Origin of the sequence: Streptomyces sp. H39-C1, from assembly GCF_027158125.1 — a bacterium.
Lineage (GTDB): Bacteria > Actinomycetota > Actinomycetes > Streptomycetales > Streptomycetaceae > Actinacidiphila > Actinacidiphila fildesensis.
In genome coordinates, this window is the sequence record NZ_JAPVLS010000071.1 from 1 (window position 1) to 51449 (window position 51449).

Here is a 51449-nt window from a genome sequence, read left to right on the forward strand (position 1 = left end):
CGCCGCCACCTCGGCGTACCTCGTCGGGGAGAAGATCCGCGCCCGCCGCTTCACCCGGCCGTACCACGGCGACATCCCCCGGGATCCGCTGGAGACCGCCTTCCTGTCCGGCGGTCCGCGCCGGGTCACCGATCTGACGCTGGTCTCGATGGCGGGCGAGCAGCGGCTGCTGCTCGCGCACACCGGGTGGGCGACAGTGGTCGACGCCGAGGGCCGTGACGATCTCGACCGGTCGCTGATCGCCTCCATCGGGCCGGACGGCCAGTCCCCGGTCGCCGCGATACGGGTGGCGCACGCCGCGGCCGGCGCCATCCGCGCCCTCGGGGAACGGCTCGTGGGCGACGGCCTCGCGGTGCCGGCGGCGGCCCGGGAGAGCGTCACCGCCGGGATCCGGCAGGTGCGCGGCGCCATACTCCTGAACCTGCTGATGGCCGGCGCCGCCCTGGTCCTGTCGGCGGGCGGGCAGCCCGACGGTGGCCAGGCGCAGGCCTGGTTCGCGCTGCCGCTGCTGCTGACCACCGGGTGCTGGATCATCGCCCGCGTGGAGGTCCATCCGTACACCCGCTGGGCCTCCCCTGCCGGGCAGGACGCGCTGCGCGCCGTTCCGGACGGCCCCGGCCCGCTCAGCGCGCTGGCGGTGCGCGGCCCGGCCGCGCTGCTGGACCCGGCGCAGCGGGCCGCGCTCGGCTGACCACCCCGGCCGGGGTGGTCGGGGACGACACCCGCCGCTTGTCCTTTACTTCATCCACCACCGCCCCAAGGATCCCTTTTGTCATGACCTGACACGAGAGGATCATCGGTGCGATCAATTGCCCTGTACGGCGTCGCAGGAACCCTGGCGCTGAGCACCCTGGCCATCGCTCCCCCCGGATCGGCGGCGCCGGGACCGCCGCACGGCGACCGGGTGGCCGAGGCGCGCGGCGCGGCCGTCGCCGCCGAGCGCGCCGCTCTGGCCGGGGTGACGTTCGGCAGGTGCGCCGGCGCGACCCGGCTGCCCGCCTCGGTCCGGTGCGGCACCGTGTCAGTACCGCTGGACTACGCCCGGCCGGACGGCGAGCGGATCAACCTGGTCATCAGCCGGGTCGCCGCCACCGGGCCGGCCGGCGAGCGGCAGGGTGCCCTGGTCTACAACCCCGGCGGACCCGGCGGCTCGGGGCTGTACTTCCCGCTGTTCAGCGTCCTGAAGGTCAAGGAGTACGCCAAGGCCGCCCGCGCCTACGACTTCGTGGGCTTCGACCCGCGCGGGGTCGGCCGGTCCGCGCCCATCTCCTGCGAAGCCCCGGCGGACTACGTCAAGGCCCCCACCCGCGACCCACGGCCGACGAGCGAGCGCGACAAGCAGGCCCGGATCGAAGACGCGAAGGCGTACGCCGAAGGCTGCGAGCGGCGCTCCGGGCATCTGCTGCCGTACCTCACCTCGCTCAACAGCGCCCGCGACCTCGATGTCATCCGCGCCGCGCTCGGCGAACGCAAGCTCAACTTCTACGGCGCGTCCTACGGCACGTACCTCGGCGCGGTGTACGCGACGCTCTTCCCCCGGCATGTGCGCCGCATGGTCTTCGACAGCGTCGTCGATCCCGACCCGCGCCAGATCTGGTACCAGGCCAACCTGGAGCAGGACGCCGCCTTCGAGATCCGCTGGGCCGACTGGCGCGACTGGGTGGCCAAGTACGACTCCGCGTACCACCTGGGCACCGACCGGACGCAGGTGCAGGAGGCCTACGACGCGGTGCGCGCCGAGCTGGCCGTGCGGCCGGCGGGCGGCGTGGTCGGCCCCGGCCAGCTGCAGGCCGCCTACCTGGGCGCCGGGTACTACGACGACACCTGGCCGGAGCTGGCCGCAGCCCTGTCCGCGTATGTCCACGGCGACCCGAAGCCGCTGATCACCGAGGCCTCCCCCAACCCCGCCAGGGCCGTCGAGAACGAGAACGGCAACGCGGTCTACACGGCCGTCGAGTGCGCCGACTCGCCCTGGCCGCGCGACTGGTTCACCTGGGACCGCGACAACACCGCGCTGGCCCGCACCGCCCCCTTCGAGACCTGGGACAACGCCTGGATGAACCTGCCGTGCGCCTTCTGGAAGGGACCGCACCGGCAGCCCCTGGAGGTGCGCACGTTCGGCCATGAACTGCCGCCGGTGCTCCTCGTCTCCGCCGAGCGCGACGCCGCGACCCCGCACGCGGGCGCCGTGGAACTCCAGCGCCGGCTGCCCCGTTCCGTGCTCCTCACCGAGCGCCGCTCCGGCTCGCACGGCGTGGCGTACGGCTCCAACACTTGCGTCAACAACCGCGTCGACGCGTATCTCCTGCGCGGTGAAACGGGAACGGACCGCACGCCGACGTGCGGTCCGCATCCCGAGCCCAAGCCGTAGCGCCAGCCTTACGCCAGGCCGGCCACCAGCTCGCCGATCTCCTTGCGCCGCCCGGTGTAGAACGGCACCTCCTCGCGTACGTGCATCCGTGCCTCGGATGCGCGGAGGTGCCGCATCAGGTCGACGATGCGGTGCAGTTCGTCCGCCTCGAAGGCGAGGATCCACTCGTAGTCGCCGAGCGTGAAGGCCGGGACGGTGTTGGCCCGCACGTCCGGGAAGCCGCGCGCCATCTTGCCGTGGTCGGCGAGCATCCGGCGGCGGTCCTCGTCGGGCAGCAGGTACCAGTCGTAGGAGCGCACGAACGGGTAGACGCTGACGTACTTGCGCACGGTCTCGTCGGCGATGAACGCCGGGACGTGCGACTTGTTGAACTCCGCGGGGCGGTGCAGCGCCATGTTCGACCAGACCGGGACCATCGCGCGGCCGAGCCGGGTGCGGCGGAAGAGGTTGTAGGCCTCCTGCAGCGCCTCCGCGGTCTCCGCGTGCCACCAGATCATGAGGTCGGCGTCCGCCCGGAGCCCCGACACGTCGTAGGTGCCGCGTACCGTGACGTCCTTCGCGGCGAGCTGCGCGAACAGCTCCTCCACCTCGTCGGCGTATCCGGAGCGGTCCTCGGGCAGCACGTCGCGCAGCCGGAAGACGGACCAGAGGGTGTAGCGGATGATCTCGTTGAGATCCTTCGCCTTCTTGCCGGCGTTCGGAGTCCTGTCCGGGGCGTCGGGAGCAGCAGTCGAGTCAGTCATGCCGTCATTCTCCCGTGTCCCGCGCGCCGCCTGTCGCCAGGGTCGTGGCCAGGGAGGTCAGTACCTCGTCGGCCGCCTTGCGGGCGCTGGCGACACAGGCCGGAATCCCGACCCCGTCGTACACCGCGCCGCAGACCGCGAGCCCCGGCAGCTTCCCGACCTGCTCGCGGATCCTGGCGACGCGCTCGACATGACCGACCGGGTACTGCGGCAGTCCGCCGTCCCAGCGGGTGACACGGGCCGCGACGGGCGCCGCGGACAGCCCGATGGCCTCGCCCAGGTCGCGCCGCGACAGGCGGACGAGATCGGTGTCGTCCCAGGCCAGGTCCGCCTCGTCGCCGTGCCGGCCGACGGAGGTGCGCAGCAGGAAGGTGTCGGGTCCGGCCTCGTTGATCCATCCCCACTTGTGGGAGGAGAAGGTGGACGCCTTGATCGTCTTTCCGTCGACCGGCGGCACCAGGAAGCCGGTGCCCTTCGGCATCCGCAGCACGTCGCGCCGCCGGAACGCCATGGTGACCAGCGCCATGCTGGCGTACTCCACCGCCGACAGCTCCGCGGCGGCGACGGGTGACTCGGCCGCCAGCAGCCGGGCGGCGGCCGGGGCGGGCGCGGCGATCAGGACGGCGTCCGCGTCGAGCACCCGGTCGCCGACGGTGACCTGCCAGCCGCCCGCGGTGCGCCGCAGCTCCCTGGCCGGCGCGCCGGTCTCGATGGTGACGCCGGCGGCCCGGCACGCCTCGGCGACGGCGACCGGCAGCTGACCGACGCCCCCGCGGATGCCCATGAAGACCGGTCCGTCCGGGGCGGCCTTGGCGGCGCGCCGCTGGACACCGCGCACGGCCTCGATGAGGGAGCGTCCCGACCGGGCCGCCTCGAAGAGCTGCGGCATGGCCGCGCGCAGCGAGATCTCGTAGGCGTTGCCCGCGTACACCCCGCCGAGCAGCGGCTCCACCAGCCGGTCGACGACCTCGTGGCCGAGCCGCGCGGCGACGTACTCACCCACGGCGACGTCCTCGCCGATCTTCGTCCGGGGCAGTACGTGGTCCAGCGGCAGCCTGGCCAGGCCCGCGGGTGACAGCAGGCCGGAGGCCGCGAGAGGGCCCAGATCGCCGGGGACTCCCATGACGTGCCCCTGGGGCAGCGCCCGCAGCCGGCCCCGGGTCCACACGGCGGCACCCGACACCGCGGGCGGCTCCAGCCGGTCGCCGAGCCCCACCTCGCGGGCCAGCGCGACCGCTTCCGGCCGGCGCGCGAGCATCGACTCGGCGCCCAGGTCCACGGGCACGCCGGCGATCTCGTCCGCGTACAGCTTTCCGCCGAGCCGGGCCGATCCCTCCAGCACCGTCACCCGCGCGCCGCCTCCGGCCAGGAAGTGGGCGGCGGCGAGTCCGGAGACGCCGCCGCCGACGACGATCACATGCCCTGTTCCGCGGTGTGTGTCGGTCATGCCTCCACTGTCCCAGATTCCCGAACGAGCTCTAAACGTGACCGCTTCGGAACCGGGGATCCGAAACCCCGGCCGCCCTCTCCACGTCGTATCGCCAACACCGGTTCCATCACCGGTTTCCTGCCGGTGAACGATCTCTGGGGGAGTTCGATGCGCCAGCCGACCACCATCCGCCGCAGACCTTTCGCGGCCCTCGCCGCCGCCGCGCTGACAGCCACGCTCACCGTCTCGGGGTGCGGTGCCGCAGGCTCGTCGGCGAAGGACGACAGCGCGGACAAGGCCGCCTCGGCCCCGCACCAGGCGGACGCGAAGGGTGCGGTGGACGCGCCGTCCGCGGCTCCGGGCACCGCGAAGGGCGCCACCACCAAGACCCCCGTGCCGTCCCAGAACTACGTGGTGCGCACCGCGACGCTCAGCGTCGAGGCGAAGGACAGCGTCGCCGCCGCCCTCGCGTCGGCACGGACCACGGTCACCGGCGCGGGCGGCTACGTGGGCGACGAGAACACCAGCCGCGACAGCCAGGGCCTGGAGCACTCCACCATCACCCTGCGGGTGCCGCCGGACTCCTACGACAAGGTGCTGAACGATCTCGCCGGCCTCGGCAGGCTGATCGAACGCAAGGTCAGCACCGAGGACGTCACCAGCCAGGTGGTGGATGTGGAGAGCCGCATCCGCTCGCAGCAGGCGAGCCTCGCGCGGGTGCGGGAGCTGATGAGCCGGACCACGCAGCTCAGCGACGTGGTCACTCTTGAGGGTGAACTCAGCACCAGGGAAGCCAATTTGGAAGCGTTGCAGGCCCAGCAGGCGTCGTTGAAGGAGCGGACGAACCTGGCGACCGTCACGCTGGTGCTGTCCGAGCCGGAACACCCCGCCTCCGCGCCGCCGCCGAAGAAGGACGACGGTTTCTGGGAGTCGGTCGGGACCGCGCTGGGCACCGGCTGGCACGCCTTCTACGTGACGCTGCGCGGGATCCTGATCGTGCTCTCGGTGGCGCTGCCGTTCGCCGCTCTGGGCCTCGCCGGCTGGTTCGTCTTCGTCGTCGTCCGCCGCAGGCTCGCCCCGCCGGCCGTGGTGCCGGACGGGGAGAACGTGACGGCGGAGGCCGTGACCGAGGAGTAGAGAGCCCCGTCAGACCTCGGTGGTGCGGTGCACGAAGTCCACGAGGCGGGTGAGCGCGTCGGGGTCGGTGCTGGGCAGGACGCCATGGCCGAGGTTGAAGATGTGGCCGGGCAGATCGGTCGCCGAGTAGAGCACCTCGCGGGTCTTCGTCTCGACGGCGGACGTCGGGGCGAAGAGCACCGCCGGGTCGAGGTTCCCCTGGAGCGCCTTGTGGGGGCCGACCCGGCGGGCCGCCTCGTTGAGCGGAACGCGCCAGTCGACCCCGACGACGTCCGCGCCGGCCTCGCCCATCAGCCCGAGCAGTTCGCCGGTGCCGACACCGAAGTGGATCCGCGGTACGCCGTAGCCGGCGACGGCCTCGAAGACCTTCACCGAGGACGGCATGACATAGCGCCGGTAGTCCTCGGGCGAGAGCGCGCCGACCCAGGAGTCGAAGAGCTGGACGGCGCTGGCGCCGGCCTCGATCTGCACCTTGAGGAAGGCGGCGGTGATGTCGGCGAGCCGGTCCAGCAGATCGGCCCACAGTTCGGGGTCGCCGTACATGAGCGCCTTGGTGCGCTCGTGGTTGCGGGACGGGCCGCCCTCGACGAGGTAGCTGGCGAGGGTGAAGGGCGCGCCCGCGAAGCCGATGAGCGGGGTCTCGCCCAGCTCTCCGGTGAGCATCCCGATGGCCTCGGTCACGTACTTCACGTCGTCCGGCTCGAGCGCGCGCAGCCGGCCGAGGTCGGCGCGGGTACGGATCGGCTGCTCGACGACCGGACCGACGCCGGGCTTGATGTCGAGATCGAGGCCGATGGCCTTGAGGGGGACGACGATGTCGCTGAAGTAGATGGCCGCGTCGACCTTGTGGCGGCGCACCGGCTGGAGCGTGATCTCGGTGACCATGTCGGGCCGCATGCAGGACTCCAGCATGGCGGTGCCCTCACGGAGCTTGAGGTACTCGGGCAGCGATCGGCCGGCCTGCCGCATGAACCACACCGGGGTGTGCGGCACGGACTGACGCCGACAGGCGCGGATGAACGGGGAAGCAGCGGTCTGCTGGTGCGCACTCACGCGTTGAATCTTCGCACGCGCCGGGATGCGACCCACGCGCCCGGGTGTTGCTCCACCCGTGGAGGCCGTGGGCGGCCTAGTCTTCCGGGCATGGCAGCGGTTCACGGGCACCTTGCGGACGGGGACGGCGCACCACTCCCCTTCCAGCGCGCGGTAGACGCGTTGAGTTCCGCGCGGGTACGGCCCGAAGTGGAGATCGATACGACAGCTCCGCCCAAGCGTCTCGCGTCGTACGCGTACGCGCTGGAGGCCGCGGTCGTGGTGGACGGCGAGGAGCTGGCCGACGGCCGGCTCATCCTGCTCCACGAACCGGACGGCCATGAGGCCTGGAACGGTACGTTCCGGCTGGTCACGCTGGTGCGCGCCGATCTGGAGCCGGAGATGGCGGTGGACCCGCTGCTGCCCGAGGTGAGCTGGTCGTGGCTGACCGGCGCCCTGGAGGCGCGCGGCGCGGAGTACACCGAACCGAGCGGCACGGTCTCGCGCAGTTCCTCGCACTACTTCGGCGGGATCGCGGAGCGGCCCGACGCGACGGCGATCGAGATCCGGGCGTCCTGGACACCGACCGAGGGCCCGGACGGGATCCCCGCCGTCGTGGACCACCTGGCGGCCTGGTGCGATCTGCTCTGCGCGTGCGCGGGGCTGCCGCCCACCGAGGGCCATGAGTCGCAGGACCTGCCCGGCGGCGTCGTGCCGATGCCGAAGCGGCGCGGCTGACTGCCCGTCCGGTATCCGCGTACTTCCGCCCGTTTTCCCGGTATTCCGGCGCGGTTCCGCCGCGCACCCACCCGCCGCTCAACATGATCTTGTTCGAGTGAGCGTCCGATTTGTCGGAATTGTTACTCAACAAATCGTGATCATTCCCTAAAGGCCGGGGCAATTGCTGCCGAAGGAGACTGTGACCCTCTCAGTCCCCCCTTCGCCACAGGAGGCCCGGTGTCAGTTCTTCTCGAGCAGCCCACGAGCCTGGTCGCCTACCGTCCGAACAAGCCGACGGCCATGGTCGTCGTCGCCGACCCCCGCGTCCGATCCACCGTCACCCGGCACCTGTGGGCGCTCGGTGTGCGCGATGTGATCGAAGCCTCGTCGATCGCCGAGGCCCGGCCCCGGGTCAGCAGCCCCCGCGACATCTGCGTAGCCGATGTCCACCTCCCCGACGGTTCCGGCCTGACCCTTCTCGCCGAGACCCGCGCGGCCGGCTGGCCGAACGGCCTCGCGCTCTCCGCCGCCGATGACATCGGCGCCGTCCGCAACGCACTCGCGGGCGGCGTCAAGGGATACGTCGTCACCGGTACCCGCAACAACCTCGGCGGCATGCCGGGCCGTCCCGGCGCCGCGCCGGTCGGTTCGGCGGGCGCCCGTATGCAGCGCCGCCCGCCCGGCACGCCCGGCCACCCCGGTGGCTACCGCGAGCTCTCCGGCCGCGAGGTCGAGGTGCTGCGACTGGTCGCCGAAGGCCAGTCGAACAAGGCGATCGGCGTCTCGATGGGCCTGTCCGCGCTCACCGTGAAGAGCCACCTGGCCCGTATCGCCCGCAAGCTCGGCACCGGCGACCGGGCCGGAATGGTCGCTGTCGCCCTGCGTACGGGCATCATCCACTAGCCCTCCCACACCCCCGCATGACCGCTGCGCCCGTCGACGGAACGTTCCGTCGACGGGCGTTCGCGATACACGGATACCCTTAGGGGGTGACCGACGCCCGAGAGACCGCAACAGAGGCTGCCCCGGCGCCGGTCCCGCTGCTGGACCCGCGCGAGGGAATCCCGCCGGTGACCGCCAGCCCGGAGGCCCTCGCAGACATCGTCGCGGCATTCGCCGCGGGCTCCGGTCCGGTCGCCGTGGATGCCGAGCGCGCGTCCGGATACCGCTACGGACAGCGGGCCTATCTGGTCCAGCTGCGCCGTACGGGAGCCGGGACCGCGCTGATCGACCCGGTCGGCTGCCCCGACCTGTCCACCCTGGGCGCTGCCCTCACCGACACCGAATGGGTGCTGCACGCCGCCACCCAGGACCTTCCGTGTCTCGACGAGATCGGTATGCGGCCCAAGAGCCTGTTCGACACCGAGCTGGCCGGCCGGCTCGCGGGCTTCCCCCGGGTCGGACTCGGCGCCATGGTCGAGAACGTCCTGGGGTTCGCCCTGGAGAAGGGCCACTCGGCCGTCGACTGGTCGACCCGCCCGCTCCCCGAGCCCTGGCTGCGGTACGCCGCGCTCGATGTCGAGCTGCTGGTCGACCTGCGGGACGCGCTCGAGGAGGAACTGCGCGAACAGGGCAAGCTGGACTGGGCGCTGCAGGAGTTCTCCGCCATCGCCACCGCTCCGCCGCCCTCGCCCCGGGGCGACCCGTGGCGGCGTACGTCGGGCATGCACAAGGTCCGCCGCCGCCGGCACATCGGCGTGGTGCGCGAGCTGTGGCAGGCCCGCGACCAGGCCGCCCAGGAGCGGGACATCTCGCCGGGCCGCATCCTCACCGACGCCGCGATCGTCACGGCCGCGCTGGAGGGCCCGCCGAACGTGACGGTGCTCGCGACACTGCCCGGTTTCGGGCACCGGATGGGCCGCCGCCAGCTCGACCAGTGGCAGGCCGCGATCGACCGGGCCCGCGCCCTGCCGGAGCGGGAGCTGCCGCAGCCGGGACCGGCCTACGTCGGTCCCCCGCCGCCGCGCGCCTGGGCGGACAAGGACCCGGTGGCGGCTGCCCGGCTGTCCGCCGCGCGGGCCGCGGTGGGCAAGCTCGCCGAGGAGCTGAACCTGCCGCAGGAGAACCTGATCACCCCGGACACCGTGCGCCGGCTGTGCTGGGACCCGCCGGCCGAGGCCACCACCGAGGAGGTCGCGGCGGTACTGACCGGCTACGGAGCGCGCGCCTGGCAGGTCGGGCTGACCGCGCCGATCCTCACGGCGGCCCTCGCCGCCCAGCCCCCGGCGGCTCCGGAGGCCCCTGCGCCGTAGGGCCCGTCCGGGTCGGCACCCCCGCGGAACCCGGCCGGGAACGGCCTCGTCGCATGTGACGTTCGCCGCTCCGGGCGGGGGGACTGTCCCCGTTGGTTACTGGCTAGTAGCATGGGTGTCGTAGCCGCAGCCTCGCGCCCAGTGGCAGCGAATCCGCATCTGGAGGAGAGCCAACGTGCCTCGTACCGCTAGGGACGTCGTCTTTGTCGACGGCGTCCGCACCCCGTTCGGCAAGGCGGGCCCGAAGGGCATTTACCACGAGACCCGTGCCGACGATCTCGTGATCAAGTGCATCCGGGAGCTGCTGCGGCGCAACCCGGAACTGCCCGCCGAGCGGATCGACGAGGTGGCTCTCGCCGCCACCACGCAGATCGGCGACCAGGGTCTGACCCTCGGCCGCACCGCCGGCATCCTGGCCGGCCTGCCGACCACGGTCCCCGGGTACTCGATCGACCGCATGTGTGCCGGCGCGATGACCGCGGTGACCGCGGTCGCCGGCGGCATCGCCTTCGGTGCGTACGACGTCGCCGTGGCCGGCGGTGTCGAGCACATGGGCCGTCACCCGATGGGTGAGGGCGTGGACCCGAACCCGCGCTTCGTCTCGGAGAAGCTGGTCGACGAGTCCGCCCTCTTCATGGGCATGACCGCGGAGAACCTGCACGACCGCTACCCGGCCATCACCAAGCAGCGCGTCGACGAGTACGCCGTGCGCAGCCAGGAGAAGGCCGCCAAGGCGTACGCCAACGGCAAGATCCAGCAGGACCTGGTGCCGGTCTCCGTGCGCAACAGCAACCCCGAGGCCGGCGAGACCGGCTGGGGTCTGGCGACCGCGGACGAGCCGATGCGCCCGGGCACCACCCTGGAGCAGCTGGCCGGCCTCAAGACGCCGTTCCGCGCCCACGGCCGGGTCACCGCGGGTAACGCGGCGGGCCTGAACGACGGCGCGACCGCGTCGCTGCTCGCCGCCGAGGACGTCGCCGTCGAGCTGGGCCTGCCGGTCCGGATGCGTCTGGTCTCGTACTCCTTCGTGGGTGTCGAGCCCGAGGTCATGGGCATCGGCCCGGTCCCGGCGACCGAGAAGGCGCTGGCGCAGGCCGGTCTGACGATCGACGACATCGGCCTCTTCGAGGCCAACGAGGCGTTCGCCGTCCAGGTGCTCGCCTTCCTCGACCACTTCGGCATCGCGGACGACGACCCGCGTGTCAACCAGTACGGCGGCGCGATCGCGTTCGGCCACCCGCTGGCCTCCTCCGGCGTCCGGCTGATGACGCAGCTGGCCCGCCAGTTCGAGGAGCAGCCGCACGTCCGCTACGGCCTGACGACCATGTGCGTCGGGTTCGGCATGGGCGGAACGGTCATCTGGGAGAACCCGCACTTCGACGGAGGCAGCAAGTGACATCCACCGCCGAGCTTTTGAAGGGTGCGGCCGAGCTGTTCCCCGATGAGGTCGTAACGAGCGCGCACGTGCGCCACCTCGACCTCCCGGGCGCCGGACGCTTCGCGCTCATCACGCTGGACAACGGCCTGGACCACACCAAGCCGACCACCTTCGGCCCGCAGTCGCTGGCCAACCTCGACGCGGCGATCGACCAGGTCGAGGCCGAGGCCGCCGAGGGCACCATCACCGGTATCGGTGTCACCGGCAAGCCGTTCATCTTCGCGGTCGGCGCCGACCTCAAGGGCGTCGAGCTGCTGAAGCGCCACGAGGACGCGCTCGCCATCGGCAAGGGCGGCCACGAGGTCTTCAAGCGGCTCTCGCACCTCGCCGTCCCGACCTTCGCGTACTACAACGGCGCGGCGATGGGCGGCGGTGTCGAGGTGGGCCTGCACTGCGCCTACCGCACCGTCTCCGCGGCGCTGCCGGCGTTCTCGCTCCCCGAGGTCTTCCTCGGTCTCGTTCCGGGCTGGGGTGGCTGCACCCTGCTGCCGAACCTGATCGGCGCGGACCGCGCAGTGACCGTCGTCATCGAGAACTCGCTGAACCAGAACCGTCAGCTCAAGGGCCGGCAGGTCTTCGAGCTCGGCATCGCCGACGCGCTCTTCGAGGGTGCGGACTTCCTGGAGCAGTCGCTGGCGTGGACCGCCGCCGTACTGCGCGGCGAGATCGTGGTGGACCGCCCCGAGATCGACCGCGGTACGGCCTGGGACCAGGCCGTCGAGCGCGGCAGGGGCATAGCCGACTCCAAGGTGCACGGCGCCGCCCCGGCCGCGTACCGCGCGCTGGAGATCATCGCCAACGCCAAGGACGGCGACCTGCAGGCGGGCTTCGACGCCGAGGACACCGCTCTCGCGGACCTCATCATGGGCGGCGAGCTGCGCAGCGGCATCTACGCCTTCAACCTGGTGCAGAAGCGCGCCAAGCGCCCGGCCGGTGCGCCGGACAAGAACCTGGCCCGCCCGGTCACCAAGGTCGGCGTCGTCGGCGCGGGCCTGATGGCCTCGCAGCTGGCGCTGCTCTTCGCCCGCCGTCTGGAGGTGCCGGTCGTGCTGACCGACATCGACCAGGAGCGCATCGACAAGGGCGTGGGCTACGTCCACGGCGAGATCGACAAGCTGCTCGGCAAGCGCCGCATCAAGCAGGACCAGGCCAACCGCCTCAAGGCGCTGGTGACCGGTTCGCTCGACAAGGCCGCCGGTTTCGGTGACGCGGACTTCATCATCGAGGCCGTGTTCGAGGAGATGGGCGTCAAGCAGCAGGTCTTCGCGGAGGTCGAGGCGGTCGCCCCGGCGCACGCGATCCTCGCCACCAACACCTCCTCGCTGTCCGTCACCGAGATGGCGTCGAAGCTGAAGAACCCCGAGCGGGTCGTCGGCTTCCACTTCTTCAACCCGGTCGCGATCCTCCCGCTGCTGGAGATCGTGCGCGGCGAGTCGACGGACGACGCTTCGCTGGCCACCGCGTTCGGTGTGGCACGCAAGCTCAAGAAGACCGCGGTGCTCTGCAAGGACGCCCCGGCGTTCGTGGTGAACCGGATCCTGACCCGCTTCATGGGTGAGATCCAGAACATCATCGACGAGGGCACCCCGGTCGAGGTCGCCGAGAAGGGCATCGACCCGCTCGGCCTGCCGATGTCGCCGCTGGTGCTCCTGGAGCTGGTCGGCCCGGCCATCGGGCTGCATGTCTCCGAGACCCTCAACCGGGCGTTCCCCGACCGGTTCACCGTCTCGAAGAACCTGGCCGCGGTGGTCAAGGCCGGCAAGCGCGGCTTCTACGTCTACGACTCCGGCAAGCCGGAGCTGGACCCCGAGGTCGCCGCGCTGCTGGTGCAGGGCGACTCGGTGCTCACCGAGGAGCAGGTCCGCGCCCGGGTGCTGGACGCCGTGGCGCAGGAGATCGGCCTCATGCTCGACGAGGGTGTCGTCGCCGAGGCGCAGGACATCGACCTGTGCCTGATCACCGGTGCCGGCTGGCCCTTCCACCTGGGCGGGATCACCCCGTACCTGGACCGCGAGGGTGTCTCGCAGCGGGTGAACGGCAAGCCGTTCCTCGCCCCGGGCATCGCGAGCGTCCCGGCGTAACGCCGTGAGTGACGCCCTCGGCACCTCGGCCGCCGGGCCACGAGCCGTGTAGAACGCCACGGTCAAGTCCCTGACCAGCGACTTCCGCTCGTAGTCGTCGAGCTGGACCAGCCCGCGGTCGGTCAGACCGCGCACCGTCTCGGCAACCGCCGCGAGCACGTCGTCGAGCACCGCCCGGCGGTGCCTGGCGTCGAGCGCGGTGACCTGGGCACGCCGCATCGCGGCGGCCACCTCGGGTGCGTACTCCAGGCGTACGGGCTGCGCCGAGAAGACCTCGACGCCGACCGGGCGCATATCGGCGGCGAGCAGCCGGGTGAGCTGGTCGCCGAGGCGTTCCGAGTCCCGCAGGGTGGGCCCGGAGCCGCGGAAGTCGTCCGCGGGCAGCCGGGAGACGGCGCGGGTGACCGCGCACTCCACCTGTTCGCGCAGGTAGCGCGAGTGGTCGTCGATGGCGAAGGCGGCCCGGGCGGTGTCCCGGACCCGCCAGACGATCAGGACGCTGGCGTGCAGCGGGGTGCCGTCCGCGTCGACCGTCTCGATGGCGCGGCTGCGCCAGTGCCGCAGGCTGACGTCCATCCGGCGGCGGCCGAGCAGCGGACTGATCCACAGCAGTCCGGTCTCCCGGACGCTGCCCTGGTAGGCGCCGTGCCGGGTGAGCACCCAGACCTTGCCGGGACGGCCCCGGGTGAGGCCGCCCGCGGCGAACGCGGTCAGCGCGCCGAGCAGCAGCACCGCCCCCCACAGACCGGTCAGGTCCCGGGGTGCCGGCGCCTCGGGCAGCACGGTGTGGCCGGCGAGCCGCTCGGGCAGCGCGCCCGTCCGCCACAGCAGCCAGCCGCCGGCGGCCGCAGCGACCAGCGCGGTGAGCGCCGCGGTCCAACCCGGCAGGCAGCGGCCGGGCCTCTCGACGAGATCGGAAACGGTGACGGTGGCGGCGGTGGGGAGGACGGCGGGGAGGACGGCGGTGGCGGCCAGGGCCGCGTCCGCCGTGGGTGCGTGAGTCGTCACAGGAAGAGTCGTCTCCAGGTCTCCGGTCCGGGATAGCCGTCCGCGTCGCGCCCGGACCAGCCCTGGGCGCGCTGGAACGCCTCGACGGCGCGGCGGTCGGCCTCGCCCCAGGTACGGCTGGGGCCCACGCGGTAGCTCTTGCCGAAGCCCTTGGCGACGAGGCGCCGTCCGAGGGTCAGCACTTGGTCGTTGGACTGTCCTGGGCGGAAGGAAGCGGCGCCCGGGTAACGGGGTGCCGTGGAGCCGCCGACCGGCCGCGTCGTGGGGGTGCCCGCGGCGATGTTCTTACCGGTGCCCTCCACCAGGTATCCCCAGGTGGTGGGTCCTGGCAGGCCGTCGGCGTCGCTGCCGGTCCAGCCCTGGGCGCGCTGGAAGGCGCTGGTGGCGCTGCGGTCGGCGTCGCCCCAGAGCGGGCCGGGTCCGACGATGTAGTAGGGCCTGGCACCGCGGGTCATGAGCATGGTGCCCAGCCGGGTGACATTGGCGTTGTTCGCGCCGGGTCCGAAGGCGGCGGTGCCGGGATAGCCGTTGCTCCCCGTCGTGCCGGTGCTCCCCGGTGTCCCCGGTGTCCCTGTGCCGCCCGATCCCGGACTGCCGGTGCCGGAGTCCAGGTACTTGTACCGGTAGGCGACGTACTTGTCGGAGTTGGTCCAGTAGGCCATCGGCGTCGTCTGGGCGCGGGTGTGCGGCTGGGTCTGCTCGATCGCGGTGTACAGGTGGTGCCCGGAGTCGGCCCAGCCGTCGAAGATGACGGCGTGCGAGCCCTTCTCCGGAGCCGCCTGGTTGTGGAACAGCAGGATGTCACCGGGCAGCAGATCGTCCCGGTCGATCCGTCTCGCGTAGTCCGGCAGGCTGCCGGTCCATGCGTTGGTGCCGAGGCCCCAGGCCATGGAGATGAAGCCCGAGCAGTCCTGGCGGTAACCGTCCGACCAGTACGCGGACATGCTGTAGGGCACCTCGGCGTCCACCCAGCGCTGTGCCCGGTCCAGGATCTGGTCCCGCGTCAGATGCAGCGGGGCAGGAGCCGGGACCGGCGCCCTGAGCAGGGCGTGGCCGAGCATGGAACCGGTGGCGGCGCTCGGTGCGGTGGCCGCGGCGACCGCACCCGCTCCGCCGCTGATGGCCGTGCCCGCGGCGGCCGCCACGACCATCACACGGGTGGCCGCGGTGGTGCTGCAGCCGGTGCCGGTGTCCCGCGTCACCGAGTCGGCGAGGCGCTGTCGCGCGCATTCCTCGCAGACACAGCCGGAGAGCGGTTCTACCTCGTCGAACAACGGTATGGACATGCGCACACTCCTCCGTGATCGGGCGTCACATGCCTTCAATACCCGATTTCGCCAGAAAGTTGACGAAATGTCGGATACGTCTTGGCCAGGTGATGACGCGCCCGGTCACGGAGGGGTGGAAAAAGGTGCGGAAAGGGTGCGGAAAGACCCTCAGCTCGCGAGGCTCGGCTGCCCGGACGGAACGGTCTCGTCGGACACCTTCTTGGCCTCCTTCTCCACCATCGAGCGCAGCTTGACCGGCGTCAGCGACGTCTGGACGTCGGGCACCGTCTCGCCGTTGATCTGGACAACGGGCACCTCACCGTAGGCGCCTGACACGAAGTCGGACTCGGACCTCGCGACCCAGCCTTCGTGGTCGTTGCCCTTCATGCACGGGACGAACTTGCCCTCGTCGATCTTCCCGGCCTTCTCCGACAGCTCCTTCAGCAGCTTCTGGCTGCTCAGCGCGTCGTCCGACGGATCCGGCTGCCGGTTCCAGACCTGCTGCACGAACTGCGTGTACCGCCCCTGGTCCTGGGCGCACGCGGCCGCGTTGGCGGCGGCCCGGGAGCCGTGGCCGCCCAGCTGGGAGTCGGTGTGGGTGACCAGCCGGTACTGGATCTCCACCTGCCCGGTCGCCAGCAGCTTCGTGAAGGTGTCCGCGTACTGCTCGGCGAACGCCTTGGACTGCGGGCTGCGCAGGTCCTCGTAGACGGTCAGCGTCACCGGGACGCTCGGCCTGACCGGCACCGCCAGCTTCGCCTGGCCGTCCGGGCCCGCCGCGTTCGCGGGCGGCTTCACCTTGTCCGCCTTCGCGCCGCGCACATGCGCGCCGATGGCCGCGGACGCCCCGAACACCACCACGAGCACCACAACGCCCGCGGCGTACGGCCGCCAGCGCTGCAGAAGACCCTTACGGGGCGCCGCCCCGGAGTCCGCCGTGTCGTTCCGGTCCTTGAGTCCCTTGGACTCCGTCATGAAATACCGCCACCTCGATCAGCGTGCTCTGCTACGTCGCCTGTATACCACCGGGACGTGTCGGGACCGGTCCGGGGGCCCTGGCGGAGGCCCTGCGTGAGGGTCAGCGGAGGGCCGGGGCCCGGGCGTAGAGGACCGCGCCTCCGACGGTGTCCACCGGGCGGTATCCGGCGTCCAGCATCCGCTGCAGGCTGGGCGTCAGGGCCGGGCCGTACGGCGCTCCGCGCGAGTCGTCGACGATCAGGTCGGCCGGGCGCAGCGCCGCCTCCTCGCCGAAGGTGCGCCAGGCGCCGGGGACCGCGTACTCCTCCCCCACCCGGGCGCCGCCGCGGCCGCCGCTGAAGTTCGTCAGGAAGCCGGCGGTCAGATAGCGGCTCGCGGGGGCGCGGCCGGAGAGCCAGTACTGCTCGGGGTGCATGCCCCACACCAGAACGGTGTCCCCGGGGCCGGTACGGGCCCGTACGGCGGCGGCGACGGCGTCGGCGTGGTCCAGCTCGGCCCGCGGCGCGGTCAGGCCCCAGACGGCGAATGCGGCGCTCGCGAGCACCGTCCAGGCGGTGGCCGCGGGCCACCAGCGCGGCAGCCCGCGCAGCGCGGCCACCCCGATGAGCACCAGCGGCGGGATCAACTGCAGGAAGTAGTGGCCGTAGAACTGGAAGCCGAAGACCGCTCCGAGCGCCGAGGCGCCCAGCCAGACCCAGAGGTCGGCGGGCAGCCGTTCCACGCCGCTCCGGCGGGCCAGCGTGAGGACCGTGGGGACGACGAAGGCCGCCCCGGCGGCGGCCAGTATCCCGGCGTTCCCCAGGCCCCGCCCCAGCGCCACGCCCCAGGCGCCCGAAGCGGAGGCGTAGGACCCGGAGCCGGTGACCGTCCAGAACAGGAACCGGGACGGGCCGGTGAAGACGGCGACGCCCGCCACCGGCAGGGCGCAGCCGGCGACCAGCCGCAGCACGGCGACCCCGCCGGGCGGCTCCGGCGCGCGCCGGGCGCTCCACAGCATCCACAGCACCGGCAGCAGCGCCGCGCCGCCGGTCTGCTTGGTCAGCGCCGCCCCCGCGACGGCCAGGCCCGCCAGCGCCCAGCGGCGGCGGTCGGCCGCCCAGAAGGCCAGTACGGTCCACGGCAGCATGAACACACCGAACGAGGCGGCCTGGGTGTCCTCGGGGGCCAGGCCGATGGAGAGCAGCAGATACCCGGCGCCCGCGGCGGCGCCCGCCCGGTTCCCCCAGCGGCGGCGGGCGACGGACGCGAGCAGCAGGGCGGTGCCGAGCTGCGCCACGACGGCGGCGGCACGCAGCGGCCACAGCGAGGCGTCGCCGAAGACCGCGAACAGCCCCTCGTAGAGCCAGGGCAGCAGCGGCGGCTTGCGGTCCACGACGGTGTCGTAGAGCACCCCGCCGTGCGCGAGCATCCGGGCCTGCACGGCGAGGTAGCCCTCGTCGGGGTTCCAGACCGGGCGCAGGAACGACGGAGCGCGGACGAGGGTGGCGAGCACGGCGAGCACCGCCGCCAGCCGCAGCCAGTAGCGGTCCGGCGGCCGCAGCCGCCGGGCCCGACGGCGGGCGCCCCCGCCGTCCTCCTCGCTCGGGGCGGGGAGTCCGGCGGGGGCGCCGCTCGTGATCTTCGGGGCCGATGGCACGCCTGACAACGTACCGGTCCGTCAGGCGCCCTTGTTGGCGCGGTTCATACGGCTGTGGCTGCGTCCGTACAGGAAGTAGACGACGACACCGATCACCATCCAGATCCCGAACCGCAGCCAGGTCTCGCTCGGCAGGTTCAGCATCAGCCACAGCGAGGCGGCCACCGAGGCGATCGGCAGCACGGGCACCCACGGGGTACGGAAGGAACGCGGCAGGTCGGGCCGGGTGCGGCGCAGGATGATGACGCCGACCGCGACGAGGACGAAGGCGAAGAGGGTGCCGATGTTCACCAGCGCCGCCAGCTCCGAGATGCTGGTGAAGCCCGCGATGACGGCGATGAGCACGCCCAGCAGGATCGTCGAGCGGTACGGAGTGCGGAACTGCGGGTGGACCCGGGAGAAGAACCGGGGAATGAGCCCGTCGCGGCTCATCGCGAAGAACACCCGGGTCTGGCCGAGCAACAGGATCATGCAGACCGTGGTGAGGCCGACCGCGGCCCCGAAACTGATGACGCCCGCGAACCACGGGTGCCCGGTCGCCTTGAAGGCGTCGGCGAGCGGCGCGTCCACCGACAGTTCGGTGTACTTCTGCATACCGGTGACGACGACCGACACGGCGACGTACAGCGCCGTACAGATGAAGAGCGAGCCGAGGATGCCGCGCGGCATGTCCCGCTGCGGGTTCTTGGTCTCCTCGGCCGCGGTCGCCACGATGTCGAAGCCGATGAAGGCGAAGAAGACGACGGCCGCGGCGGTGAAGATGCCCTGGACACCGAAGCTCGTCGGCGCGTATCCGAACAGCACCTGGATGAGCGGCGACTTGAGACCGGACTCCTTGACGGAACTGATCGCGGGCGGAAGGAAGGGCTTGTAGTTCTCGCTGTGGATGAAGAACGCGCCGGCGATGATGACCAGCAGCACCACGGCCACCTTGATCGCGACGACCACCGTGGTGACCCGCGCGGAGAGCTTCATACCGAGGACGAGGATCCCGGTCAGCAGCAGCACCAGCAGGAACGCCAGCAGGTCGAAGCCGAACCCGTTCGTGTCACTGGTGCCGGACAGCGCCTGCGGCAGATGCCAGCCCGCGTTGTCCAGCAGCGACCGCACATAGCCGGACCAGCCGACCGCGACCACCGCCGTACCGAGCGCGAACTCCAGCACCAGGTCCCAGCCGATGATCCACGCCGGGAGCTCGCCGAGGGTGGCGAAGGAGAACGTGTACGCGGACCCGGCGACCGGGACCGTGGAGGCCAGTTCGGCGTAGCAGATGGCCGCGAGCCCGCACACCACACCGGCCGCGACGAAGGCGAGGGCGACAGCGGGCCCGGCGTTGTTCTTCGCCACCGTGCCGGTGAGGACGAAGATGCCGGTGCCGATGATGACACCGACGCCGAAGACCGTGAGGTCCAGGGCCGACAGCGACCTCTTGAGCTGGTGCTCCGGCTCCTCGGTGTCCTGCATGGACTGCTCGACGGACTTGGTCCGGAAGAGCCCGTCCGGATTCCTGCCCGACGTCGGCGGGTTGTCCTGCGTACTCGTACTCACCGGCGCGCCTCCTGTTCGTCCTGCCGACAGGTTGGGGGGCGTCGGCAGTCGCTACTCCACTCCCAAGGTTCGCTTCACCCGAATAGGCGCGCCTATGCCTACGCCAATGGGTGAGGGGGTCCACCCGGATGGGTGGACCCCCTCACTCGACAGCTCCGCGGAACGGACCTCAGTCGCTGACCGCCGCCGGCTCGGCCGATCCGACGCTCTCGCCGTACCGGCCGTCGATCGTCGCGACCAGACCGGTGACCTGGCGTGCGATGTCGGGCGCGGTCAGCCCGATCTCGGCCATGACCTCCTTGCGGGAGGCGTGGTCCAGGAACTCCGCCGGGATGCCGAAGTCGCGCAGCGGTACGTCCACGTCCGCGTCGCGCAGCGCCTGCGAGATCGCCGAGCCGACACCGCCGGCCCGGCAGTTGTCCTCGACGGTGACCACGACGCGGTGGCCGGCCGCGAGCCCGGGCAGCGCCGCGTCCACCGGCTTGACCCAGCGCGGGTCGACGACGGTGGTGGTGATGCCCTGGGCGTCGAGCAGATCGGCGATCTCCAGGCACATCGGGGCGAGGGCGCCGACCGAGACCAGCAGGACGTCGGGGCGCTCGCCCTCGGGCACCTTCCGGAGCACGTCCATGCCGCCGACCCGGCCGACGGCCTTGACCGCCGGGCCGACCGCGCCCTTGGAGTACCGGACGACGGTGGGCGCGTCGTCGACCTCGACGGCCTCGCGCAGCTGGGCGCGGACCTGGTCGGCGTCGCGCGGCGCGGCGATCCGCAGACCGGGTACGACCTGGAGGATCGACATGTCCCACATGCCGTTGTGCGAGGCGCCGTCGGTGCCGGTGACACCGGCCCGGTCCAGCACGAAGGTGACACCGCACTTGTGCAGCGCCACATCCATCAGCACCTGGTCGAAGGCGCGGTTCAGGAACGTCGCGTACACGGCGAAGACCGGGTGCAGGCCGCCGGTGGCCAGGCCCGCGGCCGAGACGGCGGCGTGCTGCTCGGCGATGCCGACGTCGTAGACCCGGTTCGGGAAGACCTTCGCGAACTTGTCCAGGCCGACCGGCTGCAGCATCGCGGCGGTGATCGCGACGATGTCCTCGCGCTCCCTGCCGAGCTTGACCATCTCCTCGCCGAAGACCGAGGTCCAGTCGGCGCCGGAGGCGGCGATCGGCAGGCCGGTGTCCGGGTGGATGGGGCCGATGCCGTGGAAGCGGTCCGCCTCGTCCTGCTCGGCCGGGCGGTAGCCGCGGCCCTTCTCGGTGAGGCAGTGCACGATGACGGGGCCGCCGAAGCGCTTGGCGCGCTGCAGCGCCGACTCCAGCGCGTCCACGTCATGGCCGTCGATCGGGCCGACGTACTTCAGGCCCAGGTCCTCGAACATGCCCTGCGGGGCGATGAAGTCCTTGAGGCCCTTCTTGGCGCCGTGCAGCGTCTCGTAGAGCGGCTGTCCGATGAGCGGGGTGCGCTCCAGCAGGTCCTTGGTGCGGGACAGGAAGCGCTCGTAGCCGTCGGTGGTGCGCAGCGTCGCCAGGTGGTCGGCGAGCCCGCCGATCGTCGGGGCGTAGCTGCGCTCGTTGTCGTTGACAACGATGACGAGCGGCCGGTCCCGGGCGGCGGCGATGTTGTTCAGCGCCTCCCAGGCCATACCGCCGGTCAGCGCGCCGTCACCGATGACGGCCACCACGTGGTCCTGCTTGCCGAGCACCTCGTTGGCCTTGGCGAGGCCGTCGGCCCAGCCGAGGACCGTCGAGGCGTGGCTGTTCTCGATGACGTCGTGCTCGGACTCGGCGCGCGAGGGGTAGCCGGAGAGGCCGCCCTTGCTCTTGAGCCGGGTGAAGTCCTGCCGTCCGGTGAGCAGCTTGTGCACATAGGACTGGTGCCCTGTGTCGAAGAGCACCTTGTCCCGGGGCGAGTCGAAGACCCGGTGCAGGGCGATGGTCAGCTCCACCACACCGAGGTTGGGGCCCAGGTGTCCGCCGGTCTTGGAGACCGCGTCGACGAGGAAGGTACGGATCTCGCCCGCCAGCTCCACCAGCTGCTCCTGGCTGAGCCGGTCGAGGTCGCGCGGTCCCTTGATACGGGTCAGCAGCGCCACCCGTGCCTCCTATGCAGTCGAACTGGTCGATCCGTCGAGTCTAATGTTCCCCGTGCGGCACCGTGGAGCGCCCCGTGCGACGTTTGTCACCCGCGACCCACCCGCAGCGCACCCGCGGACCACCCGGCAACACGAATGCCCGGTGCAGGGATGATCATCCCCGCACCGGGCCGGTGCCGCCACACCACCGACATGCGGAGGTGTGTGCGATGGAGCGTTACGCGCGGCCGGAGGCCTTCTGCGTCTTGCGCGACACCGAGTCGATGACCACGGCGGCGAGCAGAACGGCGCCGGTGATCATGTACTGCAGCGAGGTGTTCATGTTCAGCAGGTCGAGGCCGGTCTGGATGGACTGGATGACGAGCATGCCGAGCAGGGCGGACCAGGTGTTGCCGCGACCGCCGAAGAGGCTGGTGCCACCGATGACCGCGGCCGCGATGGCCAGCATCAGGAGGTTGCCACTACCGGCGGCGAGCGTCGCGGTGTAGGTCTGCGCGGCGAGGAACAGACCGCCGGCCGCCGCGAAGCCGCCGGAGATGGCGAACACCGAGATACGGATCAGGGCCACGTTGATACCGGCACGGCGGGCGGCCTCGATGCTGCCACCGACGGCGAAGATCTTGCGGCCGTACGAGGTGCGCCGCAGGACGAAGTCGGTGAGCACGAGCGCCACGAGGAAGATCACCAGGGCGTTGGGCACACCCGCCGCCTGGTTCAGCACGTACGCGGCGACGAAGGAGACCACGGCCAGCGCACCGACACGTACGGCGATCTCGCCGGTCGGCCGGTACGGGACCCCGGCCTGGCGGCGGCGGCGCTGCTCGATGAGCGAGCCGGCGAGCAGGGCGACGGTGCCGAGACCCGCCAGCAGGTACGCGCCGGCGATGTCCTGGTTCATGAAGAAGGAGCGCTGCCCGAGCAGGTGCAGCGGGCCCTTGTCCTGGATCGAGAGGCTGCCGGTGTCGCCCAGCAGCCACAGCATCAGGCCGTTCCAGCCGAGGTTGCCGGCGAGGGTGACCACGAAGGCCGGCACACCGATCTTGGCGAAGAAGTAACCGTGCAGCGCGCCGATGGCGATACCGGTCAGGAGGGTCAGGAAGACGGCCAGCCAGGGATTCACACCGTGTGTCGTCGCCAGGATGGCGAAGACGGCGGCCGACAGACCACTGACGGAGGCGACCGACAGGTCGATCTCACCGAGCAGCAGCACGAAGACCAGGCCGATGGCGATCATGCCGGTGGCGGACATGAAGTAGCTGATGTTGAGCATGTTGCCGGCGCTCAGGAACAGGCTGTCCTGGGACTGGAACACGGACCAGATGATGATCAGACCGACGACGACGGGCAGCGAGCCGAGCTCACCACCGCGCACCTTGCGCTTGAACTCGGTCAGATAGCCCTTGAGTCCCTCTTCGCGGACCAGCAGTCGCGGGTCGACGACGGGGATCGCCGCCGCGGTGGGGTCTTCGGCCGGGGGCGTGTCCTTCACCGTCTTGGACAGGTCGCTCACTTTGCCGCCTCCGTGTTGCGCGCCTGACGACGGGTCACGGCGTTCTCCGTGGCTCCGGTGATCGCCGCGATGATCTCTTCGGGACTGGTGTCCTTCACCGGGAAGGCACCGTTGTTCTTGCCGAGCCGCAGGACGGACACCGTGTCCGCCACGGCGCGCACATCGGCCATGTTGTGGCTGATGAGGATGACGGCGAGGCCACGCTCGCGCAGCCGCTCGACCAGGTCGAGGACCTGGGCGGTCTGCTCCACGCCGAGGGCGGCGGTGGGCTCGTCGAGGATGACGACCTTCGGCTCACCGATCAGGGCGCGGGCGATGGCGACGACCTGTCGCTGACCACCGGACAGACTCGCGATCGGGATGCGGACGCTCGGGATGCGGATCGACAGGGTGTCGAGCAGCTCGCGGGCGCGCTGCTCCATCGTCACCTCGTCGAGCGCGAGCCCGCGGCGCAGTTCGCGGCCCAGGTAGAGATTGCCGACGACATCGAGGTTGTCGCACAGCGCGAGGTCCTGGTAGACGGTGGCGATGCCGAGGCCCTGGGCGTCGTGCGGCCGGTCGATGCTGACCGGCGTGCCCTCCCACTCGATGACGCCTTCGTCGATCGGGTGCACACCGGCGATCGTCTTGACCAGAGTGGACTTGCCGGCACCGTTGTCACCGACTAGCGCGACGACCTGACCGGTATGGACCTCCAGCTCGACATCGGTGAGGGCTTGCACCGCACCGAATCGCTTGGAGACTCCGCGCAACGCCAGCACGGGCGTAGCGGACACGTGAATCATCTCCTTCGCCGCCTGACCGGCGGGGATGCCGCGCCCTGGGAGAGGCGCGGAAGGACGTGCAAGAAGCACAGGATTACAAAGTGAATACGTGGGGGTAAGTCCCGTGACCCGTAAGCGTTTCCGTCCGGCGCCCCACCCCGAAGCGGGGATGATGGTGGGGCGGGGCGCCGGACAGGCTTTTACGGGACCGGGGGCCTTGTGAGCCCCGGGGTTTTACTGAATGCCGGCGGCCTTGCAGGCGGCGGCGTAGTCAGCGGTGCAGATCTGGGCCACGGTGTAGAGCTGGTCCTTGACGACCGTGTCCTTGATGTTGGCCTTGGTCACCGACACCGCGGGGAGCAGCTTCGCGGGCACGGTGGTGCCGGAACCGCTGGTCGCCGTGATGTCCGCGACGGACTTGATGTCCTCACCGTTGAGCAGCTTGACCGCGATCTCGGCGGTCGCGTCGGCCTCGGGCTTGAAGGCCTTGTAGACGGTGCTGGTCTGCTGGTCCGCGAGGATCCGCTGGACACCGGCGAGCTCGGCGTCCTGACCGGTCAGCGGGACGTTGATGCCCGCGCCCTTGAGGGCGGTGGCGATACCGCCGGCCATGCCGTCGTTGGCGGAGTAGACACCGGCGATGTTCTTGGCGCCGAGCTGGGTGATGGCCGCCGTGACCTTCTGGTTGGCGACGGTGTCCTTCCACAGACCGCTCTGCTCGTACGCGATCTTGACCTTGCCGTCGAGCGCCTTGTGGGCACCGGCCTTGAACTGCGCGGCGTTCGGGTCGGCGTCGTCACCGTTGATCATGACAACGTTGGCAGTCGGGGTGGCCTTGGCGCCCATGGCGTCGAGGAGGGCCTGACCCTGCAGCTCGCCGACCTTCTCGTTGTCGTAGGAGACGTAGGCGGAGACGGGGCCCTGGGCGAAGCGGTCGTACGCCACGACCTTGATGCCCTTGTCCACGGCCGCCTGGACCGAGGCCTTGATGCCGACCGCGTCCTGCGGGTCGAGGATCAGGACCTTGACGCCCTTGGTGATCATGCTGCTGACCTGCTGCGCCTGCTTGGCCGGGTCGCCGGCGGCGTTCGCGTACTCGATCTTGCAGTCGGAGCAGAGCGACTTGATCTTCGCTTCGATCAGCGGGCGGTCGAACTTCTCGTAGCGCGTCGTCGCGTTCTCCGGAAGGAGCAGGCCGATCGACTTGTCCTTGCTGCTGTCGGACTTGTTGTCTCCGGCCTTGCCGCACGCGGCCACGGACAGGGCCATCGTTACCGCAAGCGAGCCAATTACGGCACGACGCATCATTGCGTTCATTTTGGGTTGCCTCCCTGACGAGGCCGCAACGCTGCGGCCGAGGTTCACGTGAGTCAACTCCGCCGTTGCCATGCCGTCAATAAGTAAACACTTAACGAGATGGCAACGGCGCGTTTCGTTAGCTGTGTGAACCCAGGGTTATGCAGGTCGTTGCGCTGAAAGGGCCGGAACCGCCGCCGGAGCATTTCCATCAAGAAGGGTCGAATCACCCATTTCGCTCAGTACCAGAGCGAGCGCTCCGAGTACTTCCGCGCGTGCGCCGAGCCCGCCGGGGACGATCGACAGCTGCCGGGCCGCGCTCGGAATGGCGTAGCGCGCCACCGACTCGCGGATCGGCGCCAGCACCAGCTCGCCGGCCTCCGCGAGATCGCCCCCGAGGACGACCCTGCTGGGGTTGAGGAGGTTGCAGAGACTGGCCACGCCCATGCCGATGTGCCGCCCCACGTCCGCGATCACCCGGCGGCAGCCCGGATCGCCCTCCCGGGCGTACTGGACCATCCGCGGCACCGTGAGATCGGCGCCGTGGCTGCTGCGCAGCAGCTCCAGGGTGTAGCGCGCGGCGGTGAAGGTCTCCAGGCAGCCGCGGTTGCCGCAGCGGCACACCGGGCCCGACTCGTCCAGCGTGATGTGCCCTATCTCGCCCGCCGTGCCGCCCGGGCCGCGGTAGATGCGGCCGTCTATCACCAGGCCCGCGCCGACGCCGCTGGCGACCTTGATGTAGGCCAGGTCCCGTACCCCGCGGCCGCCGCCCCAGACCAGTTCGCCCAGCGCGCCCAGGTTGGCGTCGTTGTCCACCTTCACGGGCATGCCGAGTCGGTCGGACAGCTCCTGACGTGGGTTGATGCCGCTCCAGCCGGGCAGGATCGCGGTCGATCCGATGGCTCCGGACTCCACGTCTATGGGGCCGGGGACACCGAGGCCGACCCCGAGCACCTTGTCCACGCCTATGCCGGTCGACTCGATCAGCTGGGCGACCAGCTGCTCGGCCCGGTCGAAGCCCTGGGACGCGGAGGCGTCCACGTCGATCGGCTCGGACTGCTCGGCCAGCACCTGGTGCGCCAGGTTCCCCACCGCCACCCGCAGGTGGGAGTGTCCGAAGTCGACGCCCACGACGATGCCGACATCGCCGGACAGCGCAACGCTGCGGGCCCGTCTTCCTCCGGAGGAGGTAGGCGTGACCTGCACCGTTCCGTTGTCCCGCAGCTCCCGGACGATATTGGAGACCGTGGCGGCGGACAGCCCGGTACTCCGGGCGATCTCCGCCTGGGTGAGCGAGCCTGCCAGCCGTACGGCGCGGACCACACGCTCTAGGTTGGCCCGGTGCAGCGATGACTGCGATCCCGGAGTCTCCACGACCATCCACTCCTGCCTCGGCAGGCGGTACAAACCGCCGCCCGAACGGACGAGGCCGCACCAGTGAGACCCCGTCGTCTACAACATGTGAACCCTAAGCTGAGCCTTCAGGGTGATGTCCCGTCAAGGGCTGAGACCATTCTGCGACGGAAAGCCCGATGCGTCATAGGTCGCCCGTACCCTCTCAGCGCCTCAGGACGTCACGGAGGGAAGACGTGTCGCGGCGCAGCAGCTCGTCCTCGACGAAGGTGACCTCGTAGTCGTTCTCCCCACCGGTCATCCGCAGCACGAGCCGGCCGTCGTCCGCGATCACCGCCGTCGCAGGACCGCCCGTCGATTCGTCCCGGCCGGCGAGTACCCAGCCGAGATCCGGATCCCGCCGCACGTACACAAGGTGATCGCGCCCGATGCCCGCCCGGGCGAGCACCGCCGCGTCCACCCCGGGCGCCGCGAGCGGATCGTGCGCCTCCGGCAGCCCGTCCGTGCCGGTCCGCTGGAGCAGGGCGATCTTGACCGCCCGGCGCAGCCGCGGGTCCCGGGTCTCGGCCAGGAAGCGGCCGAGCACCTCGGTCTCCGCCGTGTTCCGCGCGAAACCGCCCGCGTAGCTGGAGGCACGGACGCGGTAGACGTACGAAGGGTCCGCCGGCTTGCTGACGACCGCGCCCGCGGCGACCAGCCGCAGCCACAGGTCCCACTCCTCGCCGTAGGCGATCTTCCGGAAGCCGCCGACCTTGTCGTACAGCGCCCGGCTGTACAGCGCGCCGACCACGACGTAGTTCTGCGCGAGCAGCTGGACGAGCTGATCGCCGGGGAGCGGCAGCCGGCCCTTGGTGTACGTGCCGGGGACGAACGGCCCGGTGCCGGTCCAGGTCAGCGGGCGGGGGCTGATCAGCCCCGGGCTGGCCTCGTAGGCGTCGCACATCGCCTCGACATGGTGCGGAAGGAAGGCGTCGTCGCCGTCGAGCTGGCACACCAGGTCGGTGCCGAGCCGCTCGATCCCGGTCCCCCGGGCGCCCCAGACACCGAGGCGGCGGGTGTTGCGGACCAGTGTCAGCGGCAGCACCTCGCTCCAGCGCTCCACGCGCCGCACGGTGTCGTCGTCGGAGCAGTCGTCCACGACGACGATCTGGTCGACGGGCCGGGTCTGCATGGCCACCGACCCCAGGGCCTGGTCGATGAAGTCCGAGGAGTTCATGGCGGGGACGATGACGCCGACCGTCGGTCGGTCAGTGGGACGCGACACGGAACTGGGGCCTTTCGACAAGGTAGTAGTGCGGGAGAACGACATCGGGCAGGACGGAGAGCGCCGCTTCGTACGCGCGCCGCACCTCCGCGACGGTGACGGGCCGGCCGCCGTCGCCCCTTGCGTGCGGGACCACCCGCACCGTCACCCGGGGCGCCCCGGCGGCGTCCCGGTCGACGAGCAGTTCGGCGTCGGCCACGGCTTCCAGGCCGAGCAGGGCCCGGCGCATGGCACCGAGATCGGCCCAGGAGGCGTCGGTCAGCAGCCAGTCGTCACCCCTGGCAAGGGGCCGGACGAGGAAGCCGTCCGGCGCCGCCATCGGGACCCCGGGGCGGCGGGCGGACTCGGTCAGCAGCGTCTCCATGTCCAGGAGCAGCCCGCGGACGTCGTCCCGGGGCAGGTACGCGGTGTCCGCGACCAGTCGGTGCACGGTGATCGGGCCCTCCGGCTCGGAGCTCACGTTGTAGTAGAGCTTCAGGGCGGGCAGGGCGAACGGCGCCGCCCAGGAGAAGGACCGGTCGTCCGCGCCCTCCTCCGCCGTGTCCTCCGGTGTCCGGGTCCGCTGTTCCGGCTCGCCGAACAGCAGAGTGGTGTCGTTGTGCAGGACGGACAGGTCCAGCCGCTGCCCCCGGGCCTGGCCCGCCGCCGCGATCAGCCCGTCGAGATCCGCCGGGTCGTACTGGGCCCTGGCGTACCCGCGCAGCGTGTCCTTGTGGGTGGCGCGGACGACGTCGTCGAACGCGGGCCCGGAGACATCGGGGCAGAGCACGACATCGGAGGCGAGCGGGGCGACCATGCCCTGCCGGTCCGCGCCGACCCGGTTGGCGAAGATCGTCTTCAGCGCGCAGCGGGTGGTGCCGTTGCGGCGCGCGAGGAGCGCCGCGAACGCCGCGAGGTGCACGGTCGCCGTGCTCACCTGGCAGCGCAGGGCGATCGTCCGGGCGGCGGCGTCCATCGGGGCGGAGCGCAGCTCGCCGTGCGCGGCCCCGGGATCGCCCGACGCCCCCGCGAACATCGACTGCGGGGCGCCGTCGAGGACCTTGCGCACATACGCGCCCGACCGGCGGTTCATCGCCCGGCCCCGCTCGGACTGCTCCTGCTCCGCCAGATCCAGCGGCTGGGTGCGCCGCGGCCCGGCCGCATCGGCGGCGGGCCGGCCCGCCAGCCGGTCCCGCAGATCCTGTTCCAGGATCCGCAGCGCCCAGCCGTCCAGCGCCACATGGGAGAGATAGAGAAGGACGCGGAACGGCGCTCCCCCGGGCGCCAGCAGCAGCGTGACCCGGATCCCCCATTCGTGTGAGAGGTCGAAGCCGGACTCCGCCATCCGGGTGTGCAGCCGGACGGTCTCGGCCTCGGGATCGGCGCCGGCCGCCATGGGTTCGATCCGGACGGGCAGCCGTCCCTCCCCCTGGACCGACTGCCGGGGCGGCTCAGCGTCCGTTCCCGGGAGGTAGACGGTGCGCAGGCTCTCGTACGCGGCCACCACCTGCCGCAGGGCGGCCAGCACGTCCTCGGTGGTGAAGGTGCCGTCCAGCTCCACGAAGTACTTGATGTTGTAGTCGTAGGCGTGCGCCTCGGTCCTGCTCCGCACCGCCTCGTAGATCACCCGTTGTCCCCACGTCAGGGGTGCCTGGGCGGAGCGCAGTCCCGCGAGGTCCAGCTGGGCCGTCCACGTGTCGGTCACCCCTCGCTCCCGGCGGCCGGCAGGAGAGAGGCGGTCAGCAGGGCGGGCAGTCCGGCGAGCGACGCCAGTGCGGCGCCCGGGGCGCCCCCCACCAGATAGGTGGTGATGCCCGCCGCCTCCCCCTGCCGGACGTCGTGCGCGGTGTCCCCGGCGAAGACCACCTCGGCCGCGGAGAGTCCCAGCAGTCCCCGGGCCCGGTGCAGACCCTCCGGTGCCGGCTTGGGCTCGTCGACGTCCTCGCGGGCGACCAGCAGCGGGATGTCGAGGCCCGCGGCGGTGAGCAGCAGGGCCGCGGCGGCCCGGGAGCGGCCGGTGCACACCCCGAGGGCGAGGCCCAGCGCGGCCAGCTCCTCGATCGCCTCGGCGGCGCCCGGCCGGGGCGGGGCGGGTGCCTCCGCGAGCGCGAGCGGGAAGTGCGCGTTGTAGGCCGCCATCGCCCGCTCGGCGAGCGGCTCACCGACCAGCCGGACGAGCGTCGCCCGATCGGTCGCGGCCGACCGGGTCGCGATGAGGGCCGCGCTCGGCCGCGGCAGCCCGAGGTCCTGGCACGCCGCGCGCAGACAGCGCACATGCACGCCCCGGGACTCCACCAGCGTTCCGTCGAGATCGAGGATGACGCCCCGCACCGTCATATGCGTTCGCTTCCTGAAGGGTCGGGGGACTGCGCCGTCGCGTTGCGGGACTGCTCGTTCGATGGAGGAGAAGCCGCAGGTGGAGGGCCGGATGCGGCGGCCAGTTCGGTCACCGCGAGCAGCGCGTTGACCGGGCCGGCCGCGAGCGCGGCGCCCGATCCCATGCCGAGCCGCATCTCCAGGTCGAGCACCGGCTTCAGCCCCATCTCGTCCAGCAGCATCCGGTGGGCGGGTTCGGTGGAGACATGGGAGGCCACCAGGTACTCGCGGACCTGCGGGCACAGCCGGCAGGCGATGAGCGCGGACACCGCCGTCATACAGCCGTCGAGCACCACCAGGCAGCCGCGGGCGGCGGCGGCCAGGATCACGCCGACGTTGCCGCACAGCTCGTAACCGCCGAGCGCGGCGAGCTGCCGGACCGGATCCCCGCCGTGGACCGGATCGACGTCGGGCCCGGACGTGCGCTCCAGCGCCTGTTCCACCAGCCGCGTCTTGAGCCGGACGGTCTCCTCGCCGACGCCGGAGCCCCTGCCCGCGAGGTCCCGCGGGTCGGCCCCGAGCAGCCGGGCGGCCAGCGCGGCGGCCGACGTCGTGTTGCCGACGCCGATCTCACCGCAGGCGGCCATGCTCCCGGCGGGGAAGACCTCGTGGGCGAACCGGGCGCCGGCCTCGATCGCGTCCAGCGCCTGTCCGAAGGTCATCGCGTCGGCGCGGGTGATGTCCGCCGTGCCGTATCCGATCTTGTAGCGGTGGTCCCCGGTGTCGGTGCGCAGCCCCAGGTCCGCGGCCTCCACCCGGCCGCCCACCCGGGCGGCGAGCGCGCAGACGGGTGCCTGTCCCGCGACGATCTCCGCGAAGAGCCGGGCGGTGGCCTCCGGCCGGTGCGCGGAGACTCCGTGCTCGGCCACCCCGTGGTCGCCCGCCAGTACCGAGACCACGACCGGCAGCGGCCGGACGCGGTGCGTCCGCAGGATGCCCGCGACCTGCCAGCCGATCTCGTCGAGGCGGCCAAGACTGCCGGCCGGTCTGGATCCGGTCGCGGCGACCAGTCGCGCCAGCCGCGCGGTCCGCCGGTCGAACGCGCCGACCGCGTCGGTCAGCACGCCCAGCCGTTCCTCCGGCCGTACTCCGGCACGCTCGGCGGCACCGCCGCCGGCCTCGTGCCCGCTCCGGTCCGCCGCCCTCGAAACCTCCACCAGCCCTCCCCCGTCGAAGCGTTCACCACGGCCGCTCCCCCGGCCCCGGCCGCAGCCGGGCCACACAGTACGCGGCGGTTTTGCCGATGTCACGAAGTGATCCCCGGCGCTCGGGAGCTGTCCGGGAGACCGTTCGGGGACCGCGTCAAAAGTCCAAGCGCTCCTCCCCGGAAGCCCAAGCGCTCTTCAAGGAAAGCCCTTTCGCCCCCACTGGGCCCACTGTTAGGCTCGCGCCCTCAACCGGTCTAGACAACTCATCGGCTGAGTACGGGGCGATCCTGCCATGGCGTGGGAGAGGGACGATGATTTCTCGGGAGACAGTCGTGGCGGCGCTCGTCGGCCGCCTCGCGGAAACCCTGCCGGAAGCGCGCGGTGCCGCGCTCCAGGAGACGGACGATCTGCGGCAGTTCGCCGGATTCGACTCCCTGGGAATCCTGGAGACGCTGGTGTGGCTGGAGTCGGAGTTCGACATCACCATCCCGGACGAGGACCTGGACGTGGAGAACTTCCAGTCGGTCGGCAGGATGGCCGACTTCGTCCTCACCCACCGCTGACCGGCTCTTGACCGGATATCCAGGAGGAGCAGTGGCGGACGCCGGATTCTTCGCGGCAGTTCGGGACGGGGCGGGACGGAGCGACGACGTCGCCCTCATCTCCGGCAAGCGGGCATGGACCTACCGTGAGTTGATCACCTCGGCGGAAATCTTCGCCGGGCACCTCGGGCGGCACCCCACCACGGGACTGCCGGTTGTGGTGGACGTCGCCGACGCGGCTGTCCGCGCGGTCGTCACCCTCGCCGCGGACCTGGCCCAACTGACCGTCCTGCACAGCGATCCCGGCGCGCCCACCGACTTCGGCGGGCTCGTCGTCCGGGACAGCGCGACGCTCCCGGAGCCGTCGGAACCGCCCGCCGTACGGACCACCGACGGCGGCGTCGAGCTGTGGACGCACACCCGGGCCGCCACCCACAGCCTGGCCGGCATCCCGGCCCGCTCCCAGATCTTCCTCACCTCGGGATCCACCGGAACGCCCACCGGCGTCGTCCGGCCGGCCGCCACCGTCCTCACGGACGCGCACCGGATCGCGGCGTTCATGGGATACGAGCAGGGCCTGCCGGGCGTCGTCAGCACCCTTGCCTTCCACTGCTACGGCTTCGCCTACGGCATCGCCGCGCCCCTGCTGCACGGCACCCCGATCCGGCACGTCCCCTCGCGGTCCATACCGTCCCAACTGGCCCGCGCGGTGCGCGAGCACGGGGCGCGGACGCTGGTCGGGCTGCCGTTCCAGTTCCAGCTGCTGGCGGGTACCGCCGCACCGCTGGACTTCGGGGAGCTGCGGATGGCGGTCTCCTCGGGCGCCCCGCTGCCCCCGGCGGCGGCCGGCGCCATCACCGGGCGGTACGACTTCGCCCTCTACAACGCGTACGGGTCCTCGGAGACCGGGGCGCTCTCCGCGGCGCTCAGCACCGGGGAGCAGTTGCCGGGCGAGGTCGGCACACCGTTCCCCGGCGTCGTCCCCCGGCTGGTCCCGGTCGACGGCGTGTCCGGCGGCGGTGAACTGCAGCTGCGGACCGACGCGTTGGCGGCCGGCTACACCGGCACCGACGGGCTGCTCCCGCTCGACTTCGACGGCGACTGGTACCGCACCGGCGATCTGGCCCGCATCGAGGACGGCGGCATCCGGATCAACGGCCGGCTGAAGAACATCATCAACGTCGCGGGCAAGAAGGTCAGCCCGGCGGAGATCGAACGGGTACTGGCCCGGCACCCGGCGGTGACCGACGTCCAGGTCGTCGCGGCCCCCGACGACGTACGCGGCCAGGTGCCGGCCGCCCGCATCGTCACCAGCTCCGGCCTCACCGTCGCGGAGCTGCTCGCGTGGTGCCAGTCCCGGCTGGCCCCGCACCAGATGCCGCGGCGGGTCAGCTTCCTGGACGAGATCCCCCGGTCGGCGATGGGCAAGCCGCTCAAGGGCCCGGAACCGAGCTAGCCATGGAGAACTCCGCTCCCGGTATCCACCGCACCTCACGCGGCACGTTCATGGAACTGCCCCCGCAGACCCGCATGCTGCTGGAGAGCGAGGGATCGACCACGATCCTGCTGGAGTCCCTGATCGCCTGCCGGCTCACCGTCCGCGTCGACTCCCAGCTTCCGGTGGACGCCGGCTCCCTGGACCGCCGGATCCGCGACGAGCTGGGGCTGTCGCCGCACGCGAAGCCGGTGCTCCGCAGTTCCGCGCTGCTCACCCCCGCCGGGGAGGTCGTCAGCAGCAACCGTGTCGTCTTCGACGGGGCGGCCGTGCCGTGGCTCGCGGACACCCAGGACTCCACGCCGCTGGGCCGTGAACTGCGCGCCCGCAACTCCATGCAGCACCGCGTCATCCTCGACAACGGGCTGGCGAGCTGGCCGCCGGGCGGGGCCGGTACGCCCTGCGCGTTCAAGGAGTACATCATCAACTGCTCCGACGGCAGCCGCATCCACCTGCACGAGACGTTCAGCCCGTACTTCGTCCCGGTGCCCGGGCGATGAGCTGGGAGGGGGTTCCCGAACCGTTCCAGGAGTGGTGGGCCAAGCGCGCCAGGGCGGGCTGGTTCGACGTCACCCGGATCCCGTTCGACGAGATGGAGGGCTGGTCCTTCGACGAGCCGACCGGGAACCTGGTCCACGGGAGCGGGAAGTTCTTCTCGGTGGAAGGGCTGCGGGTGACCGACGGGGACGGCCGCGGGACCTGGACCCAGCCGGTGATCCACCAGCCGGAGTTCGGCGTCCTCGGCATCCTCGTGAAGGACTTCGACGGGGTCCCGCACTGTCTGATGCAGGCGAAGATGGAACCCGGCAACATCAACACCCTGCAGCTCTCCCCCACCGTGCAGGCCACCCGCAGCAACTACACCCGGGTGCACGGCGGCCAGCCGACCCGCTACCTCGACCACTTCCGCGGCCCCGGCCGCGGGCAGGTCCTGGTGGACACCCTGCAGTCCGAGCAGGGCACCTGGTTCTGGCAGAAGCGCAACCGCAACATGGTGGTGCGGGTGACCGAGGACGTTCCGCTGCACGAGGACCACCAGTGGATCGCCTGGGACGACCTGCGGCGGATGCTGCGGATCGACGACCTCGTCAACATGGACAGCCGCTCGGTGATCGCCTCACTGCCCTTCCCACCGGGCCCCGGTTCTCCCGGGGCCGCGCACCACTCCATGAGCCACGTCCTCAGCTGGTTCACCGAGGCCAAGACCCGCTGCGACTGGTCCGCGCGGCTGGTGCCGCTGGCCGGTGTGCTGGGCTGGACCCGGTCCGCGCGGCGGATAGCGGACGAGGACGGGGACCGTTTCGACGTCATCGCGGTACGGGTGCAGGCGGGGAACCGGGAGGTGCCCGGCTGGACGCAGCCGCTGCTCGCCCCCCGCGGCCTGGGACTCGCCGCGTTCCTCGTCCGCCGGATCGACGGCGTACCGCATCTGCTCGCGCGCGCCGGGCACGAGCCGGGGCTGCTGGACCGGGTCGAGATCGCGCCCACCGTGCAGCTCCCCGACGCGACGGCCGGCGGCCCGGGCGGAGCGCCGCCGTTCCTCGACGTGGTGAACGGGGCCTCGAAGGACCAGGTGCGCTTCGACACGGTGCTGTCCGAGGAGGGCGGCCGTTTTTACCACGCCAGGACCCGCTACCGGCTGATCGAGGTCGGGGACGAGGTGCCGGTCCGGGTGCCGGAGGACTTCTGCTGGACGACCGTGTCCCAGCTGATGGAACTGGTGGGTCACGGCCATTATCTGAACGTGGAGGCGCGCACCCTGCTCGCCTGCGCGCGGAGCCTGTGACCGGCGACGCGCACCGGTAAATGTGTGAAGGGGAACCCCGATGAGCGAGCCCGAACCGGCCTCCGGCGTCCTGCGGCTCGGGGTGCTGGGCTGCGCCGACTTCGCCTGGCGCAAGATGCTGCCCGCGATCGCCACCGTCCCGGAGCTCCGGATCACGGCACTGGCCAGCCGTGACCCCGCGAACGCGGCACGCTTCGCGGACCGGTTCGGCGGCGAGCCCGTCACCGGGTACGAGGCGCTGCTGGAGCGGGAGGACGTCGACGCCGTGTACGTGGTCCTGCCGACCGGCCTGCACCACCGGTGGGCTGTGCGGGCGCTGGACGCCGGCAAGCACGTACTGGCCGAGAAGTCCCTGACGACGGGGGCCGAGGAGGCCGGGGAACTGGTGGCCGCGGCGCGGGACCACGGTCTGTGGCTGATGGAGAACTTCCTCTTCCTCCACCACTCCCAGCACCCGGCCGTGCGCGAGCGGATCGACGCCGGCGCGATCGGTGCGCCGCGCGTCTTCAGCGCCGCCTTCGGCGTCCCGCCGCGCCCCGCCGGCGACATCCGCAACAGCCCTGAGCTCGGCGGCGGCGCCCTGCTGGACGTGGGCGCCTACACCGTCCGCGCGGCGACGTACTTCCTCGGCCCGGATCTCACCCTGGCCGGCTCCCACCTGCGGATCGACGGGCGCACGGGCGTGGACGTGGGCGGCAGCGCCCTGTTCCACACGCCCTCGGGCGTCTCGGCGGAGCTCTCCTTCGGCTTCGACTCCTCCTACCGCACCACCTATGCCCTGTGGGGCTCCGAGGGCCGGATCAGCGTGGACCGGGCCTTCACCCCGCCCGCCGATCTGCTGCCCTCGGTGCGCTGGGAGCGGCAGGACTCGGTGGAGGATCTGGTCCTGCCGGCCGACGACCAGTACGCCAACGGAGCCCGGGCGTTCGCCCACCGGGTGCTGACGGGCGCGCCCTTCGACGCGTACGGGGAGTCGCTGGTGGGCCAGGCGGCGCTGCTGGAGCAGATCAGGGACCGGGCACACCACGCAACGGTCTAGAACCGTTACCCGACGCCGTTCAGATCGGGACCCAGGCGGCGCCCCGCGTCCAGGCCGGCGATAGCCGCCAGGTCCGCGTCGTCCAGGGCGAAGCCGAGCAGGTCCGCGTTCCGCCGGATCCTGGCCGGGTCGGCCGAGCGGGGGATCGCGATGTGGCCGAGCTGCAGATTCCACCGCAGGACGACCTGGGCGGCGGTCACCCCGTACCGCCCCGCGATGGCGGTGAGCACCGGCAGCGTGAGCACGTCGCCCTGGCCCAGGGGGCTGTACGCCTCGGTGGCGATGCCCCGCGCGCGGTGGTGGGCCCGCAGGGCGGGCCGCTGGTACCAGGGGTGCAGTTCGATCTGGTTGACGGCCGGGACGATGCCGGATCCGGCCACCAGCCGTTCGAGGTGCGGGATACAGAAGTTGGAGACACCGATGGCGCGGGCGCGCCCTTCGGCGTGGATCCGTTCCAGCGCCCGCCAGCTCTCCGGGTACAGCTCGCGGTCCGGCTGGGGCCAGTGGATCAGGTAGAGGTCGACGTACTCCAGGCCGAGCGCGGTCAGTGAGGCGTCGAAGGCGCGCAGCGTCCGGTCGTGGCCCTGGTCGGCGTTCCACAGCTTGGTGGTGACGAAGAGGTCCGCGCGGGGCAGCCCCGAGGCGGCGAGCGCCCGGCCGGTGCCGCGCTCGTTGGCGTACACCGCGGCGGTGTCGATACCGCGGTAGCCGCACTCCAGTGCCGTCGACACCGCGACAGCGGTCTGGGCGTCGGTCAGATGACCGACGCCCAGACCGAGCTGTGGCATCGCGGTGCCGGTGTTGAGGGTGACGCGCGGCAGACCGCTCACGCCGCCCCCGTCCGTACCGCGGCTACCCGTGCCCGACTACTTGATCGCACCGGCGGTGAGGCCGGCCTGGATCTGCTTCTGGAAGACGATGTAGACGGCGAGCACCGGAAGCATCGCGATGGCGAGGCCGGCGAAGAGCGCCGCCCAGTCGCCCGCGTACCCCTGCTGCGTCGCCAGGTCCGCCAGCCCCTGCGTCAGCAGGTAGTTCTTGGAGTCGCCCTGGTTGAGGACGATCGGCAGCAGGTACTGATTCCACTGGCCCAGGATGTTGAAGACACCGATGCTGATGAGGCCCGGCTTCGACATCGGCAGCATGATCTGGAAGAAGGTCCTCGTGTGCGAGGACCCGTCGACCAGTGCCGCCTCCGCGATCGAGGTCGGCAGCGTCCGGAAGAACGACGTCATGAAGAACACGGTGAAGGGCAGCGAGTACGCGATGTAGACCAGGATCAGTCCGGGGAACGTGTTCAACAGGCCCAGGTTCTTCGTGACGAAGAAGAGCGGGACCAGCACCATCACGACGGGGAAGGCCATGCCCCCGACGAAGAGGTAGTAGATGAACCGGTTCCCGAAGAACTCGAAGCGCGCCAGGACGTAGGCGGCCATCGAGCCCAGGATCATCGTGCCGGTGGTCGAGAAGCCGACCACGATCGCCGTGTTGATGAAGTACTGGCCGATGTTGGCCTTGTTCCAGGCCCGGGTCCAGTTGTCGAAGTGCAGGTGCGTCGGGAGCGACCAGGGGCTGCCCACGATGTCGCCCGAGGTCTTGAGCGAACTCCAGAGCACCCAGAGCATCGGCACCCCGACCATGAGCGCCCACACCAGGAGGAAGCCGTGGGAGAAGACGTTGAGCACGCCTCCCTCACTGCGCCGCCAGTTGCGTTTGGTGGTCTTTTTGGCGGTCGGGGCCGCCGACTTCTGATTCTCCACAGAAACTGCGTTCGTCGTCATCGCGCCACCCCTAGAACTCGATACGGTCGCGGCGCGACAGCCGCATGCTGAGAACGGCGAAGATCAGCGTCACGATCAGCATCGCGACACCCATCGAGGCCGCGTAACCGAACTGGCTGTTGTCCCGGAAAGCCGTCTTGTACAGCAGCAGGGGCAGCACGTCGGTCGATTCGTCGGGCCCGCCGTTGTTCACCGACATCAGCTGCACGAACGCGAATCCGTCCATGGCCATGATGCCCATGTACACCCAGCCGGTGGCAACCGTGTCCCGCAGCAGCGGCAGGGTGATCCGGAAGAACGTCGTGCCGCGCTCGGCGCCGTCCAGCCGCGCCGCCTCGTAGATCTCGGTCGGGATGGAGGCCATCCCGGCGGAGAACAGCACGACGTAGAAGCCGACGTTCGCCCAGATCATGACGACCATGATGCAGGCCAGTGCGGTGGACTTGTCGCCCAGCCACGCGTGCTGGAGGGAGGCCAGGCCCAGGTTCCCCAGCAGGGCGTTGAGCAGGCCTTCCTTGTTGTCCGGGTTGTAGATCTGCTGCCAGAGCACAGCGATGATCGTGACGGACAGCACCTGCGGGAAGAAGAAGACCACCTTGTAGATGGACGATCCCCGCACGCCGGAGACCCCCGCAGCACTTCCTCTGCGGCGGCCTCCGACGTTGAGCATGAAGGCGAAGAACAGACCGAGCGACAGAGTCACCAGCGGCACCACCAGCAGCATGATGATGTTGTGCGACAACGACTTCCAGAAGAGGTCGTTGTGAATGAGCTTCTGGTAGTTGTCGAGCCCGATGAATTTCTTGTCGGATGAGATTCCGCTCCAGTCCGTCATCGAGATCTGGAAGTCCTGGACGAAGGGCGAGATCACGAGGACCCCGTACAACGCCAAGGGGATTGCCAGAAAGCCGATGATGAACCGGTACTTGCCATGTCGCATGTCGCCGGTCGCTCTCGTCTCAGTCAGTACAAGTGAAGCAGCGTCAGGCGTGCTTGAACTTCGGGACGGAGGAGTCCTTCGCGGTCGCGTCCGAGGCCGCCTGCGCCTTGGTGATCCACTCCGCGGCCTTGATCTTGCCGGAGAGCAGGTCGAGCGTGAGGTTTCCGATGGTCTCTTCGTTCAGCTTCTTGTACCAGTCGCCGAGACGCGGGTTCACCACGTTGGCGGCGGCGGCCTTGAGGCCCTTGCTCGCGGAGGCGAGACCCGGGGTGAGGGTCAGGCCCTCCTCGGCGCCCGCGACGGCGGTCAGGGACTTCAGGGACTCGGTGAACGCCTTGGCCTGGGCCTTGCTCAGCATGATGCGGAGCAGTTCCATGCCGCCGGCCGGGTTCTTGCCGTCCTTGGCGACGATGAAGGGCTCGCCGGCCGCGGCGCGGATGGCACCGAACGGGAGCTTGTCGCTGGCGCCGCCCTGGATCGCGCCGACCGCCAGGTCGAAGTCCTTCGGCATGGTGGGCGCTGCCTCGTTCTCCACCCAGGAACCGTTCGGGATGAAGGCGGCCTTGCCCTTCGTCCAGTCGGTCTGCGCCTGGATGTGGGTCTTGCCCTCGGAACCCTGAAGGATGTAGCCCTTGGCGGCCAGCTCCTCGTAGTACGCGATGACACCCTTGACCGCGTCGGTCTGGAACGCCTTCGGCTCCAGGTTGTCGATGGCGTTGATGCCCTCGACGCCGCCGGCCTTGGCGATCTGGGCGAAGATGTCGAAGTGCACGTAGTACGGGTACTTACCCGGGTACGTGTACGGCGCGATGCCCGCGGCCTTGATCTTCTCGCAGAGCGCCAGCTGCTCCGTGAAGGTCTGCGGGTACGTCCAGCCCTTCGCCTGGAAGAGCTTGTTGGAGTACCAGGTGCCATAGACGGTGAACGCGTAGTTGAGCGCGTACACCTCCTTGCCGCCGTACTGGCCCTGCTCGATGGTGCCGGCGATCAGGGTGTCGCGGACCTTCTTGGCCGGGTCGTCGAAGGACGCGGCGTCGAGCAGCGGGGTGAGGTCGACGAGCTTGCCCTGCTTGGCGAGCGCCGCCGTGTCCAGGTTGTCGGCACCCGAGTTGTCCATGACGTCCGGCGGGCTGCCGCCGGCGAAGCGCGGCTGCAGCTTCGGGCCCAGGGCCTGGGTACCCGTGTGCTTGACCGTCGTCTTGTACGTGGTGTTGTAAGCCGTCTCGGCGTTCTTGACGTAGTCGTCGCCGAAGCCGCCCTTGAAGATGAACGCCTCGAGAGGCGCGCCCTCCTTGACACCGAGCGGGTTCTTGGCGGACACCGTGCCCGTTTCCTTGGGCTTGTCGGTCTTGTCACCGCTGTCGGAGGCACACGCGGTGAGGAAAGATGCCGACGGTACGGCGACCAGGCCAACGGCCATCGCGCGCTTGACCAGATCCCGGCGGTTCAGTTCGGATCCCATGCTCAAGTCCTCGCCCTCTACAGGACTCATGCGGTGCAGCGGAATCCGCCGGCGCCCGCGAACAGATGAAGCTTCAGTGATGCTGCCATCCACCGAGGAGGGGTGGTCCTGCCACGAGCGGGCGTTTTCGGCCCGTCGATCCCCCCGCCCCGTCCCGCGCTCGCGGGCTTCCCTGGACGCGACAGGTATAGTCCACTTCTCGTTGAGAGGGCAAGATCGACAGCCCGTTTGGCCGTGAAGCTTTCCCGAGTTGAGACCTGGCCGAAACGCGGAGGAGCAGACTCCGTTTCTGGAACCACCTCGAACAGTAGGCATTTGCCTTCACTTATCTACCATTGATCACCCTCATGTGTTCAGTTCTTGAAGGACAAATGCGGACGGACCGCACCCCCGGGTGAGGGATGCGGTCCGTCCGGACGGCCGTGGCCGGCCGCCCTGGCCCGTGTCGGGCCGTGCTTACTTGGTGATCAGCGAGCGCAGCACGTACTGCAGGATGCCGCCGTTGCGGTAGTAGTCCGCCTCGCCGGGGGTGTCGATGCGCAGCTTGGCGTCGAACTCGACATCGCCGGCCGTCACCTTCACCGTCTCCGGGATCCCGCCGTCGTTCAGCGCGGTCACGCCGGTGAAGGAGAAGGTCTCCTCGCCGGTGAGGCCCAGGGAGGCCGCCGTGACGCCCTCCGGGTACTGCAGCGGCAGGACGCCCATGCCGATCAGGTTCGAGCGGTGGATGCGCTCGTAGGACTCGGCGATGACGGCCTTGACGCCGAGCAGCGCGGTGCCCTTGGCGGCCCAGTCGCGGGACGAGCCCGAGCCGTACTCCTTGCCCGCCAGGATGACCAGCGGGATGCCGGCGGCCTGGTAGTTCTGCGAGGCGTCGTAGATGAACGACACCGGGCCGCCCTCGACGGTGAAGTCGCGGGTGAAGCCGCCCTCGGTCCCCGGGGCGATCTGGTTGCGCAGCCGGATGTTGGCGAAGGTGCCGCGGATCATGACTTCGTGGTTGCCGCGGCGCGAGCCGTAGCTGTTGAAGTCACGGCGCTCGACCTTGTGCTCGGTCAGGTACTTGCCGGCCGGGGTGTCGGCCTTGATCGCACCGGCCGGGGAGATGTGGTCGGTGGTGACCGAGTCGCCCAGCCGGGCCAGCACCCGGGCGCCGGTGACATCGGTGACCGGGGTGGTCTCCATCGTCATGCCGTCGAAGTACGGGGGCTTGCGGACGTAGGTGGACTCGCTGTCCCACTCGAACGTGTTGCCGGTCGGGATCGGCAGCGCCTGCCACTGCGCGTCACCCGCGAAGACGTCCCGGTAGGACTTGTTGAACATGTCCTCGCCGATGGCGTTCGCCACGACGTCGTTGACCTCGGCCTCGGTCGGCCAGATGTCCTGCAGGAAGACCGGCTTGCCCTCGGTGTCGGTGCCGATGGCGTCCTTGGTGATGTCCACCTTCATGGAGCCCGCGATGGCGTACGCGACGACCAGCGGCGGCGACGCCAGGTAGTTCATCTTGACGTCGGGGTTGATCCGGCCCTCGAAGTTGCGGTTGCCCGAGAGCACCGAGGTGACGGCCAGGTCGTGCTCGTTGATCGCCTTCGAGATCTCCTCGTCCAGCGGACCGGAGTTCCCGATGCAGGTGGTGCAGCCGTACCCGACGAGGTTGAAGCCCATCTTGTCGAGGTACGGGGTGAGGCCGGCCTTGTCGAAGTAGTCCGTGACGACCTTCGAGCCCGGGGCGAGGGTGGTCTTGACCCACGGCTTGCGGGTCAGGCCCTTCTCGACCGCTTTCTTGGCCACGAGCGCGGCGGCGACCATGACGTAGGGGTTCGAGGTGTTGGTGCAGGAGGTGATCGCGGCGACGGTGACCGCGCCGTGGTCGATCTCGAAGGACGTACCGTCCGCGAGGGTGACCAGGGTCGGACGGCTCGGAACGCCGTTCGTCGAGGCCGGGGAGTCGGAGGCCGGGAAGGACTCCTTGCCGGCCTCGTCGTCGTCCTCGACGTAGTTGCGTACGTCCCGGGCGAACTGCTGCGAGGCATTCGCGAGGACGATGCGGTCCTGCGGGCGCTTCGGGCCGGCGATGGAGGGGACCACCGTGGAGAGGTCGAGCTGCAGCTTCTCCGAGAAGTCCGGCTCGGCGGCCGGGTCCAGCCACAGGCCCTGCGCCTTGGCGTAGGCCTCGACGAGCGCGACCTGCTGAGCGTCGCGGCCGGTGAGCCGCAGGTACTTCAGGGTCTCGTCATCGATCGGGAAGATCGCGGCGGTGGAGCCGAACTCCGGCGACATGTTGCCGATGGTGGCGCGGTTGGCGAGCGAGGTGGCGGCGACGCCCTCACCGTAGAACTCGACGAACTTGCCGACGACGCCGTGCTTGCGCAGCATCTCGGTGATCGTCAGCACCAGGTCGGTGGCGGTGGTGCCGGCCGGCAGCTCGCCGGTCAGCTTGAAGCCGACGACGCGCGGGATGAGCATCGACACCGGCTGGCCGAGCATCGCGGCCTCGGCCTCGATGCCGCCGACGCCCCAGCCCAGCACACCCAGACCGTTGACCATGGTGGTGTGCGAGTCGGTGCCGACGAGGGTGTCGGGGTACGCCTGGCCGTTGCGGACCATGACGGTACGGGCCAGGTGCTCGATGTTCACCTGGTGAACGATGCCGGTGCCCGGCGGGACGACCTTGAACTCATCGAACGCGGTCTGGCCCCAGCGCAGGAACTGGTAGCGCTCCCGGTTCCGGCCGTACTCCAGCTCCACGTTCTGCGCGAACGCCTCCGGCGTACCGAACTTGTCGGCGATCACGGAGTGGTCGATGACCAGCTCGGCCGGGGCCAGCGGGTTGATGCGGGACGGGTCGCCGCCGAGCTCCTTGACGGCCTCACGCATGGTGGCGAGGTCCACCACGCAGGGCACGCCGGTGAAGTCCTGCATGATCACGCGGGCCGGCGTGAACTGGATCTCCTGGCTGGGCTGGGCGCTCGAGTCCCAGTTGCCGATGGCCCGGATGTGGTCGGCGGTGATGTTCGCGCCGTCCTCGGTGCGGAGCAGGTTCTCCAGCAGGACCTTCAAGCTGTAGGGAAGGCGGGCGGAGCCCTCGACCTTGTCCAGCTTGAAGATCTCGTACGACTCGTCGCCCACCTGCAGCGTGCTGCGGGCGTCGAAGCTGTTCGCCGACACGACAGTCTCCTTCATGCATGTAATTCGCGCGTACCACCGCAATCCTGCCGACACGACCGACACGACTCCATGCCGATCCGCTAAGGTGAGCGCTAGGTTAGGTATGCCTTACCTAGCGGCTCGGTGACTGCGGCGTGGTACGCCTCGGCAGATATCTCGATGTCGAGATAACTCTAGTACATCACCGGTGCGGGGTCATGCCCCGGCACCCCTGTGGCGCTGTCCCGCGCCCGGCGCCATCACCCGGAACCTACTCCTCCATCTGGAGCAATCCTTCACACGATCAGGCGCATTAATCTCATATCCGAGATACTGACCTTGTGTAACGTTGCTGGATCGAGGGCCACCGCGCCACGTCTACCCCGTTCGCGACGATCCACACGCCGCACCTGCCTTTCGACACACAGCCCCCATCTCATGTGTGAGATACCGTTTGCCACATGATCGATGACTACCTCGCCCGTATCGGCAAGCTCATCCGTGACGCCCGCCAGCACCGTGGCTGGACCCAGTCCCAGCTCGCCGAGGCGCTGGGCACCAGCCAGAGCGCGGTCAACCGCATCGAGCGCGGCAACCAGAACATCAGCCTGGAGATGATCGCCAGAATCGGCGAGGCGCTGGACAGCGAGATCGTGTCGCTCGGCTACGCCGGGCCCATGCACCTGCGGGTCGTCGGCGGCCGGCGGCTGTCCGGCGCGATCGACGTGAAGACCAGCAAGAACGCGTGCGTCGCGCTGCTGTGCGCCTCCCTGCTGAACTCCGGGCGCACCACGCTCCGCCGGGTCGCCAGGATCGAGGAGGTCTACCGGATCCTGGAGGTGCTGAACAGCATCGGCGTCCGCACCCGCTGGATCAACGACGGCAACGATCTGGAGATCGTACCGCCGGCCGAGCTGGACCTCGACGCGATGGACACCGAGGCGGCCCGGCGCACCCGCAGCGTGATCATGTTCCTCGGCCCGCTGCTGCACCGCACCGACCGTTTCCGGATCCCGTACGCCGGCGGCTGCGACCTCGGCACCCGTACGGTGCAGCCGCACATGAACGCGCTGCGCCACTTCGGCCTCGACGTGACCGCCACCGACGGCACCTATCACGCGGTCGTCGAGCGGGCGATCTCCCCCAGCCGGCCCATCGTGCTGACCGAACGCGGCGACACCGTCACCGAGAACGCGCTGCTGGCCGCCGCCCGCAACAACGGCATCACCGTGATCCGCAACGCCAGCTCGAACTACATGGTCCAGGACCTCTGCTTCTTCCTGGAGGAGCTCGGGGTACGGGTCGACGGCGTCGGCACCACCACCCTGACCGTGCACGGCGTCACCGACATCGACCGCGATGTGGACTACGCGCCCTCCGAGGACCCGGTCGAGGCGATGAGCCTGCTGGCCGCCGCCGTGGTCACCGAGTCGGAGCTGACGATCCGCCGGGTGCCGATCGAGTTCCTGGAGATCGAACTGGCCGTCCTGGAGGAGATGGGGCTGGACCACGAGCGCACCGAGGAGTACAAGGCCGACAACGGCCGGACCCGCCTCATCGACCTCACCGTGCGCCCGTCCAAGCTCCGCGCGCCCATCGACAAGATCCACCCGATGCCGTTCCCCGGCCTCAATATCGACAACGTCCCCTTCTTCGCCGCCATCGCCGCGACCGCCCAGGGCTCCACGCTCATCCACGACTGGGTGTACGACAACCGCGCGATCTACCTCACCGAGCTCACCCGGCTGGGTGCCGGCGTCAAACTGCTCGACCCGCACCGCGTCCTCGTCGAGGGCCCGACCCGCTGGCGCGCCGCCGAGATGATGTGCCCGCCCGCGCTGCGCCCCGCCGTCGTCATCCTGCTCGCGATGATGGCCGCCGAGGGCACCTCCGTACTGCGCAACGTCTATGTCATCAACCGCGGCTACGAGGACCTGGCCGAGCGGCTCAACACGATCGGCGCGCAGATCGAGACGTTCCGCGACATCTGACCGGCGGGTGCCGCCGCACCCCTCCTGAGCTGCGCGAACACAGATCAGCAAGGGGTGCGGCGGCACCCGTGGGACTTCTCTGGGACTTTGGGCGTGGGCCGGGCTCCTACGGGCTGCTGGCCAGGCCCAGTTCTTCTTGATCCGCCGGTCCAGGTGGCTGCCGGTCGCTTCGACCAGGCCCCACAGTTCGTGGCCCGGAATGTTGCGGCCGGCCAGCTGCAACCGGCGCTCACGTGCACAGCGTGGTCAAGACTGCTTCCCCCGCGGCTAGGGCATCCGGTCAAAGTCCTGCCCTACGCGGGGCCGTTCTCAGGCGGCGGAGTGGGTGTGGGTGCGGAGCTGTTCGTTGAGTGCGAGGGCTTCTTCGAGCTGGTCCTGCAGCGCGACGATGCGGCACGCGTCCTCGATCGCGGTGCCCTGGTCGACGAGCTCACGCACCCGGACAGCGATCCGCAGCTGATAGCGGGAGTAACGGCGGTGACCGCCCGCGGAACGCAGCGGGGTGATCAGGTGGGCTTCGCCGATCGCACGCAGGAAACCCTGAGAGGCACCGATCATCTCGGCGGCGCGCCCGATGGTGTAGGCGGGATAGTCGTCGTCATTGAGTCGGGCGAAGGAATCGTCTGCCGTCATCTCACCTCACCGGGAAACAGACAAAGGGGCTGAGAACGCGTGGAGGGGCCCTGGCGCCGTAGCACCAGGGCCCCGAAGGACGGAAAACACCACCTACCGGCCCTAGTACTGCGCCGGCCTACTGTGTCCGCACTACCGGCCGCGGCCGGGAATACGGGGATCGCGAACGCGTGACCGGAGACCACCTACCTATCGATGTCCTGCGGCACCCAGGCCTGCTACTTCGCCCGGGCAATCCTGATGGCGCTCAACCCCTCCGTTCCCTCTGAACCGAAACACTGACCAAACCAGCACTACGAACTGCTGTTCCTGCGAACTGCTGGTGGCCTTCACTACACCACTCTCCGACAGCCAGCCCCGTCGCCCGTACTACAACTGCCCTGGCTTAGAGCCCCACTGCCGAACCTCCCAGTGCGCGCGCCCGCAGCCGACGCCTTCACCGAGGTACCACTCATGTACCGCACTGCTGGGTACTGCAACTGCATCCGGTACTGCTGTCCTGCATGATGCGGTCCTGCTGAACTGCGGGTACTGCGTGTCAGAACTGCACTTGCCGTACTGCGTTACTGCACGGCGGCCCCTCCCGGGGCGGCCCGACCCGGCAATCAACCCTGCGGCCCACCTGCACTTACCGGCCACCGGATTCCATCACCGTGCCACACACTCCGCGCGGCAGTTCGTGTCTGCCGTGCCCTGCTTCCTTCTTGGCTACGACCAGAACTCTACCCAGATCCAGAAGCGAATGTCTACTTCACGCGCGATAGATTTTCGTGGCACCAGCCGACAGGCATCCTGGCTCCCGCTCAACAGCGCCGGGGGCGCGACATGGCATGAAAGGGCAGGAGAACAGCATGCGACCCGACCACTCACGTTCCGTCCCGCTGACGGACATCTGCGATGCGTGCGCCCGGCCACTCACCGACGGATGCCATCTGAACGTCGTCCCGGACTCCTCCGCCATCCACGCGAGCGATCGGGCACGCGACGGCCGGCGCCTGATCGCCGCCTGCTCGCCCGAACATCTCATGGCCCTGCAGCAGGAGTACCGCGAGCGGCCGTTCGTCCCCGAGGAGCTGTGGGCCGGACAGATCCGGCGCGCCCTGGCACAACAGCACCACGGGCTCACCTCTCAGGCACTGTCCGAAGCGACCGGTCTGGACGACCTGCAGATCCAACGCGCCATGGAGTGGGAGCAGCACCGGGCGCAATCCTGCGAGCACCACCCGCACCTCCCCGAGACCGGGTGACCGCCTCGCCAGGTAAGGCACGGGCGGTCAGGTCAGGTAGGTGGTGATGTCGCGCAGGGACTGTCCGGTCGTGAACGCCAGGGCGCGCATGCGGGCGAGGGCTTCATCGAAGGGGATCCCCAGGCGCAGGGCCAGAGCTCCCGCGGCACGGTGGGTAGCGCCCCAGTGGGTCTCCAGGAGGCGGGCCGGTTCCCACGGCAGGTCCGCCCCTTGGAGAAACTCTGTCCGGTAGCTGTCCAGGAGGGCGGCGGCCGCGGTATCCACAGCGGCAGCGGCCTGCCGGGTTTGTGCCCAGGGGGTGGCGCGGGGTTGGGCGTAGAGCACCGCGGCCGCCCCGAACCGCTCGTCGGCCCAGCGCAGCGGGAAGGCGTGGATCGCGCCGACCCGTGGCAGCACCTCACGCGCGGCGGTCCCGAAGAAGGGCCAAGGGGTGACCTGGTGGCGGAGGTCTCCGATCATCATGGGGTGTCCGGTGAGGCTGGCGCTGTGGCACGGGCCCTCCCCCACCAAGAACTCCAGTTCCTCCAGCCGTAAAGCCGGCATGCCGCTCACCGCCAGCAGCTGGCGGCCGGGCGTATCACTGAGCAGGGACATCACCGCCCAGTCCGCCTCCAGCACCCCGCACAACGCGTGGCACAGACGCCCCGGAAGCCCCGACGTATCACCCGCCGCCGCCTGACTCACCCGGCGTACCGCCGACCACCGCTCCACCACGACCACCGCCATCCGCACAGCAGTTCCCGTTCCAGCCCGGTGCACACAGACTCCCAACTCCCCCCGCCCGCGCACAAGGCTCGCTCTGGAGGCCACCTCGATTCCCGACCGGAGCCACCGCACCAGCGATACGAGCGCCGGTGTGCTGGATCGCTCACCCGCACGGCCTATCGGCCGATTCCGCAGCCCGGCCGGGTCGTTGGACGGGCGTGGAGACGACGGTGACGGGCTGGGGTCGGGCAGTGATGGCGTTGCGCGCGGGCGATTGGTGGTCGGTGGTGACCGTTCAGCCTCCCGATCAGGCGGCGTACGGCGAGCTGGCGGTGCGCGTGCGGGCTGCCGGACTGGCGCGGATGACCGCCCGCACGTGGAGCGCGGGGTTGTGGCCGGTGACCCGGTGTTCGGTGACGGTCCAGGACGGGAAACTCACACAACTGCACACTGGTCGCTCCCGTCTGCTGTGCCCGCAGCAACGCCCCGTGTCACCGCTCTGGCAGGAAGCGGCCGACCGGGGCCTGGTCGCACTCGCCGTGGTCGGACCGGGGACCTGGCCCGACGACACCATCGAGGGCGAGAAGGGCTCCCACGAGCAGCGCCGCCTCATGGATGCCGCTTCCGCCGGAGGGATGCTGCTCGGCGGTCTGGCGCATCTGCGCGGTGCCCCGGAACCGTACGGAAACCGCTGGTAGCCCGGTTGCCGCGTGGACGGCGGGCACGATGCCCTCGACGAGCGCGCCGCCACCAGCGGATGGTGGGGTCCGGGTCACAGTGCATACCGGCACCGATCCATGGCACCGGGCGCGACGGTATCGCTCAGGCGGGTCGGAACCCGCTCCTGCAGTGGGATAGTTTGCCTCTTCGTACCTGCCCGGAGTTCGTGGAACCGGTAGGTGCTGGGACGGGCACGACAGCGGGAAGAGGGCTCCCATGCCGGACAGTGGAATCGACGGACTGGGTGAGGCGCTGGCTGCGGCAGAGGCCGCGCCGCCCGTAGAGTCCGTCGATGTCATCGCCGCGGCGCTGCGGCGGCAGTTCGGGGCCCGGTCGGTGTCGTTCCTGATCACCGACTTCACGGGTGCCGCCGTCGTGCGCCTGGGCGCCGCTGACAATATCGACCTGGACCGTCCCGCTGACGCGATCGCCGTGTCCGGCACGGTGTACGAGCAGGTGATCCGCACCCAGCAACCGCATGTGGAGCGGATCGGGGACGGTGCTTGGACGCGGGTGATCGCGCCGGTGACCAACCGCGGGGATGCCATCGGGCTGCTGGAGCTCTACCTGCCCCACCACCCGGGCCCCAACACCTTGCGAAAGATCAGCCGTAGCGCCCACGCTTTTGGCTACATCGTCATCGCGAATCGGCCCTTCACCGATCTCTACCAGTGGGGTCGGCGTACCGCGCCGCTGAGTTTGGCCGCCGAGATCCAGCACCGGCTGTTGCCTGCGTCCTTGGCGTGTGAAGCGGCCCAGTTCGCGGTTGCCGGCGCCCTGGAGCCGGCCGAGTTCGTCGGCGGCGACACGTTCGACTACGTCATAGACCGTGACCATGTCCAGCTGTCCGTCACCGATGCCATGGGCCACGACGTGGACGCTGCTCTGCTGGCCACCCTCCTGGTCGGCGCCCTGCGCCGCGCCCGGAGGCAAGGCGCCGACCTCGCCGGACAGGCCCGGCAGGCCGACCAAGCCCTGGCCGAGCACAGCGGGGGTCGCTACGTCACCGGCCAACTCCTGCGCATCAGCCTGCACGATGGTCGAACCGAGTTCATCAACGCCGGCCACCCCTGGCCCCTGCGCCTGCGCGGAGGAAAGGTCGAGCAGCTCGTGCCGGACATCGACATGCCCTTCGGCTTCACAGCTCCCCACACCTACACCGTGCAGCACCTGGACCTGCGGGCCGGGGACCGGCTCATCATGCTCACCGACGGGATGCTGGAACGCAGGGCCGCGGACCTCGACCTGTCGGCGCTCATCGAAAGCACCCAGGACCTGCACCCGCGCGAAGCCGCCCGCGTCCTGATCGAGCACGTCGTTCAAGCCCACGACGGGCAACTACAGGACGACGCCACCGTGATGTGCCTGGACTGGTACGGAACCCACGACACCCGACGCCGCGCCGACCACGGCGCCGACGTAACCGAAGCCTCCCCCGCCACCGACACCGAGGCCGACATCTCCACCACGACCCACCAGCGAACCGCACCACGCTGAAGACGCCCCGCCCACGGCGGCAGGATTCGCGCAGCCCGTGCGCGGGTGACCGGTCAACAGCAGGGACCGGCCGGCCCCGCCGGTTGGTCTTCGTGATGGTTGCCCGACCGCCCTCCTCGTCATCTGACGCAGGCAGTGACCAGGGGTGTCGCACCGGGCAAACCGGACGGCGGCGCGGGAGTCCGCGCCGCCGCTGTCTGGTTCCGGCTTCCGCTGGGATCGGGAAAGACCCTAGACCCTTTCAGCCGTCCGCTGCGGCGTCAGTTCAGCGCCCGGCGGGCGCAGGAACAGGCACAGCGTAAAGGCGGGCTCGGTGGTCCCACAGCCCCAGCGGGTATCGACAACGGTGCACGCGGGCCCCTGTTCCAGCCAGTCCGCAGCTGCCTGGAACAGGGCCGTGGGGTCCTGGCCGGCCAGGATCAGCGTCCCGTCGTCCTCCACGGTGACCCACAGATCGACGTGCGAGTTCACGAACGCGCCCGCCCGCTCACGCAACTCTTCCACCAACGTCGCAGTACCGGAATCAATCATCATCTCTACCTTTTCCACGCGATATCAGTGACTATCTGTGTCCCCCGGCTACCATCCGTCACTCCCCCGAGCCCCTCCGGATCGCCGGGGCACCCGGTTGGCTCAGCCATGAGCACGGTGACCCGCTGGAGGGCTTCCGCTCCGTGTTCGAACGGCACATCCCGCCGGTCAGGACCAACGCCAGGGGCCGTGCCACCCGGACACGGGGGGTGGCACGGCCCCTGAGGAGCGTGTGGTGCTACGCGGCGGTGGTGGTCGTGCGGGGCGCGGGGCGCTCGCCCGGGGCGGAGCGGCGGGCCTGGGCGAAGCGGCTGCGTCGGCCGCGGGTGGCGGTGGCGCTGCGCTTGGCGCGTTCCACGACCGGTGCGGCGATGACGCACGGGATGCCGCTGGGGGCCTGGGCTCCGGTGATGCGGGTCAGTTCGGCCTCGTCGGGGCGGACCTGTGCGGTCTGCGGGGCGATGCCGGCGTCCCGCATCAAGCGGATCATGTCGCGGCGCTGGT

General features: G+C 70.5%; 41 protein-coding genes and 2 pseudogenes. 17 read left to right on the plus strand and 26 right to left on the minus strand.

The genetic code is table 11. From position 1 onward, the window contains the following. Both O3W51_RS34835 and O3W51_RS34840 read left to right on the plus strand, forming a co-directional pair. A partial coding sequence (locus tag O3W51_RS34835; protein WP_269288304.1) for a TIGR04222 domain-containing membrane protein occupies window positions 1–691 on the plus strand: 691 nt, incomplete at its 5' end. A 108-nt stretch (window positions 692–799) separates the two neighbouring features. After that, on the plus strand, window positions 800–2371 hold the full coding sequence (locus O3W51_RS34840; RefSeq protein ID WP_138354292.1) for an alpha/beta hydrolase: 1572 nt from the start codon (window positions 800–802) through the stop codon (window positions 2369–2371). 8 nt (window positions 2372–2379) lie between these two features. Here the strand turns inward: O3W51_RS34840 and hemQ are convergent, their stop codons facing one another. After that, window positions 2380–3114: a hydrogen peroxide-dependent heme synthase gene (gene hemQ / locus O3W51_RS34845; RefSeq protein ID WP_138354291.1), complete on the minus strand. Its 735-nt coding sequence runs from the start codon at window positions 3112–3114 to the stop codon at window positions 2380–2382. Between the two features lie 4 nt (window positions 3115–3118). Further along, the gene (gene hemG, locus O3W51_RS34850; RefSeq protein ID WP_138354290.1) at window positions 3119–4561 is read right to left on the minus strand and encodes a protoporphyrinogen oxidase; all 1443 of its coding nucleotides are present in this window, start codon (window positions 4559–4561) and stop codon (window positions 3119–3121) included. Window positions 4562–4711: 150 nt separating this feature from the next. Between hemG and O3W51_RS34855 the strand changes: the two genes are divergently transcribed. After that, a complete protein-coding gene (locus O3W51_RS34855; RefSeq protein ID WP_269288306.1) occupies window positions 4712–5680 on the plus strand; it encodes a DUF4349 domain-containing protein in 969 nt (322 codons plus the stop codon). A gap of 9 nt (window positions 5681–5689) precedes the next feature. Here O3W51_RS34855 and hemE read toward each other — a convergent pair whose 3' ends face one another. Then, window positions 5690–6742 carry a uroporphyrinogen decarboxylase gene (gene hemE, locus O3W51_RS34860; protein WP_138354348.1) on the minus strand — a complete coding sequence of 351 codons (1053 nt, stop codon included), beginning with the start codon at window positions 6740–6742 and terminating at the stop codon, window positions 5690–5692. A gap of 81 nt (window positions 6743–6823) precedes the next feature. Here hemE and O3W51_RS34865 point away from each other — a divergent pair, with 81 nt between their 5' ends. The 5 genes from O3W51_RS34865 to O3W51_RS34885 all read left to right on the plus strand — a co-directional run bounded on the left by O3W51_RS34865 (window position 6824) and on the right by O3W51_RS34885 (window position 13203). Continuing rightward, window positions 6824–7450 (plus strand): DUF3000 domain-containing protein, encoded by a 627-nt coding sequence (locus O3W51_RS34865; RefSeq protein ID WP_164297935.1) that lies wholly within the window; start codon window positions 6824–6826, stop codon window positions 7448–7450. A 219-nt stretch (window positions 7451–7669) separates the two neighbouring features. After that, window positions 7670–8335, plus strand: coding sequence for a response regulator transcription factor (locus O3W51_RS34870; protein ID WP_138354287.1), 666 nt, complete (start codon window positions 7670–7672; stop codon window positions 8333–8335). Window positions 8336–8421: 86 nt separating this feature from the next. Beyond that, window positions 8422–9684: a ribonuclease D gene (locus O3W51_RS34875; RefSeq protein ID WP_269288308.1), complete on the plus strand. Its 1263-nt coding sequence runs from the start codon at window positions 8422–8424 to the stop codon at window positions 9682–9684. A gap of 175 nt (window positions 9685–9859) precedes the next feature. Next, on the plus strand, window positions 9860–11080 hold the full coding sequence (locus O3W51_RS34880; protein ID WP_138354285.1) for a thiolase family protein: 1221 nt from the start codon (window positions 9860–9862) through the stop codon (window positions 11078–11080). Beyond that, a complete protein-coding gene (locus O3W51_RS34885) occupies window positions 11077–13203 on the plus strand; it encodes a 3-hydroxyacyl-CoA dehydrogenase NAD-binding domain-containing protein (RefSeq protein ID WP_138354284.1) in 2127 nt (708 codons plus the stop codon). The genes O3W51_RS34880 and O3W51_RS34885 overlap by 4 nt, the downstream gene beginning before the upstream one ends. A gap of 249 nt (window positions 13204–13452) precedes the next feature. Here O3W51_RS34885 and O3W51_RS48555 read toward each other — a convergent pair. From O3W51_RS48555 to O3W51_RS34955, 14 genes and pseudogenes are all read right to left on the minus strand, one after another. Further along, window positions 13453–14211 (minus strand): annotated as a pseudogene (locus O3W51_RS48555) (SPFH domain-containing protein); the annotation flags it as partial. After that, entirely contained in the window at window positions 14208–15497 is a 1290-nt protein-coding gene (locus tag O3W51_RS34895; protein ID WP_269288309.1) for a peptidoglycan-binding protein, read from the minus strand. The gene O3W51_RS34895 and the pseudogene O3W51_RS48555, both read right to left, overlap by 4 nt. A gap of 150 nt (window positions 15498–15647) precedes the next feature. Continuing rightward, window positions 15648–16454: a DsbA family protein gene (locus tag O3W51_RS34900; protein ID WP_138354281.1), complete on the minus strand. Its 807-nt coding sequence runs from the start codon at window positions 16452–16454 to the stop codon at window positions 15648–15650. Between the two features lie 103 nt (window positions 16455–16557). Next, complete coding sequence (locus O3W51_RS34905) at window positions 16558–18093, minus strand: glycosyltransferase family 39 protein (RefSeq protein ID WP_381586067.1); 1536 nt, start codon at window positions 18091–18093, stop codon at window positions 16558–16560. Between the two features lie 21 nt (window positions 18094–18114). Next, window positions 18115–19557: an amino acid permease gene (locus tag O3W51_RS34910; protein WP_187145339.1), complete on the minus strand. Its 1443-nt coding sequence runs from the start codon at window positions 19555–19557 to the stop codon at window positions 18115–18117. A gap of 253 nt (window positions 19558–19810) precedes the next feature. After that, the gene (gene dxs, locus O3W51_RS34915; protein ID WP_138354279.1) at window positions 19811–21739 is read right to left on the minus strand and encodes a 1-deoxy-D-xylulose-5-phosphate synthase; all 1929 of its coding nucleotides are present in this window, start codon (window positions 21737–21739) and stop codon (window positions 19811–19813) included. Window positions 21740–21956: 217 nt separating this feature from the next. Beyond that, window positions 21957–23249, minus strand: a complete 1293-nt coding sequence (locus tag O3W51_RS34920) for a sugar ABC transporter permease (protein ID WP_138354278.1) — start codon at window positions 23247–23249, stop codon at window positions 21957–21959. Then, the gene (locus O3W51_RS34925) at window positions 23246–24034 is read right to left on the minus strand and encodes an ATP-binding cassette domain-containing protein (RefSeq protein ID WP_138354277.1); all 789 of its coding nucleotides are present in this window, start codon (window positions 24032–24034) and stop codon (window positions 23246–23248) included. The genes O3W51_RS34920 and O3W51_RS34925 overlap by 4 nt, the downstream gene beginning before the upstream one ends. A 213-nt stretch (window positions 24035–24247) precedes the next feature. Further along, complete coding sequence (locus O3W51_RS34930; protein WP_244809480.1) at window positions 24248–25330, minus strand: sugar ABC transporter substrate-binding protein; 1083 nt, start codon at window positions 25328–25330, stop codon at window positions 24248–24250. Between the two features lie 138 nt (window positions 25331–25468). Then, entirely contained in the window at window positions 25469–26683 is a 1215-nt protein-coding gene (locus tag O3W51_RS34935; RefSeq protein ID WP_138354276.1) for an ROK family transcriptional regulator, read from the minus strand. 184 nt (window positions 26684–26867) lie between these two features. Beyond that, a complete protein-coding gene (locus O3W51_RS34940) occupies window positions 26868–27926 on the minus strand; it encodes a glycosyltransferase family 2 protein (protein ID WP_269288311.1) in 1059 nt (352 codons plus the stop codon). Further along, window positions 27910–29610: a condensation domain-containing protein gene (locus O3W51_RS34945; RefSeq protein ID WP_138354274.1), complete on the minus strand. Its 1701-nt coding sequence runs from the start codon at window positions 29608–29610 to the stop codon at window positions 27910–27912. Before O3W51_RS34945 ends, O3W51_RS34940 begins: the two co-directional genes overlap by 17 nt. Continuing rightward, window positions 29607–30242, minus strand: coding sequence for an HAD family hydrolase (locus O3W51_RS34950; RefSeq protein ID WP_138354273.1), 636 nt, complete (start codon window positions 30240–30242; stop codon window positions 29607–29609). Before O3W51_RS34950 ends, O3W51_RS34945 begins: the two co-directional genes overlap by 4 nt. Then, window positions 30239–31438: a nicotinate-nucleotide--dimethylbenzimidazole phosphoribosyltransferase gene (locus O3W51_RS34955; protein ID WP_138354272.1), complete on the minus strand. Its 1200-nt coding sequence runs from the start codon at window positions 31436–31438 to the stop codon at window positions 30239–30241. The genes O3W51_RS34950 and O3W51_RS34955 overlap by 4 nt, the downstream gene beginning before the upstream one ends. Before the next feature lie 302 nt (window positions 31439–31740). Here O3W51_RS34955 and O3W51_RS34960 point away from each other — a divergent pair, with 302 nt between their 5' ends. The 5 genes from O3W51_RS34960 to O3W51_RS34980 are packed head-to-tail and all read left to right on the plus strand — an operon-like array spanning window position 31741 to window position 36291. Further along, on the plus strand, window positions 31741–31992 hold the full coding sequence (locus O3W51_RS34960; RefSeq protein WP_138354271.1) for an acyl carrier protein: 252 nt from the start codon (window positions 31741–31743) through the stop codon (window positions 31990–31992). Between the two features lie 31 nt (window positions 31993–32023). Continuing rightward, a complete protein-coding gene (locus O3W51_RS34965) occupies window positions 32024–33427 on the plus strand; it encodes a class I adenylate-forming enzyme family protein (protein ID WP_138354270.1) in 1404 nt (467 codons plus the stop codon). 2 nt (window positions 33428–33429) lie between these two features. After that, window positions 33430–33966, plus strand: coding sequence for a hypothetical protein (locus O3W51_RS34970; RefSeq protein WP_138354269.1), 537 nt, complete (start codon window positions 33430–33432; stop codon window positions 33964–33966). Beyond that, window positions 33963–35252, plus strand: a complete 1290-nt coding sequence (locus tag O3W51_RS34975; RefSeq protein WP_138354268.1) for an NDP-hexose 2,3-dehydratase family protein — start codon at window positions 33963–33965, stop codon at window positions 35250–35252. Before O3W51_RS34970 ends, O3W51_RS34975 begins: the two co-directional genes overlap by 4 nt. 40 nt (window positions 35253–35292) lie before the next feature. Beyond that, on the plus strand, window positions 35293–36291 hold the full coding sequence (locus O3W51_RS34980) for a Gfo/Idh/MocA family protein (protein ID WP_269288313.1): 999 nt from the start codon (window positions 35293–35295) through the stop codon (window positions 36289–36291). A gap of 5 nt (window positions 36292–36296) precedes the next feature. On the opposite strand, the gene O3W51_RS34985 is transcribed toward O3W51_RS34980, so the two are convergent. The 5 genes from O3W51_RS34985 to acnA all read right to left on the minus strand — a co-directional run bounded on the left by O3W51_RS34985 (window position 36297) and on the right by acnA (window position 43642). After that, on the minus strand, window positions 36297–37121 hold the full coding sequence (locus tag O3W51_RS34985; protein WP_138354266.1) for an aldo/keto reductase: 825 nt from the start codon (window positions 37119–37121) through the stop codon (window positions 36297–36299). A gap of 36 nt (window positions 37122–37157) precedes the next feature. Beyond that, entirely contained in the window at window positions 37158–38072 is a 915-nt protein-coding gene (locus tag O3W51_RS34990) for a carbohydrate ABC transporter permease (protein ID WP_138354265.1), read from the minus strand. 10 nt (window positions 38073–38082) lie between these two features. After that, complete coding sequence (locus O3W51_RS34995; protein WP_138354264.1) at window positions 38083–39012, minus strand: carbohydrate ABC transporter permease; 930 nt, start codon at window positions 39010–39012, stop codon at window positions 38083–38085. Window positions 39013–39055: 43 nt separating this feature from the next. Then, window positions 39056–40474, minus strand: a complete 1419-nt coding sequence (ngcE, locus tag O3W51_RS35000) for an N-acetylglucosamine/diacetylchitobiose ABC transporter substrate-binding protein (RefSeq protein WP_164297968.1) — start codon at window positions 40472–40474, stop codon at window positions 39056–39058. A 456-nt stretch (window positions 40475–40930) separates the two neighbouring features. After that, window positions 40931–43642: an aconitate hydratase AcnA gene (acnA, locus tag O3W51_RS35005; protein ID WP_138354262.1), complete on the minus strand. Its 2712-nt coding sequence runs from the start codon at window positions 43640–43642 to the stop codon at window positions 40931–40933. A gap of 440 nt (window positions 43643–44082) precedes the next feature. On the opposite strand from acnA, the gene O3W51_RS35010 reads away from it, so the two are divergent. Then, window positions 44083–45612: a helix-turn-helix domain-containing protein gene (locus O3W51_RS35010; protein ID WP_138354261.1), complete on the plus strand. Its 1530-nt coding sequence runs from the start codon at window positions 44083–44085 to the stop codon at window positions 45610–45612. 309 nt (window positions 45613–45921) lie between these two features. Here the strand turns inward: O3W51_RS35010 and O3W51_RS35015 are convergent, their stop codons facing one another. Beyond that, window positions 45922–46245 carry a MerR family transcriptional regulator gene (locus O3W51_RS35015; RefSeq protein ID WP_138354260.1) on the minus strand — a complete coding sequence of 108 codons (324 nt, stop codon included), beginning with the start codon at window positions 46243–46245 and terminating at the stop codon, window positions 45922–45924. Window positions 46246–47096: 851 nt separating this feature from the next. Between O3W51_RS35015 and O3W51_RS35020 the strand changes: the two genes are divergently transcribed. Further along, window positions 47097–47492 (plus strand): hypothetical protein, encoded by a 396-nt coding sequence (locus tag O3W51_RS35020; RefSeq protein WP_138354259.1) that lies wholly within the window; start codon window positions 47097–47099, stop codon window positions 47490–47492. A gap of 27 nt (window positions 47493–47519) precedes the next feature. On the opposite strand, the gene O3W51_RS35025 is transcribed toward O3W51_RS35020, so the two are convergent. Beyond that, window positions 47520–48218 carry an ANTAR domain-containing protein gene (locus O3W51_RS35025; protein ID WP_269288315.1) on the minus strand — a complete coding sequence of 233 codons (699 nt, stop codon included), beginning with the start codon at window positions 48216–48218 and terminating at the stop codon, window positions 47520–47522. 266 nt (window positions 48219–48484) lie between these two features. Between O3W51_RS35025 and O3W51_RS35030 the strand changes: the two genes are divergently transcribed. Then, window positions 48485–48895 (plus strand): hypothetical protein, encoded by a 411-nt coding sequence (locus tag O3W51_RS35030; protein ID WP_269288316.1) that lies wholly within the window; start codon window positions 48485–48487, stop codon window positions 48893–48895. A gap of 238 nt (window positions 48896–49133) precedes the next feature. Next, complete coding sequence (locus O3W51_RS35035) at window positions 49134–50414, plus strand: PP2C family protein-serine/threonine phosphatase (protein ID WP_269288317.1); 1281 nt, start codon at window positions 49134–49136, stop codon at window positions 50412–50414. A 231-nt stretch (window positions 50415–50645) separates the two neighbouring features. Here the strand turns inward: O3W51_RS35035 and O3W51_RS35040 are convergent, their stop codons facing one another. Continuing rightward, window positions 50646–50963, minus strand: coding sequence for a hypothetical protein (locus tag O3W51_RS35040; protein ID WP_138354256.1), 318 nt, complete (start codon window positions 50961–50963; stop codon window positions 50646–50648). Window positions 50964–51183: 220 nt separating this feature from the next. Further along, a pseudogene (locus O3W51_RS35045) lies at window positions 51184–51449 on the minus strand (DEAD/DEAH box helicase); the annotation flags it as partial.

Excerpts from the sequence above, each read along its gene's own strand:
- hemQ (WP_138354291.1), bottom strand. The coding sequence starts at position 3,114 with ATGACTGACTCGACTGCTGCTCCCGACGCCCCGGACAGGACTCCGAAC.
- hemG (WP_138354290.1), bottom strand. The coding sequence starts at position 4,561 with ATGACCGACACACACCGCGGAACAGGGCATGTGATCGTCGTCGGCGGC.
- O3W51_RS34855 (WP_269288306.1), top strand. The coding sequence starts at position 4,712 with ATGCGCCAGCCGACCACCATCCGCCGCAGACCTTTCGCGGCCCTCGCC.
- O3W51_RS34865 (WP_164297935.1), top strand. The coding sequence starts at position 6,824 with ATGGCAGCGGTTCACGGGCACCTTGCGGACGGGGACGGCGCACCACTC.
- O3W51_RS34895 (WP_269288309.1), bottom strand. The coding sequence starts at position 15,497 with ATGTCCATACCGTTGTTCGACGAGGTAGAACCGCTCTCCGGCTGTGTC.
- O3W51_RS34900 (WP_138354281.1), bottom strand. The coding sequence starts at position 16,454 with ATGACGGAGTCCAAGGGACTCAAGGACCGGAACGACACGGCGGACTCC.
- O3W51_RS34910 (WP_187145339.1), bottom strand. The coding sequence starts at position 19,557 with ATGCAGGACACCGAGGAGCCGGAGCACCAGCTCAAGAGGTCGCTGTCG.
- O3W51_RS34925 (WP_138354277.1), bottom strand. The coding sequence starts at position 24,034 with ATGATTCACGTGTCCGCTACGCCCGTGCTGGCGTTGCGCGGAGTCTCC.
- O3W51_RS34930 (WP_244809480.1), bottom strand. The coding sequence starts at position 25,330 with ATGAACGCAATGATGCGTCGTGCCGTAATTGGCTCGCTTGCGGTAACG.
- O3W51_RS34950 (WP_138354273.1), bottom strand. The coding sequence starts at position 30,242 with ATGACGGTGCGGGGCGTCATCCTCGATCTCGACGGAACGCTGGTGGAG.
- O3W51_RS34960 (WP_138354271.1), top strand. The coding sequence starts at position 31,741 with ATGATTTCTCGGGAGACAGTCGTGGCGGCGCTCGTCGGCCGCCTCGCG.
- O3W51_RS34970 (WP_138354269.1), top strand. The coding sequence starts at position 33,430 with ATGGAGAACTCCGCTCCCGGTATCCACCGCACCTCACGCGGCACGTTC.
- O3W51_RS34975 (WP_138354268.1), top strand. The coding sequence starts at position 33,963 with ATGAGCTGGGAGGGGGTTCCCGAACCGTTCCAGGAGTGGTGGGCCAAG.
- O3W51_RS34980 (WP_269288313.1), top strand. The coding sequence starts at position 35,293 with ATGAGCGAGCCCGAACCGGCCTCCGGCGTCCTGCGGCTCGGGGTGCTG.
- O3W51_RS34990 (WP_138354265.1), bottom strand. The coding sequence starts at position 38,072 with ATGACGACGAACGCAGTTTCTGTGGAGAATCAGAAGTCGGCGGCCCCG.
- O3W51_RS34995 (WP_138354264.1), bottom strand. The coding sequence starts at position 39,012 with ATGCGACATGGCAAGTACCGGTTCATCATCGGCTTTCTGGCAATCCCC.
- ngcE (WP_164297968.1), bottom strand. The coding sequence starts at position 40,474 with ATGGGATCCGAACTGAACCGCCGGGATCTGGTCAAGCGCGCGATGGCC.
- O3W51_RS35010 (WP_138354261.1), top strand. The coding sequence starts at position 44,083 with ATGATCGATGACTACCTCGCCCGTATCGGCAAGCTCATCCGTGACGCC.
- O3W51_RS35015 (WP_138354260.1), bottom strand. The coding sequence starts at position 46,245 with ATGACGGCAGACGATTCCTTCGCCCGACTCAATGACGACGACTATCCC.
- O3W51_RS35020 (WP_138354259.1), top strand. The coding sequence starts at position 47,097 with ATGCGACCCGACCACTCACGTTCCGTCCCGCTGACGGACATCTGCGAT.
- O3W51_RS35025 (WP_269288315.1), bottom strand. The coding sequence starts at position 48,218 with ATGGCGGTGGTCGTGGTGGAGCGGTGGTCGGCGGTACGCCGGGTGAGT.
- O3W51_RS35035 (WP_269288317.1), top strand. The coding sequence starts at position 49,134 with ATGCCGGACAGTGGAATCGACGGACTGGGTGAGGCGCTGGCTGCGGCA.